The sequence below is a fragment of the Bacteroides reticulotermitis JCM 10512 genome (assembly GCF_000517545.1).
Classification (GTDB): domain Bacteria; phylum Bacteroidota; class Bacteroidia; order Bacteroidales; family Bacteroidaceae; genus Bacteroides; species Bacteroides reticulotermitis.
The window spans coordinates 57,672-115,342 of sequence record NZ_BAIV01000015.1 but is presented as its reverse complement, the minus strand read 5'-3'; the positions used below and the strand labels follow the sequence as shown (position 1 = coordinate 115,342).

At 38.4% G+C, this 57,671-nt stretch carries 41 protein-coding genes, 2 tRNA genes and 7 pseudogenes (1 of these 50 only partly in view); 30 read left to right on the top strand and 20 right to left on the bottom strand.

Annotation, left to right across the window (positions count from 1 at the left end; translation table 11 throughout):
* Nucleotides 1-727: 727 nt before the first annotated feature.
* On the top strand, nucleotides 728-1,165 hold the full coding sequence (locus tag JCM10512_RS10785; RefSeq protein WP_044162929.1) for a PepSY-like domain-containing protein: 438 nt from the start codon (nucleotides 728-730) through the stop codon (nucleotides 1,163-1,165).
* Between the two features lie 237 nt (nucleotides 1,166-1,402).
* Here JCM10512_RS10785 and JCM10512_RS10780 read toward each other — a convergent pair.
* Nucleotides 1,403-5,862 (bottom strand): annotated as a pseudogene (locus JCM10512_RS10780) (translocation/assembly module TamB domain-containing protein).
* Nucleotides 5,863-6,063: 201 nt separating this feature from the next.
* Here JCM10512_RS10780 and tsaD point away from each other — a divergent pair.
* From tsaD to JCM10512_RS10690, 19 genes and pseudogenes are all read left to right on the top strand, one after another.
* On the top strand, nucleotides 6,064-7,083 hold the full coding sequence (gene tsaD / locus JCM10512_RS10775; protein ID WP_044162926.1) for a tRNA (adenosine(37)-N6)-threonylcarbamoyltransferase complex transferase subunit TsaD: 1,020 nt from the start codon (nucleotides 6,064-6,066) through the stop codon (nucleotides 7,081-7,083).
* Nucleotides 7,084-7,133: 50 nt separating this feature from the next.
* Nucleotides 7,134-8,366, top strand: a complete 1,233-nt coding sequence (locus JCM10512_RS10770; protein WP_044162924.1) for a CinA family nicotinamide mononucleotide deamidase-related protein — start codon at nucleotides 7,134-7,136, stop codon at nucleotides 8,364-8,366.
* A 121-nt stretch (nucleotides 8,367-8,487) separates the two neighbouring features.
* Nucleotides 8,488-8,748, top strand: coding sequence for a 50S ribosomal protein L28 (gene rpmB, locus JCM10512_RS10765; RefSeq protein ID WP_044162922.1), 261 nt, complete (start codon nucleotides 8,488-8,490; stop codon nucleotides 8,746-8,748).
* Nucleotides 8,749-8,768: 20 nt separating this feature from the next.
* On the top strand, nucleotides 8,769-8,957 hold the full coding sequence (gene rpmG / locus JCM10512_RS10760) for a 50S ribosomal protein L33 (RefSeq protein ID WP_044162920.1): 189 nt from the start codon (nucleotides 8,769-8,771) through the stop codon (nucleotides 8,955-8,957).
* Between the two features lie 14 nt (nucleotides 8,958-8,971).
* Nucleotides 8,972-9,130 carry a DUF4295 domain-containing protein gene (locus JCM10512_RS22000; RefSeq protein ID WP_081741286.1) on the top strand — a complete coding sequence of 53 codons (159 nt, stop codon included), beginning with the start codon at nucleotides 8,972-8,974 and terminating at the stop codon, nucleotides 9,128-9,130.
* Nucleotides 9,131-9,269: 139 nt separating this feature from the next.
* On the top strand, nucleotides 9,270-10,229 hold the full coding sequence (gene ftsY, locus JCM10512_RS10755; RefSeq protein WP_044162918.1) for a signal recognition particle-docking protein FtsY: 960 nt from the start codon (nucleotides 9,270-9,272) through the stop codon (nucleotides 10,227-10,229).
* Nucleotides 10,226-11,536 (top strand): 30S ribosomal protein S12 methylthiotransferase RimO, encoded by a 1,311-nt coding sequence (gene rimO, locus JCM10512_RS10750; protein WP_044162916.1) that lies wholly within the window; start codon nucleotides 10,226-10,228, stop codon nucleotides 11,534-11,536. The genes ftsY and rimO overlap by 4 nt, the downstream gene beginning before the upstream one ends.
* Nucleotides 11,529-11,801: an HU family DNA-binding protein gene (locus JCM10512_RS10745; RefSeq protein WP_044162914.1), complete on the top strand. Its 273-nt coding sequence runs from the start codon at nucleotides 11,529-11,531 to the stop codon at nucleotides 11,799-11,801. The genes rimO and JCM10512_RS10745 overlap by 8 nt, the downstream gene beginning before the upstream one ends.
* 11 nt (nucleotides 11,802-11,812) lie before the next feature.
* Nucleotides 11,813-13,033, top strand: coding sequence for an HU family DNA-binding protein (locus JCM10512_RS10740; RefSeq protein WP_044162912.1), 1,221 nt, complete (start codon nucleotides 11,813-11,815; stop codon nucleotides 13,031-13,033).
* Nucleotides 13,034-13,269: 236 nt separating this feature from the next.
* Entirely contained in the window at nucleotides 13,270-14,265 is a 996-nt protein-coding gene (locus tag JCM10512_RS10735) for an AAA family ATPase (RefSeq protein WP_044162910.1), read from the top strand.
* 24 nt (nucleotides 14,266-14,289) lie between these two features.
* Nucleotides 14,290-15,157, top strand: a pseudogene (locus JCM10512_RS10730) (DUF58 domain-containing protein).
* A 1-nt stretch (nucleotide 15,158) separates the two neighbouring features.
* Nucleotides 15,159-16,235 carry a BatD family protein gene (locus tag JCM10512_RS10725; RefSeq protein WP_044162908.1) on the top strand — a complete coding sequence of 359 codons (1,077 nt, stop codon included), beginning with the start codon at nucleotides 15,159-15,161 and terminating at the stop codon, nucleotides 16,233-16,235.
* Between the two features lie 31 nt (nucleotides 16,236-16,266).
* Nucleotides 16,267-17,250, top strand: a complete 984-nt coding sequence (locus JCM10512_RS10720; RefSeq protein ID WP_044162905.1) for a vWA domain-containing protein — start codon at nucleotides 16,267-16,269, stop codon at nucleotides 17,248-17,250.
* 53 nt (nucleotides 17,251-17,303) lie between these two features.
* The gene (locus JCM10512_RS10715; protein WP_044162903.1) at nucleotides 17,304-18,332 is read left to right on the top strand and encodes a VWA domain-containing protein; all 1,029 of its coding nucleotides are present in this window, start codon (nucleotides 17,304-17,306) and stop codon (nucleotides 18,330-18,332) included.
* A 2-nt stretch (nucleotides 18,333-18,334) separates the two neighbouring features.
* Nucleotides 18,335-19,045, top strand: a pseudogene (locus JCM10512_RS10710) (tetratricopeptide repeat protein).
* Nucleotides 19,046-19,078: 33 nt separating this feature from the next.
* Nucleotides 19,079-20,905 (top strand): BatD family protein, encoded by a 1,827-nt coding sequence (locus tag JCM10512_RS10705; protein ID WP_044162962.1) that lies wholly within the window; start codon nucleotides 19,079-19,081, stop codon nucleotides 20,903-20,905.
* 20 nt (nucleotides 20,906-20,925) lie between these two features.
* The gene (locus JCM10512_RS10700) at nucleotides 20,926-21,753 is read left to right on the top strand and encodes a tetratricopeptide repeat protein (protein ID WP_044162900.1); all 828 of its coding nucleotides are present in this window, start codon (nucleotides 20,926-20,928) and stop codon (nucleotides 21,751-21,753) included.
* A 123-nt stretch (nucleotides 21,754-21,876) separates the two neighbouring features.
* Nucleotides 21,877-22,167, top strand: a complete 291-nt coding sequence (locus tag JCM10512_RS10695; RefSeq protein WP_044162898.1) for a hypothetical protein — start codon at nucleotides 21,877-21,879, stop codon at nucleotides 22,165-22,167.
* An 84-nt stretch (nucleotides 22,168-22,251) separates the two neighbouring features.
* Nucleotides 22,252-23,373 carry a universal stress protein gene (locus tag JCM10512_RS10690; RefSeq protein ID WP_044162960.1) on the top strand — a complete coding sequence of 374 codons (1,122 nt, stop codon included), beginning with the start codon at nucleotides 22,252-22,254 and terminating at the stop codon, nucleotides 23,371-23,373.
* A gap of 433 nt (nucleotides 23,374-23,806) precedes the next feature.
* On the opposite strand, the pseudogene JCM10512_RS10685 reads toward JCM10512_RS10690, so the two are convergent.
* Nucleotides 23,807-25,020: pseudogene (locus JCM10512_RS10685) on the bottom strand (tetratricopeptide repeat protein).
* A 33-nt stretch (nucleotides 25,021-25,053) separates the two neighbouring features.
* A complete protein-coding gene (gene gyrA, locus JCM10512_RS10680) occupies nucleotides 25,054-27,630 on the bottom strand; it encodes a DNA gyrase subunit A (protein WP_044162897.1) in 2,577 nt (858 codons plus the stop codon).
* 430 nt (nucleotides 27,631-28,060) lie between these two features.
* On the opposite strand from gyrA, the gene JCM10512_RS10675 reads away from it, so the two are divergent.
* The 5 genes and pseudogenes from JCM10512_RS10675 to JCM10512_RS10655 all read left to right on the top strand — a co-directional run bounded on the left by JCM10512_RS10675 (nucleotide 28,061) and on the right by JCM10512_RS10655 (nucleotide 35,390).
* Nucleotides 28,061-30,595 (top strand): ATP-dependent Clp protease ATP-binding subunit, encoded by a 2,535-nt coding sequence (locus tag JCM10512_RS10675; protein WP_044162895.1) that lies wholly within the window; start codon nucleotides 28,061-28,063, stop codon nucleotides 30,593-30,595.
* A 110-nt stretch (nucleotides 30,596-30,705) separates the two neighbouring features.
* Nucleotides 30,706-32,672: pseudogene (gene htpG, locus JCM10512_RS10670) on the top strand (molecular chaperone HtpG).
* A gap of 174 nt (nucleotides 32,673-32,846) precedes the next feature.
* A complete protein-coding gene (locus JCM10512_RS10665) occupies nucleotides 32,847-35,144 on the top strand; it encodes a patatin-like phospholipase family protein (protein ID WP_044162892.1) in 2,298 nt (765 codons plus the stop codon).
* A 78-nt stretch (nucleotides 35,145-35,222) separates the two neighbouring features.
* Nucleotides 35,223-35,296, top strand: a tRNA-Arg gene (locus JCM10512_RS10660).
* A 20-nt stretch (nucleotides 35,297-35,316) separates the two neighbouring features.
* Nucleotides 35,317-35,390: transfer RNA gene (locus JCM10512_RS10655), tRNA-Arg, on the top strand.
* Between the two features lie 90 nt (nucleotides 35,391-35,480).
* Here JCM10512_RS10655 and JCM10512_RS10650 read toward each other — a convergent pair.
* The 6 genes from JCM10512_RS10650 to ligA all read right to left on the bottom strand — a co-directional run bounded on the left by JCM10512_RS10650 (nucleotide 35,481) and on the right by ligA (nucleotide 43,239).
* Nucleotides 35,481-36,491, bottom strand: coding sequence for an ISAon1 family transposase (locus tag JCM10512_RS10650; RefSeq protein ID WP_439644371.1), 1,011 nt, complete (start codon nucleotides 36,489-36,491; stop codon nucleotides 35,481-35,483).
* An 11-nt stretch (nucleotides 36,492-36,502) separates the two neighbouring features.
* Entirely contained in the window at nucleotides 36,503-37,774 is a 1,272-nt protein-coding gene (locus JCM10512_RS10645; RefSeq protein ID WP_262482601.1) for an IS110 family RNA-guided transposase, read from the bottom strand.
* Between the two features lie 308 nt (nucleotides 37,775-38,082).
* Nucleotides 38,083-38,490 carry an ISAon1 family transposase N-terminal region protein gene (locus JCM10512_RS10640; RefSeq protein WP_044162956.1) on the bottom strand — a complete coding sequence of 136 codons (408 nt, stop codon included), beginning with the start codon at nucleotides 38,488-38,490 and terminating at the stop codon, nucleotides 38,083-38,085.
* Nucleotides 38,491-39,593: 1,103 nt separating this feature from the next.
* Nucleotides 39,594-40,139, bottom strand: coding sequence for a hypothetical protein (locus JCM10512_RS21380; protein WP_052517183.1), 546 nt, complete (start codon nucleotides 40,137-40,139; stop codon nucleotides 39,594-39,596).
* 146 nt (nucleotides 40,140-40,285) lie between these two features.
* The gene (gene dapA / locus JCM10512_RS10630) at nucleotides 40,286-41,179 is read right to left on the bottom strand and encodes a 4-hydroxy-tetrahydrodipicolinate synthase (RefSeq protein ID WP_044162887.1); all 894 of its coding nucleotides are present in this window, start codon (nucleotides 41,177-41,179) and stop codon (nucleotides 40,286-40,288) included.
* 62 nt (nucleotides 41,180-41,241) lie between these two features.
* Nucleotides 41,242-43,239 carry an NAD-dependent DNA ligase LigA gene (ligA, locus tag JCM10512_RS10625; RefSeq protein WP_044162885.1) on the bottom strand — a complete coding sequence of 666 codons (1,998 nt, stop codon included), beginning with the start codon at nucleotides 43,237-43,239 and terminating at the stop codon, nucleotides 41,242-41,244.
* 74 nt (nucleotides 43,240-43,313) lie between these two features.
* Between ligA and trmD the strand changes: the two genes are divergently transcribed.
* Nucleotides 43,314-43,988: a tRNA (guanosine(37)-N1)-methyltransferase TrmD gene (gene trmD, locus JCM10512_RS10620; protein WP_044162883.1), complete on the top strand. Its 675-nt coding sequence runs from the start codon at nucleotides 43,314-43,316 to the stop codon at nucleotides 43,986-43,988.
* Between the two features lie 218 nt (nucleotides 43,989-44,206).
* Here trmD and JCM10512_RS10615 read toward each other — a convergent pair whose 3' ends face one another.
* The 5 genes from JCM10512_RS10615 to JCM10512_RS10595 all read right to left on the bottom strand — a co-directional run bounded on the left by JCM10512_RS10615 (nucleotide 44,207) and on the right by JCM10512_RS10595 (nucleotide 49,476).
* The gene (locus tag JCM10512_RS10615; RefSeq protein WP_044162881.1) at nucleotides 44,207-45,118 is read right to left on the bottom strand and encodes a dihydroorotate dehydrogenase; all 912 of its coding nucleotides are present in this window, start codon (nucleotides 45,116-45,118) and stop codon (nucleotides 44,207-44,209) included.
* Complete coding sequence (locus JCM10512_RS10610) at nucleotides 45,106-45,882, bottom strand: dihydroorotate dehydrogenase electron transfer subunit (RefSeq protein WP_044162880.1); 777 nt, start codon at nucleotides 45,880-45,882, stop codon at nucleotides 45,106-45,108. The genes JCM10512_RS10615 and JCM10512_RS10610 overlap by 13 nt, the downstream gene beginning before the upstream one ends.
* Before the next feature lie 74 nt (nucleotides 45,883-45,956).
* The gene (locus JCM10512_RS10605; RefSeq protein ID WP_044162878.1) at nucleotides 45,957-46,433 is read right to left on the bottom strand and encodes a helix-turn-helix domain-containing protein; all 477 of its coding nucleotides are present in this window, start codon (nucleotides 46,431-46,433) and stop codon (nucleotides 45,957-45,959) included.
* Between the two features lie 1,225 nt (nucleotides 46,434-47,658).
* Nucleotides 47,659-48,678 carry a DNA polymerase III subunit delta gene (gene holA, locus JCM10512_RS10600; protein WP_044162876.1) on the bottom strand — a complete coding sequence of 340 codons (1,020 nt, stop codon included), beginning with the start codon at nucleotides 48,676-48,678 and terminating at the stop codon, nucleotides 47,659-47,661.
* A gap of 21 nt (nucleotides 48,679-48,699) precedes the next feature.
* Nucleotides 48,700-49,476: an AMP nucleosidase gene (locus tag JCM10512_RS10595; RefSeq protein ID WP_044162874.1), complete on the bottom strand. Its 777-nt coding sequence runs from the start codon at nucleotides 49,474-49,476 to the stop codon at nucleotides 48,700-48,702.
* A 63-nt stretch (nucleotides 49,477-49,539) separates the two neighbouring features.
* On the opposite strand from JCM10512_RS10595, the gene JCM10512_RS10590 reads away from it, so the two are divergent.
* Entirely contained in the window at nucleotides 49,540-49,989 is a 450-nt protein-coding gene (locus tag JCM10512_RS10590; protein WP_044162872.1) for a type I restriction enzyme HsdR N-terminal domain-containing protein, read from the top strand.
* Nucleotides 49,990-50,050: 61 nt separating this feature from the next.
* On the opposite strand, the gene JCM10512_RS10585 is transcribed toward JCM10512_RS10590, so the two are convergent.
* The 3 genes and pseudogenes from JCM10512_RS10585 to JCM10512_RS10575 all read right to left on the bottom strand — a co-directional run bounded on the left by JCM10512_RS10585 (nucleotide 50,051) and on the right by JCM10512_RS10575 (nucleotide 52,358).
* Complete coding sequence (locus JCM10512_RS10585; protein ID WP_044162870.1) at nucleotides 50,051-50,878, bottom strand: zinc ribbon domain-containing protein; 828 nt, start codon at nucleotides 50,876-50,878, stop codon at nucleotides 50,051-50,053.
* Between the two features lie 5 nt (nucleotides 50,879-50,883).
* Nucleotides 50,884-51,976: pseudogene (locus tag JCM10512_RS10580) on the bottom strand (Nif3-like dinuclear metal center hexameric protein).
* A gap of 106 nt (nucleotides 51,977-52,082) precedes the next feature.
* Nucleotides 52,083-52,358: a hypothetical protein gene (locus JCM10512_RS10575; protein WP_044162867.1), complete on the bottom strand. Its 276-nt coding sequence runs from the start codon at nucleotides 52,356-52,358 to the stop codon at nucleotides 52,083-52,085.
* A gap of 199 nt (nucleotides 52,359-52,557) precedes the next feature.
* Between JCM10512_RS10575 and JCM10512_RS10570 the strand changes: the two genes are divergently transcribed.
* Genes JCM10512_RS10570 through JCM10512_RS10560 form a run of 3 tightly spaced genes read left to right on the top strand, consistent with a single transcriptional unit; the run spans nucleotide 52,558 to nucleotide 55,135 of the window.
* Nucleotides 52,558-53,091, top strand: a complete 534-nt coding sequence (locus tag JCM10512_RS10570; protein WP_044162865.1) for a ferredoxin domain-containing protein — start codon at nucleotides 52,558-52,560, stop codon at nucleotides 53,089-53,091.
* 34 nt (nucleotides 53,092-53,125) lie between these two features.
* Nucleotides 53,126-54,241: an agmatine deiminase family protein gene (locus JCM10512_RS10565; RefSeq protein WP_044162863.1), complete on the top strand. Its 1,116-nt coding sequence runs from the start codon at nucleotides 53,126-53,128 to the stop codon at nucleotides 54,239-54,241.
* A gap of 9 nt (nucleotides 54,242-54,250) precedes the next feature.
* Nucleotides 54,251-55,135, top strand: coding sequence for a carbon-nitrogen hydrolase (locus JCM10512_RS10560; protein WP_044162861.1), 885 nt, complete (start codon nucleotides 54,251-54,253; stop codon nucleotides 55,133-55,135).
* A gap of 105 nt (nucleotides 55,136-55,240) precedes the next feature.
* Here JCM10512_RS10560 and JCM10512_RS10555 read toward each other — a convergent pair whose 3' ends face one another.
* From JCM10512_RS10555 to aspS, 3 genes and pseudogenes are all read right to left on the bottom strand, one after another.
* Entirely contained in the window at nucleotides 55,241-55,630 is a 390-nt protein-coding gene (locus JCM10512_RS10555) for a GtrA family protein (protein WP_044162859.1), read from the bottom strand.
* Entirely contained in the window at nucleotides 55,627-57,567 is a 1,941-nt protein-coding gene (locus JCM10512_RS10550) for an LTA synthase family protein (RefSeq protein ID WP_044162857.1), read from the bottom strand. Before JCM10512_RS10550 ends, JCM10512_RS10555 begins: the two co-directional genes overlap by 4 nt.
* Before the next feature lie 3 nt (nucleotides 57,568-57,570).
* Nucleotides 57,571-57,671 (bottom strand): annotated as a pseudogene (aspS, locus tag JCM10512_RS10545) (aspartate--tRNA ligase) (it continues 1,662 nt past the right edge of the window).

Here is a 57,671-nt window from a genome sequence, read left to right as displayed (position 1 = left end):
GCGTCTACTTTTCTCATACTGATCTACTCAATACATAATACCGATTTCCAAAGGCTGTGTACTTGGCTAAATTCCCTTGGCAGATAGTAGTAAACAACTAGTTAAAGACATTTTTGCCCATTACATTTCCTGTTCCACAGTTGTGGAACAGCTGACTCACATATTGTGAAGCACGTGTCCCACATTATGTGGAACAGGCGTCGCACAATATGTGCAACAGGAAATAAAAGGGCATAAACATAGAGAAAGACTGCTTATATTTACGAATAGTTGCGCACAATACGGCTTAGGAAAAGACTTGTTTGGTGAATTGACAACTCTGTTTTTGGAGGAAGTAAGCAATAGCTATCGCTCATCAGAATAAAATGATCCAGAAAAAGAAGGCGCATTGCAATTAATTGATATACTGAATGATACACGAAAAAGTGATTTAGTCATAAGAGTGTTGTAACATTGTGCACAGTACTTCTATCAAGCCCTGAAAATGAAAATATAGACACAGAATAGCTATACGAGTATTGTACGGATTGCAAAAAGAGTCGAAATTTGAGTAGTACTCAGAAAGAATGAGGATACATCGGCTCCACACCTTTACAAGAGATCCCTAAAATCTCAGTCTTTTTTTTCTAAAAATAGAATCGGATTCCCAAATCTTTTCAGATTCATCCTCCATCTTTGCTGTATGAAATAAATAATAGTATAAACTGAATTTTAAAAAATAACGATTATGAAAAAGTTGATGTTAGTATTGGTATCCCTATTTACCCTGCAGACAGTAGCAATGGCTGATAATGATAAACCAATTCAAGTAGGCCAGATGCCACAACAAGCTCAGATTTTCATCAAAAAGCACTTTGCCAATAATAAAGTCGCCCTAGCCAAGATGGAAAATGATTTCTTTAATAAAAGCTATGAAGTGATTTTTACGGATGGCAATAAGGTGGAGTTTGACAAAAAGGGAAATTGGACAGAGATTGATTGCAAACATGGGGTCGTTCCCACAGCTGCAATTCCCGAAAACATTCAAAAGTATGTGACTACACATTATCCGGATGTGAAAATCCTGAAGCTGGAACGTGATAAGAAAGAGTACGAAGTAAAACTCTCAAATCGTCTCGAATTAAAGTTTGACTCCAAATTTAACTTAATTCACATCGACCATTAATCGGCATAGCACACGCTTTTCCCTTTTTGCCTGATCGATCGAGATAGTCACTCATCGACTCGGAAAAAGGGTTCTGCCCAGTCACATTCTAAACAGTATCAACCCGTGTAGAGTTAGATACTGTTTCGTATCAGTCTCTCAGACAATAATTGAAAAGCTTCAGAATTCAAGTATAAAACCTGACTTCTGAAGCTTTTCTAATTTATACGGCATAAAGAGAGGGAGGCTGAGAAGTACCTATCGTTCTCTTTTTATTTTAGATTGCGCTTCCTCCGAATTTACTTCTTTTACAGTGGAAATAGTATCTTGCGGCTCTTTTTCGGTTGCTGTCTTTTCGAGTTTTCGCTTATTACGCATCTTCCAGTTATTCCAGAATAAGAGCTCATTCCATTTATCGAAGTCTTTCTTATACATAATCCCTATACCCTGAGTCGTTAAGTTGGTCTTCGTATAATAGCGGTCGTTAGTCTCGTTATACGCCTTCAAGCGAATATCTCCGGTACGAGTGATAAGCCACTCCGCTTCAAAGTCGCCTACAAAGTTTGTGTTTGCCATCGGATTATCCCGATAGCCAAAGTTGCCATTAATAAGCAATCGGTTATTTAGCAGCTGCCCGGACAAGATCCCTTCCACTTCCACGTCAGTCCACCCCTTGTCACCTGTGCTTAAATTAGTGCCTATATTCCAGTTATTATTGTCGAACACCTGTGACAGAGCATTATTCAGCTGTCCAGATAGGGTAGAAGACAGAACCGAAGACATAACATTGGAGTTTTGATTATTATTCCGGTCCTCGGTATAGAACTTACCAATTCCCAACAAATAAAGTATTTGCATATTCATTTGCTCATCCGTGCTAATATAGTTTCGCACCAATGACTGAATCTCATCCCGCTCGTTGGGTAGTTCTATTCCCAACTTGATGGTAGGCCGAAGCAGAATTCCACTTAGATTCATCATACAATTTACACGCACATTAGGCTGCTGCACAATTGTCATGGCGTCAGGAATCAAGTCGTTCAAAGACGCAGAGTTAACCGTATAAGAAGCCTGAATATCCAAGTTAGCATCCAAGGGAGCACCGTTGAATGTGATGTTACTACCGTCTTTGATTACAAAGTCCTTACGAATGACTTCTTGCAAGCTAAACTTATACACTCCCTGGCTAATCCGATAATTACCGAACATCTTCACATCCCCTTTGTTATAAAATTCCGTGCGGATATTGCCCGATCCTTTGCCACTAATATAATCTCCGGCAATGGGGTCCATAATAATGCGCATAGTTGCGTCGGGAGTAGCATCTACCAGAATGTTTAACCGAATATCAGTTTGATGCTCTTCCTCCACAACTTGCTTCTTTTGCTGCATTTCTTCGTAGTAGGACACAAATTGAATTGAATCATGCAGCATACGTCGGGGAGTCTTATCCACAAATTTGATAAACTGATTGCTCGCAGCCGATGCGACACTACCATTGATATAAGTGAAAGTCGTATTACGATTTGTAGTCATAGCGACGTTTACATCCAAACCCTGAACTGCATTTCCGGTCAACATGGCATTTCCGGTACCATATACGGTCCCATAGAAAGGCACAGATGTGATTTCTTTCGTATTCATCACCAACATATTATTAGCTTGCACTTCAAATCGATAGTTCATATTCTTAAAATGCTCATAACGCAAGTAGCCATCCAGTGTACCTGTATGCCCTTCCATGTCAGCGATACGTATTTTCTTAAAGTCTAATCCATTTGGCGAAAGATGTATGGTGTCATTAACAGCAAACCGTGTGTTGAGAATATCAAAGTGCATAGAAGCATCTGTCATAACAGCGCCATCAAGGTTTAAGCCTTTAAATTTCCCATAGAAATGCACCTTACCTGTTCCACGCCCACGAATGTCAGTTGCTATTGACTTCATATAGTGTTCCAGGAATTTTAGATTCAAGTCAGTTGCATCAATATTCAAATCAAGCCCGCTCTCCGGCTTCAAAGGCTGGATAATACCTGTAACATGACTAAGCGTTGCGGCTCGATCTTTGATATAGGCGTCAAGAGTGATACTTCGGTTTTCATTATCCCAGCCTCCAATGACATCCAGATCGCCCAAACGCCCTTGATTCAGGGTGAAGTTCTTCACAAGCAAATGAGCATTCATCACCGGTTTCTTTAATACTCCACTGGCACATACGGTTCCGGTAGCATCTCCTTCAAAATTTACATCGTCAGAAATGTTCGCTATATCAAATACATAACCGATATTTATATCTTTCAGGTCCACTTTTATCGAGTCCTGCGGGTGCTCGGATAGCCGTCCGTCAATACGTACATACCGATCGCGGTGACTAAAATAGAAATTATTCACACTTACCTTACCTGAATCGACAACTACTTGCGAAGGATGTATCTGCCACAATGTATCATTCAATATCACATTCGTTGGTTTTACATCAACCACGGCTTTAAGTGGCGACTTCTCTCCTTCGGTATGCAAGAACTGCGCCACAGCACTCAACTGCCCACTATAGGTCGATACAGCATTGTTTCCCCAGTTTAAAGTAGCGGTTACATTATCATTCTTAGCCTGCGCTTCCAATGCCAAATTAACAGCTCCATTTTTCTTCAGGTTTGTTAGACGAACTTTGGCATGAATATGATCCTTGGTGTTTTCACACAAAAACATACCCGATTCAATAAAGTTACTCTTATATTGCAATCGTGGGAAGTATCCTTCTACATACAAACGTTGCAAAACATCATTGAAAGATCCTTTAATCGTTGAATGAGAATAAACGGTCAGTGGAATATCGAATATGGTGGATAAGATATCTGTGTTATAGATATGTATATCAAACTGAAAATTATTATCTGTTTTTATCTCTTTTTTGGGAACGGGCAACAAAGAAGGTATGTACTTCCGCATAATGTTGGTAACACTTACCGGCAGCGTGTGGTACTTAAAATTGCCTTCTACATCGGCCGTTAAAAACTCAGAAACAAGTTTCAGCTTATTCTTTTTATCCTCCTGAATAGCTTGAATATTCATATTCTTCATGAAGTATTCTTTATCCGGAGCTGTATATAATAGACTGTCAACATTGATTTCTCCAATCATCTGATCGATGGAGCCCCCGGTAAAGTTGGCTCTTAACTTGAGCGAGAATTCAGCATCTTTAAAGTTAGAAGTCAAATTCAACTCATGTGGCCGAACTTTATCTACTACAGCAGAAAAGTTGAAAGTCGGAGTTTTCGCCACCATATTAATATCACCATTCAGATAAATTGAGCCGCTAGGGTCATTCAACGCTATCTGTCCGTTAAATCCGCCGGCTTTATACGCTCCGTCCAGCGTGATGTTTTCATACTTATGCTTACTGTATTCCAACGAAGCGATTAATCCTTTAGTTCTACTATCGGGCGTTGATTATTATAATGCTTTCCGTTCACATCTAAATTTAGCGTAATCTCGCCTAGCAGATCGTTCCCCAGAAGCTTACCCAACTGAAAACTCTCTGTCTCGACGCCTCCGGAGTATGCGAAAAGGCCCTTTTGCTTATTCGATGTTAACTTTAAGTCCGTGTTAACCGTACCTAAACTGGTCCGTAGCTGTCCATAAGTTACCAAATCCGCAAAATACCCGGATATTTCTCCCTTAAATGCAATGTCTCCCAAACGTAAAAGCATCGGAGGAACTCCATTATAATTACTACTAATATTGCGCACTAGAAAGCCTACACTGCGACTATTGGCTGAAAATTCCGATAGATTGCCATAAATATAAGCATCCTCAGGGTGTGATAAGTCTTGAAAAGTAGCATCACCACGAAGTCGGAACTGTTGATCCTCGGCGGTTATTTCCAAGCGCGGACAAGACAACTGATTGAGCGTACCTTCTACCTTTATGTCGAGCGTTATGGGTTCCTTAAAATGCGATAGGGCTGGCACAAAGGGAGCTATGTCTTTCAACGTAATCTGAGAGGGAAGCGTGTGAAAAGAAAAATGAACCTGATCAGCAAAATTGTTGAATGCGCCCAGACTATCATATTTCAAATGAATCGTATCCATCTTTAGTGAAGTCTCAGGCAATTCAATCGCAAAATTCTCAATCTTCATCTGCCTGTCATTGGCCAACAGTTTCAAACTCAATTTCTTTAAAGAGAAGCCCGACATCTTCTCATCAGCACTCAGCCTTTTGATTGCGATATTTACCGAGTCCTTTTGCAAAGCTTTCAGCGACAGATTAGCTATTATATTCTGCATCAGAATATGCTTTGCATTAAACTTGCCCGGTGTCTCTTTCTCCGATAGCACGTGATAAGAGAGTCGGCCGCGTCGTATCAACACCGAATTAATACGCAGATCAAGATCACTTTCATCTTTCTTTATTGTGTCTTTAGAGGCAAACGCGTCTAAAACAAACTTAAAATTAGGAGGGGAGTCCGGAGTTTGCTTATTCAAACTGATATTGAAGCCGAAGAGTTGCACATTGCTAATTGAAACTTTACCTTTGAATAGGGGGATAAAATCAAATTTAGCCGAAAGGCGGGTTACCTTCAGCATCTCCTTACCACTTTGGTCGTCAAGCAACACATCATCAATGATAATTCGATTTAAGAAACCAATATTAATTCGTCCAATAGTTAATTTAGAATTCAAGACCTGCGACAGTTCGTCTGCCACAAACACACTCAAAGCCTGCTGAATACTTGGTATATTCAGCAAAATAATAGCCCCGATATACACTCCAAGTATAATCCCAACTATCCAACGTACAGTTCTTTTCAGCGTTCTGATATGCAATAACTTTTATTTCGAGAACAAAAATATAAAATAGTTCGTTATGAATCGTAGTTTTATCATTACTTTTGTACCGTTTAAATAGTTTAATGACTTATGAGTGTAATTATTTTAGGAATTGAGTCATCTTGTGATGATACATCTGCTGCTGTTATCAAGGATGGTTACCTGCTATCCAATGTCGTATCTAGTCAAGCGGTCCATGAAGCTTATGGCGGAGTAGTACCCGAATTAGCATCCAGAGCACATCAACAGAATATAGTTCCCGTAGTGCATGAAGCTCTTAAAAAGGCAGGAGTGACTAAAGAAGAATTAAGTGCGGTAGCTTTTACGCGGGGGCCTGGCTTGATGGGATCTTTGTTGGTGGGTGTTTCCTTTGCAAAGGGCTTCGCCCGTTCGCTTGACATTCCAATGATTGACGTTAATCACCTAACAGGTCACGTTTTAGCTCATTTTATTAAAGCTGAAGGAGAAGAGAATAAGCAACCCGAATATCCTTTTCTATGCCTATTGGTATCAGGAGGAAATTCGCAAATTATACTGGTAAAATCCTATAATGACATGGAGATTCTGGGGCAAACAATTGATGATGCCGCCGGAGAAGCCATAGATAAATGCTCTAAAGTAATGGGACTCGGCTATCCGGGCGGACCAATTATTGATAAATTAGCCCGTCAGGGAAACCCGAAGGCTTACACATTTAGTAAACCGCACATCGCAGGCCTGGATTATAGTTTCAGCGGACTAAAAACTTCTTTTTTATATTCTCTGCGCGACTGGCTGAAAGAAGACCCCGACTTTATCGAACATCATAAAGTCGATTTAGCTGCGTCACTCGAAGCTACAGTTGTGGATATCCTTATGGATAAGCTCCGTAAAGCAGCCAAAGAATATAAGATTAAAGAAATAGCTGTTGCCGGAGGAGTCTCTGCCAATAACGGATTACGCAATTCGTTTAGAGAACATGCGGAAAAATACGGATGGAATGTTTTTATTCCGAAATTTAGCTATACTACTGATAATGCAGCAATGATAGCGATTACCGGTTATCTCAAGTATTTAGATAAAGATTTCTGCTCGATCGATCTACCGGCCTATTCTCGTGTTACTTTATAGCGTTTTTCGATCCTTAGTTGAATTATTAATGGATTAAATTAATTATAGATATGTTTGCTGAGATTATCACCATAGGTGACGAATTACTAATCGGACAAGTCATTGATACCAACTCAGCATGGATGGGGCAAGAGTTGAATAAGATAGGAATTGAAGTACTTCGGATCGTTTCAATTCGTGATCGGGAAGAAGAAATTCTGGAAGCAATCGACAATGCGATCAATAGAGTAAGCATTGTTTTGCTGACGGGAGGATTAGGGCCTACCAAAGATGACATAACCAAAACGACTCTCTGCAAATACTTTCATACAGAATTAGTCTTTAGTGAAAACGTGTTTGAGAATATCAAGCAGTTGCTAGCCGGCAAAATTCCAATGAACGCTTTGAATAAGAGCCAAGCAATGGTCCCCAGAGACTGCCTTGTTATTAACAATCCGGTAGGGAGTGCTCCTGTCAGCTGGTTTGAAAGAGGGGATAAAGTGCTTGTATCAATGCCAGGCGTACCTTTGGAAATGCAAACTGTAATGAAAGAATCAGTACTTCCTAGGTTACATCAACGATTTCATTCCGATGTCATTATACATCAGACATTCATGGTACAGCATTATCCGGAATCTGTACTTGCTGAAAAGCTCGAATCGTGGGAAAGTTCCTTGCCGGAGTGCCTTAAATTGGCCTATTTACCCAAATCGGGTATTATCCGCCTACGCCTAACTGGACGTGGAAAAGATAAGAATAGCCTAGAGAGCACCTTGAATTGCGAAAAAGAAAAATTAGAAAACCTACTGGGCGCAGATATTCTAACCGAAGAGGATATTCCATTGGAAATCATGGTAGGTGAACTATTGAAAAGAAAGAAATTAACCGTATCCACCGCAGAAAGTTGCACCGGAGGAAACATTGCCACCCGATTAACTTCTATAGCGGGAAGCTCGGAGTATTTTAAGGGTAGTGTAGTTGCATACGATAATACTATTAAAGTAAGCCTTCTCAATGTCTCTCCTGCAACGCTAGAATTGCATGGTGCTGTAAGTGAAGATACTGTAATAGAAATGGTGAAAGGTGCGATGAATGCGTTGAAAACTGATTGCGCAGTAGCTACATCTGGAATAGCCGGCCCGGGAGGAGGGACTCCTGATAAACCCGTTGGGACTGTTTGGATTGCAGCTGGTTATAAAAACGAAATTCTAACTTATAAGCAAGAAACCAATCATGGACGAATGCTTAATATTGAAAAAGCTGTAAATAATGCCTTTCTATTGCTCAGGGAGCTAATAAAATAAGGAAAAATTGTGGTTTTAAGCGAATTATTTATAGAAATTCTTGTTTTATTTGGATAAAAGTGCTTACTTTGCGTCCTGTTTGAAAGAAGTATAGATATAAAACTATAAAAACAAGATAGAAATGTCGAAGATTTGTCAAATTACCGGAAAGAGAGCCATGATTGGCAACAATGTATCACACTCAAAAAGAAGAACCAAAAGAACCTTTGATGTGAACTTGTTTAACAAAAAGTTCTACTATGTAGAGCAAGATTGTTGGATCAGCCTTAGCATTAGCGCTAACGGCCTGCGCGTTATCAACAAAAAAGGACTGGACGCTGCTCTGATTGAAGCAGTATCTAAAGGTTATTGTGATTGGAAAAACATTAAAGTAATCGGCTAAACTAGAGGAGAGAACTTACAATGGGAAAAAAAGCTAAAGGCAATAGAGTGCAAGTGATTCTGGAATGTACAGAACACAAAGATAGTGGAATGCCGGGAACATCTCGTTATATCACAACTAAGAACAGAAAGAATACAACTGAAAGAATTGAGTTGAAGAAATACAACCCAATCTTGAAGAAAGTAACAGTACATAAAGAAATTAAATAAAAGAAGTATAATCCATGGCAAAGAAAACAGTAGCAAGTTTGCACGAAGGTTCTAAAGAAGGTCGTGCTTATACCAAGGTTATCAAAATGGTTAAATCTCCAAAAACAGGAGCTTACACTTTTGACGAACACATGGTTCCGAATGAAAAAGTACAAGACTTTTTCAAAAAATAATTGAAGTAGCACATTTGCTATAAAATATAGAATCCCCTCATTGAGCAATAATGAGGGGATTTTTTTTGCTCTTTTTCTTACTTTTCCAATCCTTTATTATATCTTTGTAGCATAATGTGTCATACAAAGAATTGTAAATATGGGATTTTTTAGTTTTTTTTCCAAGGAAAAGAAGGAAACATTAGATAAAGGATTATCTAAGACCAAAGAAAGCGTATTTAGCAAAATCGCTCGTGCAATAGCTGGTAAATCCAGAGTTGACGATGAAGTGCTAGATAATCTGGAAGAAGTACTGATTACTTCAGATGTAGGTGTAGAGACTACTCTCAACATCATTAAACGTATAGAAAAACGAGCATCTTCCGAGAAATATGTGAATACCCAAGAATTGAACCTGATTCTACGTGAAGAGATAGCTGCTTTACTGACGGAGAACAATTCTGATGATGTGGCAGACTTTGACATGCCTATTGAAAAGAAACCATATGTTATCATGGTTGTAGGGGTAAACGGAGTAGGGAAGACCACCACGATTGGGAAGTTAGCTTATCAATTCAAAAAAACAGGAAAGTCCGTATATCTGGGAGCTGCAGATACCTTCCGTGCTGCTGCTGTAGAGCAACTGATGATTTGGGGTGAGAGAGTAGGCGTACCGGTTGTAAAACAAAAGATGGGCGCTGATCCAGCATCTGTTGCGTTTGACACATTAAGCTCCGCTGTTGCAAACCATGCGGATGTAGTAATCATCGATACTGCCGGCCGCTTGCACAATAAAGTCGGCTTGATGAATGAATTAACCAAAATTAAAAATGTGATGAAAAAAGTAGTACCCGACGCTCCCAACGAAGTGTTGCTGGTACTCGATGGCTCAACCGGGCAAAACGCTTTTGAGCAAGCTAAACAATTTACGCTTGCAACCGAAGTTTCGGCAATGGCAATAACTAAACTAGATGGTACAGCAAAAGGTGGAGTCGTTATTGGAATATCAGATCAATTTAAAATACCGGTAAAATATATTGGTTTAGGAGAAGGAATGGAAGACTTACAAGTTTTCCGCAAAAATGAATTTGTTGATTCCTTGTTTGGAGAAAATGCATGAAAAGAAAAACAATTGATATAATCACCCTAGGGTGTTCTAAAAACTTGGTTGATTCCGAACAATTGATACGTCAGCTGAAAGAATCAGGATACGACGTTACCCACGACTCGGAAACTCCCAAAGGAGACATTGCAGTAATTAACACATGTGGCTTTATTGGTGACGCAAAAGAAGAATCCATTAATATGATTCTTGAGTTTGCGCAAGCCAAGGAAGAGGGAAGTTTGGAAAAGCTCTTTGTAATGGGATGCCTCTCCGAACGCTACCTTAAAGAGTTGGCAGTTGAGATACCGCAAGTAGATAAGTTTTATGGCAAATTTAACTGGAAAGAACTATTAAAAGATTTAGGAAAATCATATGATCAGCGGTTACAACTTGAAAGGACATTAACAACTCCGCAACATTATGCATACCTTAAAATTTCAGAAGGGTGCGACCGCAAATGCTCTTATTGTGCTATCCCCATAATTACGGGACGCCATATATCCAAACCCATTGAAGAAATCATTGATGAAGTAAAATACTTGGTATCACAAGGCGTCAAAGAGTTCCAAGTAATTGCTCAAGAATTAACATACTATGGAGTGGATCTCTATAAAAAGCAGATGCTTCCAGAGTTAATTGAACGTATTTCTGATGTACCTGGCGTAGAATGGATACGCCTTCATTACGCATATCCGGCTCATTTCCCAACGGATTTATTCCGGGTTATGCGCGAAAGAGATAATGTCTGCAACTACATGGACATCGCTTTACAGCACATTAGTGACAATATGTTGGAACAGATGCAGCGTCATGTGAGCAAAGAAGATACTTATCGACTCATTGAGCAGTTCCGCAAGGAAGTACCGGGCATACATTTGCGTACAACGCTAATGGTGGGACACCCAGGCGAAACTGAAGAAGACTTTGAAGAATTGAAAGACTTTGTGCGCAAGACTCGTTTTGATCGAATGGGAGCGTTCACCTACTCCGAAGAAGAAGGTACGTATGCTGCTAAGCATTACGAAGATTCAATTCCACAAGAAATCAAACAAGCCCGTTTGGATGAGCTTATGGATATTCAGCAAGGTATTTCTGCCGAATTAAGTGCAGCTAAAATTGCCAAGCAGTTTAAAGTAATCATCGATCGCATAGAAGGAGATTACTATATTGGAAGAACCGAGTTTGATTCTCCGGAAGTAGATCCGGAAGTACTAATTAAACATACAGATTCTCCATTAGTAATCGGTAATTTCTATCAGATTGAAGTAACAGATGCAGACGAGTTTGACATATATGGAAAGGTTATAAAAAGCTATGAATAATAAGGAGTTTACATCTGAACTGTCGAATCGATTGGGATATACCATTAAGGATACTTCCGAATTAATTAATTCTTTGCTGTCTTCTATGACACAAGAATTAGAAGAAGGGAATATCATTACTATACAAGGGTTTGGCTCCTTCGAAGTAAAAAAGAAGATAGAGCGCATCTCAATTAATCCAACAAGCAAACAGCGAATGCTGATTCCTCCTAAGCTTGTGCCAACTTACCGGCCGAGTAATACACTAAAGGATAAGTTCAAATAAATATTTCTATTATGAATGAAAGATTAACAATTCAAAACCTCATCGATTTATTAGCATCCAAATACGGCATGAGCAAGAAGGATGCTGAAGCGTTCGTCAAGGAGTTTTTCCTATTGATAGAGCAGGCTCTCGAAAATGAAAGCTATGTGAAGATAAAAGGATTGGGAACTTTCAAACTGATAGACGTTGATAGTCGGGAAAGCGTAAATGTAAATACAGGTGAACGTTTTCAAATACAAGGGCACACCAAAGTCTCTTTCACTCCGGACGGTAGCTTAAAAGACGCAATTAATAAGCCTTTTGCACATTTTGAAACCGTTCTTTTAAATGAGAAGACTTTGCTGGATGATACGCAAACCGAAGAGCCAGAAGGAGAAGACATTCTTGAAGAGGAGATACCTGAAGTAGATAGTGTAAATGAAGAAGAGACCTCTCCAGAAGTTGAATCGAACATAAATTCAGCGTATAACGAACCGGCTCTAATTTCTACTCCCATGGAAATAGAACCTGTACTTGAAGAGACTGTACATCCAGCTGAGGAAGCAGCAGCAATTGTCTATGATAATCAACCAATAAGCACACCTCAGGAGGATATCCAAGTTACAGCAGAAGAAATCATTGCCAAAGAACTTGAAAAGGTTAATTCTAAAAAAGAATCTTCGGAAATTTACTCATCTTCAAATAGTAAGAAGAAAGGGGAGGCTCCTAAAGAGAAGTCATCATCCATATATCTTATAATCATAATACTAACAACATTATTAATATGTGGAGGGGCTGTGCTTTTTATTTATTACCCGGATCTATTTTCTTCCTCAGTTGATAAAAACAAGATAGATATGCCTATTGCAAATCCAGTACAAGAGACGCCATTACTAATTGATACATTAGAAAATAATCAAGACACAGTTGGCGAAACGCTGCCTGAAGTTCCTGAAAAAGTAACTTCTCCGTCTGTATCTAAAGAAGAACAGCAAGTTAGCGCTACTCCCAAAGCTGAAACTAAAACAAAAGCTGACCCCGTTTATCAGGATTCGGCAACATACACTATATCTGGGACCAAAACCACACATACCATTAAAGCAGGGGAGACATTGACTAAAGTATCATTACATTTCTATGGTACAAAAGCGCTGTGGCCCTATATTGTAAAACACAACCCAGGGGTAATTAAAAACCCAGATAACGTTCCATATGGAACTACGATTAAGATCCCGGAGCTAAGCAAACAATAATCGAATCATATTCACATTTCACCCAGTTTATACAACCTTGTATGACTGGGTGAAATGTTATGTAAATACAAAAGCGTATGAAAGTAGCTTAATCTAAAGATTCCACATAGTTTTTTAATAAAATTTAGTTGTAATGGTTAATTAAATAGCGTACTTTTGGGAGCAAAATAGAAAGCTTATCAATATCAAGGCTTCAATTTATTACTGGTAATTAAATAATAAAATATTAAGTATTTATGGCTGAATCAATTGATATCCGCGAGTTAAATGAGCGGATTGAAAGACAAAGTGCTTTCGTTACCAACCTTACAACAGGTATGGACCAAGTTATCGTTGGTCAGAAACATCTGATTGAATCACTACTCATTGGATTGCTTTCTGATGGACATGTTTTATTGGAAGGTGTACCTGGATTGGCAAAAACATTAGCAATTAAAACACTCGCCTCACTTATTGATGCAAAGTACAGTCGCATTCAGTTTACACCTGACTTATTGCCTGCCGACGTTATCGGTACAATGGTATATAGCCAGAAAGATGAAACTTTTAAAGTGCAAAAAGGACCTGTATTTGCTAATTTCGTTTTGGCTGATGAAATCAATCGTGCTCCGGCTAAAGTTCAAAGTGCGCTATTGGAAGCAATGCAAGAACGCCAGGTTACGATTGGAAAAGAAACTTTTATTTTACCGGAACCTTTCTTAGTGCTAGCTACCCAAAATCCGATTGAGCAAGAAGGAACTTATCCACTTCCTGAAGCACAAGTTGACCGTTTTATGCTTAAGGTAGTAATAAACTATCCTAAACTGGAAGAAGAGAAACTAATCATCCGCCAAAATATTAATGGAGATAAATTTAATGTCAAGCCTATTTTAAAAGCGGATGAAATTATGGAAGCACGTAAAGTCGTGCGTCAGGTGTATTTAGATGAAAAGATAGAACGCTATATCGTAGATATTGTATTTGCTACCCGTTTCCCTGAAAAATATGACTTGAAAGAACTCAAGGAAATGATTCAATTCGGAGGTTCACCGCGTGCCTCTATCAATTTGGCGTTAGCCGCCCGTACATATGCATTCATTAAACGTCGTGGTTATGTAATTCCTGAAGATGTACGTACTGTTGCTCACGATGTGCTTCGCCACCGTATTGGCTTAACCTACGAAGCAGAAGCAAACAATATGACTTCAGACGAAATTATCAGCAAAATTCTAAATAAAGTTGAAGTGCCCTAATTTTCTGGCATAGATATTATTATAATGGAAACAAGTGAAATATTAAGAAAAGTTCGCCAGATTGAAATAAAGACACGAGGATTGTCCAATAATATTTTTGCAGGGCAATATCATACGGCTTTTAAAGGAAGAGGTATGTCCTTTTCCGAGGTACGTGAATATCAATTTGGTGATGATATTCGTGACATTGATTGGAATGTTACTGCACGCTTCAATAAACCATATATAAAGGTCTTTGAAGAAGAACGGGAACTAACAGTCATGTTGTTGGTAGATGTTTCCGGTAGTTTAGAGTTTGGTACTGTTAAGCAGCTTAAAAAAGACATGGTTACGGAGATTGCCGCTACATTGGCATTTTCTGCAATTCAGAATAATGATAAAATTGGAGTTATCTTCTTCTCAAATCAGATAGAAAAGTTTATTCCTCCTAAAAAAGGACGCAAACATATTCTCTACATTATTCGGGAGCTAATTGATTTTAAGCCTGAAAGTAAGCGTACTAACATTCGACTGGCTTTGGAATATCTAACAAATGTAATGAAAAGGCGTTGTACAGCTTTCATTTTATCAGACTTCATCGATCAGGAAAGTTTTAAAAATGCGCTGACGATAGCTAATCGTAAACATGATGTAGTTGCATTACAAGTGTATGATAGGAGAGTTAGCGAATTGCCTCCGGTAGTTGATGAGAATTAAAGATGCTGAAACCGAACACGAACAATGGATCGATACCTCCTCAAAAGCAGTGCGAAAAGCGCATCATGACTGGTGGATACAAAAACAAACAGAATTGGGCGATACATTTACAAAAAGTAATGTAGATTCGGTTTCTGTAAGAACCGACCAAGATTATGTAAAAGCATTGTTGAATTTATTTGCAAAACGGAATTAAAATGAATAAAAATATTATTCTACTAATATTAGTATGGTTATTGTCTGCCGTAAACGTTGCTGCGCAATCGGTTACAGTAGAGGCAAGAATCGATTCGTTACAAATTCTGATCGGGCAGCAGGCAAAGATTCAATTACAAGTTGCAATGGACGCTAAACAACGAGCTATCTTCCCAACTTATGTTGATACATTAGTTAGCGGCGTTGAACTTATAGAAACATCCAAACCTGATTCTCAATTTCTAAACGATCACCAGCGGATATTGATCACTCAGGAATATACTGTAACCTCTTTCGATTCTGCTTTATACTATTTGCCACCTATGTCTATTACCGTCGATGGTAAAATATATAAGTCAAAAGCGCTTGCACTCAAAGTGTATTCTATTCCGGTAGATACTTTACACCCTGATCAGTTCTTTGGGCAAAAGGCTATAATGAAAGCCCCGTTTGCTTGGGAAGATTGGTATGGACTGATTGCATGTTCATTCCTAGCATTGCCTTTTCTAGGTATATTGATTTATTTGATTATGCGAATACGAGATAATAAACCTATCATACGTAAAGTTAAAATCGAACCGAAATTACCGCCACATCAGGCTGCAATGAAGGAGATAGAGAGAATGAAAGGTGAGAAAGTCTGGCAAAAAGAAAATCCGAAGGAGTATTATACTCAACTAACGGATGTTATTCGTAATTATATTAAAGACCGCTTTGGTTTTAATGCGTTAGAAATGACATCTACAGAAATCATTAGTGAACTGCTAGATATCAAGAATAAAGAAGATATATCTGAACTGAATTATCTATTCCAGACTGCTGACTTAGTGAAATTTGCTAAACATGATCCGCAAATGAACGAAAATGATGCAAATCTTATCAATGCTATTGACTTCATCAATGAAACCAAGCAGGTGGAAGAGGTGAATCAAAAACCGCAACCTACGGAAATTACGATTATTGAAAAACGTTCGTTACGCACAAAAGTATTGCTGATTTGTGGAATTGTCTTTCTTTCTACTGCTCTGCTAGCTACATTTATCTATATAGGAATGCAACTTTATGAGCTCTTTGCGTAATTGAATAGTCATTTATTAAATTGTAAATAAAATGGTATTTGCTAATATTGAATATTTATTTCTATTAATACTACTTATACCCTATATAGTATGGTATATATTAAAGCGTAAGAGAGCTGATGCTACCCTTCAAATCTCTGATGCAAGAGTATATGCACATACTCCAAAAAGTTATAAGAATTACATGCTACATGTACCATTTATACTACGCATCATTGCTTTAGTATTGGTTATTGTAGTACTTGCACGTCCACAAACCACAAATAAGTGGCAGAACAGCGAGATCGAAGGAATTGATATAATGCTAGCTATTGACGTATCTACTAGTATGCTGGCCGAAGACTTAAAGCCTAACCGATTAGAAGCGGCTAAAGATGTAGCAGCCGAATTTATAAACGGACGGCCGAATGATAATATTGGCATAACGCTTTTTGCCGGTGAAACCTTTACGCAATGCCCGTTAACAGTAGATCATGCTGTATTATTGGATATGATTCACAATATTAAATGTGGACTTATTGAAGATGGTACCGCAGTTGGTATGGGAGTTGCCAATGCAGTTACCCGACTAAAAGATAGCAAGGCTAAGTCTAAAGTTATTATCCTACTAACCGATGGGACCAATAATAAAGGAGACATCTCTCCATTGACCGCTGCTGAAATAGCTAAAAGTTTTGGCATCCGGGTATATACAATTGGTGTAGGGACAAATGGTATGGCTCCTTATCCTTACCCTGTAGGAAATACTGTGCAATATATCAATTTGCCTGTGGAAATTGACGAAAAAACATTGACTCAAATTGCAGGAACTACAGACGGAAACTATTTTCGAGCAACTAGTAATTCTAAGCTAAAAGAGGTTTATGAGGAAATAGATAAACTGGAAAAAACAAAACTCAATGTCAAAGAATACAGTAAACGGGATGAAGAGTACCAATGGTTTGCTCTTGCTGCTTTTCTCTGTATTTTATTGGAAGTGTTATTACGTAACTCCATACTTAAAAAGATACCTTAAACAGGCTTAATCTTTTATTGGTTGAAAAGTGTAATATATAAAAAAGAAATAAGATGTTTCGATTTGAAGAACCTACATATTTATACTTATTGTTGCTATTACCTATAATAGCAGCTTTCTATCTTTTATCTAATTATAGGAGAAGGAAAGCAATCCGTAGTTTTGGAGATCCGACACTACTTGCACAATTGATGCCCGATGTCTCTAAATATCGACCGGATATAAAATTTTGGATTATTTTTGCGGCCATAGCGTTGTTTACGGTTTTATTAGCTCGCCCGCAATTCGGTTCTAAGCTTGAAACAGTTAAGCGTAAGGGAGTAGAAGTCATCATAGCATTGGATATCTCAAATTCAATGCTCGCACAAGATGTCCAACCAAGTCGCTTAGAAAAATCTAAAAGACTTGTTTCACGATTAGTAGATGAGCTTGATAATGATAAAGTAGGCTTGATTGTATTTGCCGGTGATGCTTTCACTCAGCTGCCTATTACCAGTGATTATATCTCTGCCAAAATGTTTCTTGAGTCTATATCTCCTTCGCTTATTTCAAAACAAGGAACCGCTATTGGCCAAGCTATAGGTTTGGCAACTCGCAGTTTTACTCCGCAAGAAGGGGTGGGGCGCTCTATTATCGTAATCACTGATGGTGAAAATCATGAAGGAGGGGCAGTAGAAGCCGCAAAAGATGCTGCCGGGAAAGCTATTCAGGTAAGTGTTTTAGGAGTAGGTATGCCTGATGGTGCCCCAATTCCTATTGAAGGTAGCAATGATTATCGACGTGATCGCGAAGGTAACGTAATTGTAACCCGACTTGATGAAGGAATGTGCCAGGAAATAGCTAAAGAGGGAAAAGGTATTTATGTGCGTGTAGACAATACAAACTCAGCTCAAAAAGCAATTAGCCAAGAAATAAGCAAAATGTCTAAAGCTGATGTTGAATCGAAGGTCTATACAGAGTACAATGAACAATTTCAAGCAATAGCTTGGATCATTTTAGTATTATTATTGATCGAAATGTTGATTTTAGAACGGAAGAATCCGCTATTTAGAAACATTCATCTCTTTTCAAATAAAAAATAACCATGTATATATCAAGCTGTAAATATATTCTGTCGGCTATCTTATTAATCTTTACAATTAATGTAGCCGCCCAAAAAGCAGAGAGAGACTATATTCGTAAAGGCAATCGGCTCTTTAACGATAGCACCTTTGTAGAAGCAGAAGTAAACTATCGCAAGGCTTTGGAAGTTAATCCAAAGTCAACTGTATCGATGTATAATCTTGGAAACACGCTTTCGCAACAACAAAAGTTTAAAGAAGCTATGGAACAATATGTTGCTGCAAGTAATATTGAGAAGGATAAGCCAAACAAGCTCATATTTACCACAATATGGGAGTGCTTTTTCAGGCGGCTAAAGATTATGCTAAAGCGGTAGAAGCTTATAAGATGTCTCTACGAAATAATCCTGCTGATCATGAAACTCGATATAATCTGGCTCTTGCACAAAAGCTATTAAAAGATCAACAGCAACAACAAAGACCAAAACCAAGATAAAGATCAAAAGCAGGATAAAAAAGACGATCCAAATAAGGACAAACAAAACGAACAACAGAAAGACAACAAGAAAGAAGAACAACAACCACCCAAACCTGAAAAGAAAGACAATCAGATGTCTAAAGAAAATGCTGAGCAATTACTTAATTCTGTAATGCAAGATGAAAAAGATACGCAGGACAAAGTGAAAAAGCAACAGAGAGTAATACAAGGCGGACGTTTGGAAAAAGACTGGTAAATATTAGAATAGTAGATGATAAAAATTCAAGCAATGAGAAAACTGATTGTTTTATTGATAGGATTGATAGCAATAAGCACCTACGCATTTGCCGATAAGGTGACATTTACTGCATCTGCACCCGATGCAGTTGTAACAGGCGATCAATTCAGATTATCTTATACAATAACAACACAGAAAGTGAAAGACTTTCGAGCCCCATCTATCAAGGGCTTTGATGTGTTGATGGGCCCTAGTCGTTCACAACAAAGTAGTACACAAATAATCAATGGAAACGTATCTTCAGCTAGTAGCATAACGTTTACTTATATCTTAATGGCAAATGCTACCGGCGAGTTTACTATTCCTGGAGCCTCAATTATAGCCGATGGTAACCAAATGGTATCTAACTCCGTAAGGGTGAAGGTTTTGCCACAAGATCAATCAAGTGGACAAAGTAGCTCTGATGGTTCGTCGTCTAACCGAGCTTCATCAGGCAATAATACGTCTTCCCAGGATTTGTTTGTCACAGCAACAGCTAGCAAGACATCCGTCTATGAACAAGAAGCCTTTGTCTTGACGTACAAGATTTATACGAGAGAGCATGACATGCAATTAAACAATGCTAAATTGCCCGATTTTAAAGGTTTTCATTCTCAAGAAATAGAGATGTCGAATAATGCCAAATGGACTCCAGAGCATTATAAAGGACGTAATTATTACAGTACTATCTACCGGCAGTTTGTACTTTTCCCTCAACAGTCGGGCAAATTATTTATAGACCCGGCACAGTTTGAACTTACTGTAAGAAAGGCTGTTCAAAACGCAGATCCATTCGATGCGTTTTTCAATGGAGGAAGCAACGTTGTTGAAGCTAAAAAGAATATTTCGACTCCTAAAATTGCCATAAATGTTAATGCACTTCCTGCTGGTAAACCAGCTGATTTTTCGGGTGGTGTCGGAGAATTCAACATTACTTCTTCCATTAATAATAAAGACTTAAAGACAAACGATGCCTTAACTATAAAACTGGCGATATCTGGTACCGGAAACTTAAAGCTGATTTCTAATCCGACAATTAAATTTCCAGAAGACTTTGAAGTTTATGATCCCAAAGTTGATAATCAAGTCAGACTTACCCGAGAGGGATTATCTGGGAATAAAGTTATTGAATATTTAGCGATTCCCCGGCATGCCGGTACTTTCAAAATACCAGGAATTTCATTTAGTTATTTTGATATTCGCTCCAAATCCTACAAAACCTTAAAAACTGAAGAGTATGTAGTAAACATAGAAAAGGGAGCTGGCAATGCTGATCAAGTTATTGCTAACTTTACCAATAAAGAAGATCTGAAAGTCCTGGGTGAAGATATCAGATTCATTAAACAGGGAGATGTCCAAGTAGCACCTAAGGGAAGTTTCTTCTATAGTTCAATTGGCTATTGGTTACTCTATATTATACCGGCTATTGCTTTTGTTATTTTCTTCATTGTATACCGCAAGCAGGCCGCAGCTAATGCTAATGTTGCGAAAGTACGTACTAAAAAGGCTAACAAAGTAGCGATTAAGCGCATGAAACTAGCTGGAAAATTACTTTCTGAGAATAAAAAAGAATCTTTCTATGATGAAGTTTTAAAAGCTCTGTGGGGGTATATTAGTGACAAACTGAACATACCGGTTTCTCGTTTGACCAAAGATAATATTGAAGAAAAGCTTATTAAGCATGGCGTAGATGAAGAGTTGATCCGTGACTTCCTAAACGCTTTGAACGAATGTGAATTTGCTCGTTTTGCTCCTGGGGATGAGAACCAAGCTATGGACAAAGTCTATTCATCTTCCATTGAAGTAATAAGTAAAATGGAAAATTCGATAAAACATTAAAAAGAGAGAAATATAGTGTTATGAAAAAAATATTATGCCTCATATTCAGTTTAATAATATCAGCTACTAGCTTCGGGCAAGATTCTCTGGCTATCAGCACAACAGCAGATTCTACTCACACTAATTCGCATGCTGCATTTTCTAATACCAAATTAGAAAATGCGACAAAAATAGATGGTGATTCTGCGTATATGAAAAACGATTATATATCTGCCATTGAAGTATATGAAACCATACTTAAAAAAGGAGAAGCAGCAGATCTTTACTATAATTTAGGAAATTGCTACTATAAGACAGATAACATAGCCAAAGCAATACTTAATTATGAACGTGCATTGCTTTTGCAGCCTGGTAATAGTGATATTCGAGCTAACCTTGAAGTTGCATATTCCAAAACTATTGATAAAGTTGAACCTGTTCCAGATATTTTCTTTATATCTTGGATAAAGTCTCTTATAAATAGCATGAGTGTAGATGGGTGGGCTGCTTGTGGCATTGTCTCTTTCATCTTATTGATTGTTGCTTTATACCTCTTCATCTTTTCAAAGCAAATAGTACTTAAAAAAACAGGCTTTATTTTAGGAGTTATTTTATTAATCATAACGATATCCTCCAATCTATTTGCATCTCAGCAAAAGAAGCGTCTCATTGAGCGAGATTTAGCAATAGTCATGGCTCCAAGCATAACCGTACGTAGTACCCCGAGTGATAGTGGAACAAGCCTATTTGTTTTACACGAAGGAAGAAAAGTTACGATCAAAGACAATTCGATGAAAGAATGGAAGGAAATTCGATTAGAAGATGGTAAAGTAGGATGGGTATCTGCAGAAGCCATTGAAGCCATATAAACTGTTAATACATTTTATAGATAAAAGGAAAAAAGATAAGCAAATAATTTGTTTTATCTTTTTTTTGCTTAAGTTTATAGCGTGATAAAATTCACATAGTATTAACCATTAAATTTATGAGACATGAGAACAATAACATTTAATGAGCTTCGTAAGATTAAAGATTCATTGCCCAGCGGTAGCATGCATAGAATAGCAGATGAACTTGGATTACACGTAGATACAGTGCGAAACTTTTTCGGAGGCCATAATTTCAAGGAGGGAAAAAGTGTTGGAATACATCTCGAGCCTGGTCCTGATGGAGGTCTAGTGATGATAGATGATACAACCGTTCTCGACCGGGCTCTAAAAATTTTGAATGATATAAATATGAGTATACAAAAGGAACAGGCTACCGAACCTGCGCAAATTTAAGATATAATGACCAGATCCCAATTGCTACAATACAATTGGGATTTATTATTTATTTCTCTAATATTATTAAAAGTTCTTGGCTATATGGAAGATAAATTAGTTACTTTGGCTATTCTGACTTATACAAAAGCTCAGATATTGAAGAATGTTCTTGAAAATGAAGGAATAGAAGCACACATTCATAATGTAAATCAAATTCAGCCTGTAATTTCTTCAGGCGTTCGTGTGCGCATTAAAGAGAGCGATTTACCTTGCGCCCTTAAAATAACAGAAAGTTCCGCTTGGTTATCTGAAGGAATAGTAGGGGAGAAGACCCCTGAAGTGAAGAGTACCACTAAGAAAATATTAATTCCGGTAGACTTTTCAAACTATTCAATGAAGGCGTGTGAGTTTGGGTTCAATTTAGCTAAAGAAGACGACTCTGAAGTGCTACTGTTACACGTATACTTTACGCCTTTGTATACATCTTCGTTGCCATATGGTGATGTATTCAATTATCAGATAAATGATGAAGAATCGACCAAAACAATTATCAAGAAAGTCCATGCTGACTTAAATACATTATCGAACAGTATAAACGAAAAAATAAAATCGAAGGAATTACCAAACGTCAAATACTCGTGTATATTACGCGAAGGAATTCCCGAAGAAGAAATCCTACGATATGCCAAGGAACAGCGCCCCAAAGTTATAATAATGGGTACACGTGGGAAAAATCAGAAAGATATTGACTTGATAGGTAGTGTTACTGCTGAAGTTATCGACCGCAGTCGTACCACTGTATTGGCAATTCCGGAGAATACACCATTTAAGCAATTTGGCGAAGTTCGAAAAATTGCTTTTCTAACAAACTTTGATCAAAGAGACTTAATAGCTTTTGAAGTTTTTTTCGAAGCTTGGAAAGCTTTCCATTTTTCAGTGTCATTAATCCATCTTACCGAACTAAAGGATAAGTGGAACGAAATAAAGCTAGCTGGTATTAAGGAATACTTTAGTAGACAATATCCCGGATTAGAAATTCATCATGATGTAGTAATGAGTGATAACTTGCTTAAGGGACTTGACAAATACATAAATGATAACCAAATTGATGTTATTACTTTAACTTCATACAAGAGAAATATCTTTGCTCGTTTATTCAATCCTGGAATTGCTCGCAAAATGATATTTCATTCAGATACTCCTTTATTGGTGATAAAAGACTAGTTAGAGTTTTTGAGACTAGAAAAGAGTAGATTTGCATCTATTCGAATGACAGAAGAATAGGGATTACTTTTTGTTTTTGGAATAAGATATTAAACATAATATCAATTATAGTTGCATTCTACATTTATTAGCCTGCCTTAGTATTTGGGACTCAATCCATATTACCAACAACTATAGCACATAATTTTATTATTATTTTCTTTCTCATATCAAAACTGATACAAGCGTCTCTTGTCATTTTTCTGATGACATACTCATATCTTATTATTTTTATCCAAAGGTCCTGTGTAATGGGGTAAATTTAATAAATTATATTCAATCCTGCTAATTCTCCTAATCAAATCCCTCACCATGACATCTTTAGGTACATAAAAAATAAGCGAGTATGCCAATCGACACACTCGCTTATTCTATTTAATATACGATAATGAAACTATTTCATCATTTTATCGATCTCTTCAAATTCAGGTCCCATATTCAAGTTATAATAAACTCTATAAAGTCCTTGCAACCACAAATCCTTTTGATCGGGCTTCAAGCTCTTACCTTTTCATAATACGGTTTAGCCTCTTCATAGAATTTCTTCACTGTAGCTTGAGCTACTGCATATTTGGGATCATTAATATCAGTAGTTGCTTTATCAGCAAATTCCTGAGCCTTCATTAAATATACTAAGCCAACATTAGAATATGCTTCTGCATACTGAGAATCAGCTTCAATGGCTTTCTTATAATATACAATAGCATTATCATACTCTTTCATATTATGATAAAGATATGCTTTAACATATAAATACAATTTATTGTTAGGATCACTCTTGAGCATATTATCAGCAAAGGCCATCGCTTTTGAAGGCTGCTCAATACTATTATAATAATCAACCAAATTAGCAAAGAAATAATCATTAGTTGGGAATTTAACAATACCTTCCTCTAATGATTTAACCCACTGCGCAGTATCTCCTTTAGCCTTGTAAGCATCAGCCATCAATTGCATAGCGAATTTACCACCATCCGGATCAGTAAGAGCAAAAGGAGCAAACTTTATGATCGCATCTTTATCTCCTACCCGGTCTGCAGCTAAAGTTGCATAATATGCTACTTGCGCCATTAGAGTATCACTCTTAGCTAAATTACTCTCAGCCAACATTGGATAAGAAGCTGACTCCAAGTAAGTAGCGAAGAAACTTAAAGCTTCCTTATTCTTATTCATGTTAAAAAATTGAATACCCCCATTTATTAGATTGGGACGTTCAGCCAACATGCTGGATGCATTTACTTTTCTATACTTATTCTTAATCTTCCCCTTTTCATTGGGTACTTCAGCCAATTCATCACATTTGTTGTAGTACTCATACATTTTGAGAATGCTGTTGTATACCTTCAATGTATCATACGGTTTTTTCAAGAAAGCGTTTTTCATTTGTTCTTCATTAAAACGCTTCTGAATAAATCCGGCAACATCCCATGTGTCAGCAAGATCTTTGGTCTCAGAGTCTTTTGTAGCAGCATTGATCAACTGCTCTGCTTTAGAAAAATCCGGTTTTACATCACTAGCAAGACGCTTGGCTTCTTTTACGCTCTTAACTTGAGCAAATGCAAAGCCAGTTGCCATTAATAAAACCACTGAAAATAATACTCTTTTCATGATTGTTGTTTGATTAATTATTAAAATTCATGTCTATTCTTCTGTTTCATTATTCACATCCTCGTTCACATCCTGATTCTCAGAATCCACATTATCTACAACATCATTCACATCATTTATAATGCTTCCTTCCTCTTCCTCGGTCGGAACTTCATCTTCTAGGCTTTCTGTCATGACCTTACATACCGAACCGATTTGGTCATTGCGTTTTTCAAGATTGATAAGACGAACTCCTTGAGTAGCACGTCCCATTATACGAACCTCAGCTACCTTTAAACGAATGGTGATACCTGTTTTATTGATAATCATTAAATCATTCTCATCTGTTACTGATTTGATAGTTACCAATTTACCGGTTTTTTCGGTGATATTCATGGTTTTGACTCCCTTACCGCCACGATTTGTTTTGCGATAGTCCTCAATTTCAGATCGCTTACCATAACCTTGTTCAGATACAACCATAACAGATTCTGTTTTCATATCTTTAATACAGATCATTCCAACAACTTCGTCTTGTTCATCATCATCCAAAACGATACCGCGTACACCTGTAGCAGTACGTCCCATAACACGCACAGCTGCTTCATGGAAACGAATTGCACGTCCGTTGCGATTGGCTATAATTATTTCATTATTTCCATTCGTCATTCGTACTTCAATCACACTATCATCTTCGCGTATTGTAATTGCATTTACTCCGTTTTGACGAGGACGAGAATACTGCTCTAATAATGTTTTCTTAATTACCCCCTTCTTGGTACAGAAGAAGACATAATGACTATTGATATACTCAGAGTCAGCCAGACTCTTCACACGCAAATAAGCTGTAACATTATCATCTGAATCAATATTCAATAGATTTTGAATAGCGCGTCCCTTCGAGTTTTTACTACCTTCAGGAATTTCATATACTTTGAGCCAATAACACTTACCTTTCTGTGTAAAGAACATCATTGTATTATGCATGGTAGCTGGATAGATGTGCTCGATAAAATCCGCATCGCGCGTATCTGTACCTTTGGACCCTACACCACCACGATTCTGAGCACGGAATTCAGTTAAAGGAGTACGCTTGATATATCCCAAGTGAGATATAGTAATGATCATTTGATCATCAGCATAGAAGTCTTCCGGATTAAACTCTTCAGAAGAGTATACAATCTCCGAACGACGTTCATCGCCATATTTAGCTTTAACCTCAATCAGTTCATCTTTTATCACTTTACGACAAACGTCATCATCGGCCAGAATGCTTTCCAAATAAGCTATTTGCTTCATTATCTCTTCATATTCAGCATGAAGCTGATCTTGCAACAGGCCGGTTAACTGACGTAACCGCATTTCAACGATCGCGCGCGACTGAATCTCAGTCAAGTTGAATCGTTCTATCAGACCAGCTATAGCATCATTAGGCGTTTTTGCAGCCCGAATAATGCGTATTACTTCATCAATATTATCAGAAGCAATAATTAACCCTTCTAATATATGAGCACGTTCTTTTGCTTTGCGAAGATCAAACTGCGTACGACGAATAACAACTTCCCGTCTATGCTCAACAAAGTACTTAATCATATCCCTCAAATTCAATATTTGGGGACGTCCATGAACCAGCGCTACATTATTAACTCCAAAAGAAGTCTGAAGTGCTGTCATTTTATAGAGTTTATTGAGTACTACGCTTGCATTAGCATCACGTTTTACATCAATAACAATGCGCATACCCTCGCGGTCGGATTCGTCATTCGCATTTGAAATACCCTCAATTCTTTTATCATTCACAAGGTCGGCAATATACTTAATCAGCTCAGCCTTATTTACATTGTAAGGGATTTCAGTAATTACAATTTTGTCATGTGTCGGTCCGGATTCTATTTCAGCTCTAGCACGCATAACAACACGACCACGTCCTGTTAAATAAGCTTCGCGAACACCGCTTATTCCATAAATAAATCCTCCCGTAGGAAAATCGGGGGCTTTAACATGCTCCATCAATTCTTCAACTGTAATCTCCGAATTATCAATGTACGCATCACACGCATCAATAACTTCCGTAAGGTTATGGGGGGGCATATTAGTGGCCATACCTACCGCAATACCTGAAGCTCCATTTACCAGGAGGTTCGGAATACGGCTAGGCATCACCTTCGGTTCTACCAATGTATTGTCAAAGTTCGCATCGAAGTCAACAGTCTCTTTATACAAATCCTCCATCATTGCTTCGCCTAGTTTATTCAGGCGAGCTTCAGTATATCGCATAGCAGCGGGACTGTCTCCATCAACAGAACCAAAGTTTCCCTGACCATCAACTAATGGATAGCGCATAGCCCACTCTTGTGCCATACGCACCATTGCAAAATAAACGGAAGAATCACCATGTGGATGATACTTACCTAATACTTCACCTACAATTCTAGCTGATTTCTTATAGGGTTTGTCGGAAGTATTTCCCAACTCCACCATTCCATATAATATTCGACGGTGAACAGGTTTAAATCCATCTCTAACATCCGGAAGGGCACGAGATACAATGACCGACATGGAGTAGTCAATGTAAGATGACTTCATTTCCTCCTCGATATTAATCTTTATAATTCTGTCTTGTTCAAGCATTTAAAATGATTATTAATTATACATTCTCTGGTCCGTTAAAAACCACGCTAAAGTACTACTTTTCCATGATATACGAAAGTTTTTTCGAAGAAACTTTATCCCCGTTTCAAAGATCAGCCAGACTTTCCTGAGAATTGTATTGTATAGAAAAACATTGTTGCACAAATCATAAAAAAAACTACTTCATAAAACAAAATTATACTATTATACCTTATTATATTAAATTGCAGATGTAGTAGATGTCATCAACCATACAAGAGTAATCCATTATAGCCCTCTGTATTTGATGATTTTCAGCAATTAAGTCGTATTTGATAGGTATGGCACAACATTTGTAGTTATAAGAAATAACGTAAACATGCAGTATTAACCTCTAATTAATATGTATATTTGCAGGTAATAATTTATTAGAAGAATAAGGAGTATTAATATGAATAACCAATTCTCACAAGGAGTTTCCGATATTATAATCTATAGCAAAGAAGAAGCCAATAGATTAAAGAACAATTACATAGGTCCGGAGCATCTACTCTTGGGAATGCTTCGTAATGGTGAAGGTAAGGCTATTGAAATATTATCGAAGCTAAAAGCCAATTTAGCTAATATAAAGAAACAAATAGAAAATCAATTAAAAGCTGAAGCAAATGATTTATTGTATCCGGATGCGGAAATACCATTATCAAATGAAGCAGCTAAAATTCTAAAGATGTGTATTCTGGAAGCACGCCAAATGAAAAGCAATGTAGCAGACACAGAGCACGTGTTATTGGCTATTTTGAGGGATAAAAACAATTTGGCTGCCGCAATTCTGGAAACGAATGATGTTGATTACTCAAAAGTAATGGATCAGCTTTCTTTGCAACCTGACATAAACTCCGGAATGAGATTCCCGGAGGATGAAGATGAAGAGGACAGCGAAGGAATGTCCCCACATTCCGGTAATCGCGGAGGTGAAGAGCAACAACAGGCACAAGCCGTATTGAAGAAACCGTCCAATAACACGCCGGTATTAGATAATTTTGGAATCGATATGACCAGAGCTGCCGAGGACGGAAAATTAGATCCTGTTGTCGGTCGAGAAAAGGAAATTGAACGTTTGGCACAAATTCTGAGCCGCCGTAAAAAGAATAATCCAATTCTGATAGGTGAACCCGGAGTCGGTAAATCTGCAATAGTGGAAGGGCTGGCTCTGAGAATCATTCAGAAAAAAGTTTCACGTATTTTGTTTGATAAACGAGTCGTAGCACTCGATATGACAGCTGTTATAGCCGGTACGAAATATCGGGGACAGTTTGAAGAACGTATCCGTTCGATATTGAATGAGCTAAGTAGAAATCCGAATGTAATTCTATTTATTGATGAGATACATACAATTGTAGGCGCAGGTTCCGCAGCCGGTTCAATGGATGCCGCTAATATGTTGAAACCCGCTTTAGCACGTGGTGAAATACAATGCATTGGTGCTACAACTCTGGACGAGTACCGTAAAAATATAGAAAAAGATGGTGCGTTGGAGCGTCGTTTCCAAAAAGTTATAGTAGAACCTACAACTCCAGAAGAAACACTTCAGATACTTCGAAATATTAAAGATAAGTATGAAGACCATCACAACGTCACTTATACCGAAGAGGCACTAGAAGCCTGTGTCAAATTGACAGATCGGTATATTACCGACCGTAACTTCCCCGACAAAGCGATTGATGCTTTAGACGAGGCCGGCTCGCGTGTACATCTTACTAATATAAATGTACCCAAAGAAGTAGAAGAACAAGAAAAACTGATTGAGGAAACAAAAGGGAAAAAGAATGAAGCTGTAAAACTTCAGAACTTTGAACTTGCTGCAAGTTTCCGCGATACAGAGAAGTCTCTTCAGTCTCAATTGGAAATAATGAAGAAAGAGTGGGAAAATGATCTAAAAGAAAACAGACAAGTAGTTGAGGCTGAAGAAATAGCGAATATTGTATCTATGACATCTGGTGTCCCTGTACAACGAATGGCACAGGCTGAAGGGATTAAGTTGGCCGGTATGAAGGACGATCTGCAAGCAAAAGTTATTGCCCAAAACGCTGCTATTGAAAAGTTGGTTAAAGCGATATTGCGCAGTCGTGTCGGTCTAAAAGATCCAAATAAACCGATAGGAACATTTATGTTCTTGGGCCCGACCGGCGTTGGTAAAACCTATTTAGCCAAAGAATTGGCCAGATACATGTTTGGCTCTTCAGATGCACTGATACGAATTGATATGAGTGAATATATGGAGAAATTTACAACCTCGCGCCTTGTCGGAGCGCCTCCGGGATACGTAGGTTATGAAGAAGGTGGACAATTGACCGAGAAGGTACGCCGTAAACCCTACTCTATCGTTCTATTGGATGAAATAGAGAAAGCGCACCCTGATGTATTTAATCTTTTACTTCAGGTCATGGATGAAGGAAGACTGACTGACAGTTATGGCAGAATTATTGATTTTAAAAATACAGTTATTATCATGACTTCCAACATCGGAACCCGACAGTTAAAAGACTTTGGACGTGGAGTCGGCTTTGCTACACAAAATCAGTTAGATGACAAAGAGTTCTCGCGAAGCGTTATTCAGAAAGCATTAAAGAAGTCATTCGCTCCTGAGTTTTTGAATCGTGTTGATGAGATTATTACTTTTGACCAATTGTCACTGGAAGCGATTACAAAGATTATAGATATTGAATTAAAGGGTCTATACAATCGCATCGAATCAATTGGCTATAAGTTAGTAGTAGATGATAAAGCAAAAGAATACATTGCGAGCCAAGGGTATGATGTGCAATACGGTGCGCGGCCTTTGAAACGAGCTATTCAAACCCATCTGGAAGATGGTATTTCGGAACTTATCATAAATTCTACTTTGAAGGAAGGCGACACCATACAAGTAACTTTCAATGCGGATAAAAATGAGTTAGAAATGAAATCGGAACCTCAGAATAACTAAGATATGTAATCTTATACAATGCGACAGAATGTCAGGTCTACGGATCTGGCATTTTTTTTGTTTTCTATAAAGCAACTAATTAAAATAAATCAACCAAAAATACATGTATTATGCAAAAAGGTAATATTGGAGTTACAACAGAGAACATTTTTCCAATCATTAAAAAGTTTTTATACAGCGATCATGAGATTTTCTTGCGTGAATTGGTCTCCAATGCTGTGGATGCTACTCAGAAATTAAACACCCTTGCCTCTATTGGTGAATTTAAAGGCGAATTGGGAGATTTAACCATTCACGTTGAGTTGGGCAAAGATACGATTACGATTTCTGACCGTGGTATTGGTCTGACAGCTGAAGAGATGGATAAGTATACGGGTTGGGTTTCTATTCTGCCTTCATGGTAGCTAAGAAAGTAGAGATTATTACCAAATCTCATAAAGAAGGTGCACAAGCAGTGAAATGGTCCTGCGACGGCAGTCCTGAATTTACGATTGAAAATGTAGAAAAAGCTGATAGAGGATCGGATATCATCTTATATATTGATGATGACTGCAAAGAATTCCTCGAAGAATCTCGTATATCCGGTTTGTTAACGAAATATTGTAGTTTCTTACCAGTACCCATTGCATTCGGAAAGAAAAAAGAATGGAAAGACGGCAAACAAGTTGAAACTACCGAGGAAAATATCATAAACGATACTACTCCACTTTGGACTCGTAAACCTAGTGAGCTTTCTGATGAAGACTACAAAGGTTTTTATAGAAAATTATACCCGATGTCCGACGATCCTTTGTTTTGGATACATTTGAACGTAGACTATCCATTCCATCTGACAGGTATTCTGTACTTCCCTAAAGTGAAGAGCAATGTCGAACTCAATAAAAATAAGATTCAGCTCTACAGCAATCAGGTTTACGTTACAGACTCTGTAGAAGGTATTGTACCCGATTTTCTCACCTTGCTGCATGGAGTTATAGACTCCCCGGATATTCCTCTAAATGTGTCGCGTTCCTATTTGCAAAGCGATTCCAATGTGAAGAAGATCTCGACTTATATTACAAAGAAGGTTTCCGACCGTCTGCAATCCATATTCAAGAACGATCGCAAGCAGTTTGAAGAAAAGTGGAATGATCTCAAGATATTTATCAATTACGGAATGCTTACCCAAGAGGATTTTTACGATAAAGCGAAAAAATTCGCCCTTTTCACCGATACAGATAAAAAGTATTATACCTACGAAGAGTATCAGACTTTGATTAAAGATAATCAAACTGACCAAAATGGGGATACTATCTATCTGTATACTAACAATAAAGAAGAGCAATACAGCTATATTGAAGGTGCTAAAAATCACGGCTACAATGTACTTCTAATGGATGGACAACTTGATGTGGCTATGGTAAGTATGTTGGAACAAAAATTAGAGAAATCACGTTTTACCCGGGTAGATAGTGACGTTATTGACAATTTGATTGTAAAGGAAGATACGAAGGGAGAAACTCTGGAGGCCGGAAAACAGGAAGCTATATCCTGTGCATTTAAGAGTCAGCTTCCTAAAATGGAGAAGATAGAGTTCAATATCACTACTCAGGCATTAGGAGAAAACGCTACTCCAGTTATGATTACCCAAAGCGAATACATGCGTCGTATGAAAGAGATGGCCAATATTCAATCGGGTATGAGTTTTTATGGAGAAATGCCGGATATGTTCAATCTCATTTTAAATTCGGATCATAAGCTGGTGAAAAAGATTATTGAAGACGAAGAAACAGCATGCAAAGCCGAACTAACTCCATTGCAAAACGAGATAAATTCGGTTGAAAAACGTCGAGATGAACTTAAAGAACAACAGAAAGATAAGAAAGAAGATGAGATTCCAACTTCCGAGAAAGACGAGTTAAATGATTTGGATAAGAAATGGGATGATCTCAAGAATAAAAAAGAAGCTATTTTTACTGCTTATGCCGGAAACAATAAAATTGTCCGTCAATTAATCGATTTAGCGTTACTACAAAACAATATGCTAAAAGGAGAAGCTTTAAACAATTTTGTTAAACGTAGTTTGGAACTAATATAATTCCCCGCCCCTTTTTATTCATAATATAGATTTGCGAAGAGCATTGTGCACACAGAAGTGTCACAATGCTCTTTTTTAAACTGAAACTAGCTAGATTACATCGATTATTCGGAACAATTGCATATATTTGAACTCTTAAAGTATAGAAAAAAAGATTCACAGTTTAAACAAGATATGAGAAATAAGCTTTTGGTATTTCTATTTTTCGGATTATTAACTCCAATAGTCTGTGCTCAAAAGGTGGGCTTGGTATTGAGTGGTGGTGGTGCCAAAGGAATGACGCATATTGGTATAATTCGGGCCCTGGAAGAAAACAATATACCTATTGACTATATTACAGGAACTTCTATGGGAGCTATTGTCGGTTCTCTGTATTCAATGGGGTATTCTCCCGATGAAATGGTGGAATTATTAAAATCGGAAGAGTTTAAGAGATGGTATTCCGGCGAAGTAGAAGAGAAATATGTATACTACTTTAAGAAGAATCTTCCTACACCGGAATTCTTCAACATCCGTTTCTCGTTTAAAGATTCATTGAACAACTTTAAACCACAGTTCCTGCCGGCTAGCGTAGTCAACCCTATTCAAATGAATCTGGTATTTATTGATCTATACGCTCGCGCTACAGCAACCTGTAAGGGTGATTTTGATAAATTATTCGTTCCTTTTCGATGCGTTGCTTCGGATGTTTATAACAAAAAGCAACTCGTCTTCAAAAAAGGAGATCTGGGTGATGCAGTCCGGGCATCAATGAGCTTTCCATTTATGTTTAAACCAATTGAGATTGATAACGTATTAGCCTATGACGGAGGTATATATAATAACTTTCCGACTGATGTTATGCGAGATGACTTTCACCCTGATATCATTATAGGCAGCGTAGTTTCCACCAATCCAACGAAGCCTAAAGAGAATGATCTCATGAGCCAGATCGAAAATATGGTTATGCAAAAAACGGATTACTCTATACCCGATTCCGTTGGTGTGCTTATGACTTTTAAGTATGATAATGTTAGCTTGATGGACTTCCAACGGATAGATGAACTACATGACATTGGATACAATCGGACGATGAATATGATGGACTCCATTAAAAGTCGCATCCATCGGCGGGTAAATATTGATAATATTCGTCTTAGACGCCTAGTGTATCGAAGCAACTATCCGGAACTACGTTTCAAACAAATCTTTGTAGAAGGAGCCAATACGCAACAACAAGCATATATCAAAAAAGAATTTCATGCTTCCGATAGCGAAGAGTTTACTTATGAAGACCTCAAAAAGGCCTACTTCCGCTTACTCTCGGATAATATACTTTCTGAAATAATTCCGCATGCAGTTTACAATCCTGATGATGAAACCTATGACCTGCACCTGAGAGTAAAGCTTGAAAACAGCCTGGCAGTTCGACTCGGAGGAAATATATCCACTTCCAACTCCAATCAAATATATTTGGGACTCAGCTATCAAGATTTGAATTATTATTCAAAAGAGTTTGTGCTGGATGGACAACTTGGAAAGGTATATAATAACGTCCAGTTCATGGCCAAAATGGACTTTTCTACCACGATACCGACTTCGTATCGATTTATTGCTTCTTTAAGCACTTACGATTATTTCAAGAGAGACAAACTTTTTTCCAAAAATGATAGGCCTGCATTCAATCAAAAGGATGAACGCTTTTTAAAACTTCAAGTAGCGCTCCCTTTTCTATCGAGCAAGCGAGCTGAATTTGGTATTGGAATGGCTCAAATTGAAGATAAGTATTTTCAAAAGAGTGTGATTGACTTTGAAAAAGATAAGTTCGATCGAAGTCGCTACAATCTGTTTGGCGGTTCAATCAGTTTTAACGGAAGCACGTTGAACTCAAGACAGTATCCAGTACAAGGGTATCGTGAAGCTCTTATCGCACAGATATTCGTAGGACGGGAGTTTTATTATCCAGGTGAAGAAACGACCAATAAGCGCACTAAAGAGCATCATTCATGGCTACAACTATCATACATGAAAGAGAAATATCATCGGATGACCAATAAGTGGACATTAGGATGGTATTTAAAAGCGGTATATGCTTCGAAGAATTTCTCTGAGAATTATAATGCTACCATGATGCAAGCCTGTGATTTCTCTCCCACATCACATAGCCAGTTAAGTTACAATGAAGCTTTTCGTGCCAATCAGTTTGCAGGAGCAGGAATTCGTCCAATCTATCGTTTTAACCAGATTTTTCATATTCGGGGAGAATTTTATGGTTTTATGCCGATCTATCCGATTGAAAGAAATTCGTTAAACAAGGCATATTATGGAAAAGCATTCTCTCGGTTTGAATATTTAGGAGAATTATCAGTCGTATGCCAATTACCATTCGGTTCCATCGCTGCATATGTAAATCATTATAGCTCACCGAAAAAGGAGTGGAATGTGGGGTTAAGTATCGGCTGGCAACTATTTAATTACCGTTTCATCGAATAAATATCTTCAAAAAAAATCGTAGTTTACTTGTTATTTAAGGAAAAGTACGTATCTTTGCACCCGTTAAAACAAAACAATGGCCGCGTAGCTCAACTGAATAGAGTAGCTGACTACGGATCAGCAGGTTGCAGGTTTGAATCCTGCCGCGGTCACACTCTAAAAACATCAAATTGGTCGCGTAGCTCAACTGAATAGAGTAGCTGACTACGGATCAGCAGGTTGCAGGTTTGAATCCTGCCGCGATCACAAAAAGGTATCTCAAAAGGATACCTTTTTCATTTAAAAAGGCTTTTGGAAGAATCGGGTCAATCCGAAAACCCTGTTGTTCTGTTAAATCTAAACGGCTATTTTACATAATCTGAAAATAAAGAATGGAATATCTCTGACTCCCCTAAATTGTGCTCTGAAAGCTTTAATTTTGGCATTGAATGATTCTGCAAATGCATTTGTCTCTCTGTTAATAAAGTAATTTAGTATTGTTTCATAATAGTTCTGCATGGTATTGGTTACGGTTCTGAAGCATCCGTACCCCAGCTTCTCTATCTTATTATACCATAATGCAAGTTTGCCACGTGCCACATCCTTGTCGTAGTGTTTGTTGTAGACATTTGTCAACTCCATAGCCAGGTCGTAGACAGCTTTCAATTCCGGATAGTACTCAAATATGATTTCCGCACGTATTCTTTGGGTTTGAGTCCATTTAGTGAAATGCTTTACAAGTACGTGTTTGGCTCTTGCTAACAGCTGCTTACGTGTATCGCCATTAGCATGCCGGAAGGGAACATACTCTATGTTTTGCTCTCTGCACCGCTGAATTTCATCGTTCTCAAGGTCGCGTGCCATCCAACGATAAGATATCCGGAGTTCGTCAATTGCCTCATAGAAAAGCTTCTGTACATGGAACCGGTCATTTGTCATAGTGGCATTGGGAAAAGCCGATCGGACAATCCACATCATGGTGGGCCAGAGGTCTAAGGTGAACTCCTTGACCGTCTTACGTTTGGATAGCTGGATCATTTCAAGTACTTTTATAACATCCTCAGATTTGGTACCACGTATCATGGCCACAAGTGTGCCTTTACCCCCATGCCCCGAACGGTTGGTAACCACAGTATATAATTCTCCGCAACTCAAAGAAGTCTCGTCAATACACAGGCTAGGACCAATATTCTGCTTGAACAGCACATACTCTGAGGCATGTCCTAACTGATCCCACTCTCTGTATTGACTGATAAACTCTTTGTACTGTGAAGACAACTGTTTCCCGTTTACACCATAAGCTTCGCCTATCGAGCTTATGCTGGCAACGGTAGTCTCAATCTTCCTCTTCCATAGAACCCTATGCAATAAGTGTATTTTTATGATACATTTCTGAGTCTTGCAAGTGCTCTTTCGAGTTTGGCTATTTTTTTTTCTGTTATCTCCTTTTCAACAAGTCCAACTTTGCTGGAATCATAAGTATGCTTAGTCTTAACCATAGTATAGAAAATCTTAGCAATCTTGTGAGCTGTTGCCACATTTGCCTGTAAAGCTCCGCTTTTGGCACGCATCCGCCTATAATAATACCCCATTTCACTCTTATCCCGTGCCATTGGAGACGCAGCTGTTCTGAATATTTGACCTACAATATTCTTTTTCTTCATTATGCGACTGGAAAGCAGTTTTTCCCCCGATATTTTGTTATTGGGGACAAGGTTACACCAACTACTGAACTTTTCAGCAGTCTCAAACTTCTCTGTAAAGTCATGTCCAAGTTCTCCAATAAGTTGCATAACAGCCGTATCCTTCAGTCCAGGAATGTCAAAGACATTTACACCCCACACAGAAAAAGCATACAGTTCAATATCTATAACAGGTGCATTTTTGGAACGACTATTCTTTTTTCTTTTGTAACGAACCAGATTCTCTTCGTTCGTGTCCATTTGAGCTTGATATAGTTTCAGAAATTTTTCAATCTCTTGATCGCAATCAGTAATTTTCTTCATAAAGAAGTCATATGCCTCTATACTTTGCTTAAGTGTAAATAGCAGGTCAGCATCCCATGTTCCTTCGAGGGATAAAGCAATTTCTTCCTTACTAGCCTTACAATTAGACATCGCTAATGATGCTAAATACTCCAGAACACGATTGCCGGCCAAGATAGCAGAGATTATTCTCCTTCCTGACAACCCTGTGACATCCGATATCACAGTGGACAACTTTATATTCATCAATTCAAGAGATTTTTGTATATACAGGATCTGTTTTTCCGCAGAACGTAGGAGGTTATTACGCTGCCGTGTAAGGTTACGTATCTGTCTGGCGGCATTACCAGGTTGATAACACGGTTTCAATAGACCATAACGATGTAGCAGCATCAACCATTCTGCATCAGCAGAGTCAGTCTTATGCCCAGATAGATTCTTTACATCAAGCGGATTGACTAAAATGACTTCAATACCGGCATCCTGTAGCTTTAGGAAAAGTGATAGATAATAGATTCCTGTAGCCTCCATTGCTACAGTGGTAATATGACACTCTTTCAACCATGAAACAATATTAGTGAGTTCACAGGTAAAACTACCGAATCTGCGGTTATTCTCGCCATCCCGGTCTTCTGGCACGCACACCTGCATTTCTGTGTCAGCGATATCAATACCAGCAGCATCTGGATTTACAATTGCCAGTTTGTTCCCGTCAGGACTTGATCATTTTTGCATTTCTTGCCATTGCCTATAAGTATTAGTAAAGAAAATAGGCAAGCCTGCGGTCTTTCGGAATGTGAGGTACTCTTCCATATGGCATCTATCGGCCAATAATCATTCTACAGACCTGCAGTGTCACACTTTTAATTGAACTTGAAAGCTCATTAGTGATCTGACTTACTTGCTTGCCAACAACAAAGATATGCAAAATGATATGTTGTAGGAAAATGGGGAACGAACGGTTATGGCTATGGCTATGCCATAACCGAATAGGTTCTTCTCATTTCATTCACACACAGTGGGTCAGAGACTTTTAAAAAAGCCACGAACTCTGGAGTGAGTTTCGTCCCTTCGGCTGTAAGATCATCATATGTATAGGAAAAGGTTTCACCCGTGGCTTTGTCATACCAGCGTCGACGTCTGACATGAAGATAGACAGGTTTGCCACGCAGAGGAAAGTCCTGAATCACTTTCTCATCAGTAAAGCCATGCGCTATCACAGTACCACTCTTGTAATCAGAACGTTCCATGTAATTCTTCTCATCAAGCCAAACTTCGATTTTAGCAGGATCGTCATGCCAACCGGAAATGTCGAAATACTCCATTAAAACTTCAGGGAAGATCACGCGTAGTAAGTTATGCAAGCTGCGATTCGAATTCATTGGATTGAGCATTATAATTTGAATGCAAAGATAGATCACTTGAGGTTATCTGCAAAAACACCCACAGGGTTTTCGGATTGACCCATAATACCGACTCCCAAAGACTGAGTACTTAGCAAAAAACTCCCATTAGATAGTAGTAAACAACTAATTAAAGACATTTTTGTCCATTACACTTCCTGTTCCACAGATGTGGAACGGCTGACTCACTATCGTGGAACAGCTGTTGCACATAATGTGGAACAGGCGTCGCACATGATGTGAAACAGGAAATAGAAGGGAATAAACTTGAAAAAAGACTGCTTAAATCCACGAATAGTTGCGTACAATACGGTTCATAAAAGGACTTATTTGATAAATTGTAAACTCTGTTTTTTGGGGGAAGCAAGCAATCGCTATCGCTCATCAGAATAAAGTGATTTCAAAAAAGAAGGCGCATTACAATTGGTTGATATACTGAATGATATGCGAAAAAGTGATTAATTCATGAGAGTGTTGCATCATTCATCAACTCGCTTAAATTGCTTAATTTGTAGATTAACTACCAGTCTCCATCCTCTAGGATTTGACGCTAATCTTAGTTAAAAAAGGAGTAACGCAGATCCCCCCTTTCTTCTTACGTAGATAAACAAAGATTCATGTAGAGTTCGCATTTTTTTTCAGAAAGCCCTGTTTTTATCTATTTATTTTATAAACCCTGACGAAAGAATAGGAAAAGACTGTGAAGTAAATCAGAAGTCTTTCAATGAAGTAGTATCGTGAATCAGAAAGAATAGAGAGATTTTAGCACAATGCACAGTAGTTGGAAATCCGTATTATGTATGGTTTATCCGTCAATTTAGATGCAAGCCTATTTACTCAAAGAGATAATTCCATAGGATATTCGGAAGAATCGATCACTCGTTTTAAATAATCTGAGTGCTTCTTCAGAGCAACCTTAGTACTTGGGCTGAGTAACCGAAGTAATTGATTCAGGTTACTTAAGTGCCAGTTTATTAATGCCTGATCAATAGAGTATTAATACCCAAAGCTGTGGTAGTGAATAGACACATCTTTCTTCATGCGGAGCCTAGATAGTTTTTCAGAGAGCTACCTAAATGTTTTCAGTAAGTAACGGTACATGGCTTGCCTGTTGATGGATAGTCCAAGTCGAAGTGAACATGAATTGTATGTATTGTATTAATCTCTTCAGGAGCAATGCGAATATTCTCAATTACATAGCAACCGAAAGACTCGCAAGTTTTGTCACGTTCCTGGTGAATAGGGCCATGTTGACCGATTCCATACGAATCAATCAAAATCAGCTCGGGAGATTTGTTTAATATTCGTAGAAGCACTTCGTTCTGCACAGATGTATCAGTTTCATCGAAGTAAGCTTTACTACCGTATTCATTCCGATATAAATTTCCTGTGTATAATATCAATGCCTGGTTCTTAAGTGATGGTAATGCAGATGCTTCTTCTAATGTCGGCATACCTTTCCGACAATCAAGGATATGAACCGGCAGGTGAAATTCATTCTGTACCGGAACAGATGTGTAACAATCAATGTGAGTGCCAAAATGTCCTCTAGCTCCAATCTTATCCGCTTGTTGTTCAAGCCACGCATATGCAGGGTGGCTTGTATCTAATTCTATATGCAAGTTCATTCTCAATTGCTTTTTGATTACCTATACAAACATAATAACTCATTATATTTCAACCTTTTTTAAGCTATCCATTTTGGAAGGCATAAATAGAAAAAGGCGCATATAAACTTTTCCTGATTTATATGCGCCCTTTCAGAAATATGATATCAGCATTTAATATTCAACTCATTTAGCACTTTACGTATTGCTTCAAAAGTTGTAATTCGAGTGGGAACCAGCGGTAAACGGAGCTTATTTTCAATCATTCCCATTGCGTTAAGCATTGATTTAACACCAGCCGGATTGCCATCTACAAATAATAAGTTAAATAACTCGGTAAATTTATGATGAATAACCAACGCGTTGGCATAATCCCCTCGCAAAGCCAAACGTGTCATGCGGCTGAATTCGCGCGGGAAAGCATTTCCGATAACAGAAATAACTCCGACAGCTCCCAATGTTATCAATGGGAAAGTTATACCATCGTCACCCGAAATTACATCAAAGTTCGCCGGCTTATTTTTGATAATGTCATCCATTTGGGTTATATCACCTGAAGCTTCTTTTATAGCAATCACATTTTTTAAATCACGGGCTATACGTAAGGTCGTCTCTGCAGTCATATTAACTCCTGTGCGACCGGGAACATTATAAAGTACTATAGGAAGCTCTGTGGACTCTGAAATAGCCTTGTAGTGTTGATAAATTCCTTCCTGAGATGGTTTGTTATAATACGGCACAACAGACAAAATGGCATCGACCCCTGTAAAATCATCTTTCTTTAAGGTTTCTACTATTGCACGAGTATTATTACCACCTACTCCTAATAGGATAGGCACTTTGCCGTTAACCCGATCAATCACCAACTTTTTGATTTTTATCTTTTCCTCCTCTGTTAAGGTAGGCGTTTCCGCCGTAGTTCCCAACACGCACAAAAAGTCGGCATTGTTTTGCAACAGATAATCCACCATTCGTATTAACGCATCATAATCAATGCTTTCATCGTCTTTGAAAGGAGTAATCAGTGCTACCCCCATTCCTTTCAATTTTGTCTGTATCATGAGTTTTTATAATGATCTCTAATTAATCAGAACACAAAAGTACGAATATTTTTCATATCTCATTATATAAGTTTCAGAAAATCGTCTTCGCTCATTATTGTTATTCCAAGTTTATTTGCTTTTTCAAGTTTCGCAGGACCCATATTATCTCCGGCAAGAATGAAACTCGTTTTAGCCGAAATACTTCCCACATTCTTTCCACCATTTCTTTCTATCAATTCTTTGTATTCATCGCGCGAATGGTGGGTGAACACACCGCTAATTACAATCGATTTGCCGGCTAGTTTGTCTGTATAGCCACTTAAATCTTCTTCGGTGCGGTAAAGTTGCAACCCTGCCGTCTTTAATCGGGTTATTAATTCACGATTCGTAGCATTACCAAAGTATGCCAAAATACTTTGAGCAATTTTTTCTCCGATTTCATCAATACCGATCAATTTTTCAAGATCAGCCTGCTCTAGTTCATCTACATCTACAAACGATCTTGCTATTTTCTTAGCGACAGTTTCGCCAACAAAACGAATTCCCAAAGCGAAAATGACTCGTTCGAAAGGAACTTCTTTGCTTTTTTCAATTCCAACAATGATGTTTTCAGCCGATTTGTCACCCATTCTCTCCAAATCCTTAATATCATCGATGGTCAGGTCATATAGATCAGCAGGATTATGGATCAGCTCCAACCTATAAAAAGTATCAACTGTCTCAGGTCCCAAGCCATCAATATTCATTGCTTTCCGGCTAATGAAATGCTCTATTTTCCCCTTTATCTGAGGAGGACAAGCTGTTTCATTCGGACAATAATGGGCCGCTTCTCCCTCAAATCGTACTAGTTTGCTACCACATTCCGGACAGATGCTGATAAATTCCACCTTTTCTCCCAACATAAAACTACGGGCATCTTTATCTACACCCGTTATCTTGGGGATAATTTCTCCTCCTTTTTCAAGATATACCATATCTCCGATATGCAAATCAAGTCCGGAAATTATATCTGCATTATGCAATGACGCTCTTTTTACAACTGTTCCCGAAAGCTGAACCGGCTCCAGATTGGCTACGGGAGTTATCGCACCAGTTCTTCCGACTTGATAAGTCACCTTATTCAAACGTGTCAATGCCCGTTCTGCCTGAAATTTGTATGCAATGGCCCATCTTGGCGATTTAGCAGTAAAACCGAGGTTCTTTTGTTGTTTCAGACTATTAACCTTAAGTACAATACCATCAGTAGCCACCGGTAAGTTCTTTCTTTCTACATCCCAATAATTAATAAATTCGAATATCTCGTCCAAAGTCTTGCATTTACGAGTAAGATCAGATATCTTGAAGCCCCATCCGGCAGCCTCCTGCAAGTTTTCATAGTGCCCATCGCAAGGCAAATTGTCGCCAAGTAAATAGTATAAGTAAGCATCTAGTTTGCGAGAAGCTACGATGGTAGAGTTCTGGAGCTTAAGTGTACCGGAAGCTGCATTTCGAGGATTTGCGAAAAGCGGTTCTTCACGAGCTTCTTTTTCACGATTCAACTCTTCAAAAACACTCCAAGGCATTAGTATTTCCCCGCGTATTTCAAAAGAAGGAGGATATGTATCTCCATGAAGCACTAGGGGGATAGATCGGATCGTCTTCACATTATCCGTCACATCATCTCCCTTTTCGCCATCTCCACGGGTTACTGCACGCACTAAACGCCCATTCTCGTAAGTCAAAGAAATAGAGGTTCCGTCATACTTCATTTCGCAGCAAACCTCAAAATCTTCATTAAGCGCTTTGCGAACACGATCGTAAAAGTCGGAAACTTCTGCTTCGGAATATGTGTTAGCCAAAGAAAGCATAGGATATTTATGCGCTACTTGGACAAAGTTTTTATTAATATCGCTACCAACCCGCATCGTTGGAGAGTTCTCGTCTTCATACTCCGGGTAAGTCGATTCCAGCTCCTGAAGTTCATTCAACATATCATCAAACTCTTTGTCAGATATCTCAGGTGCATTTAATACGTAATAATTATAATTATGCCGATGAAGTTCAGCGCGCAATTCATCTATTTTTTCCTTAATAGCCATATTAAATCGATTGTTTCGGGCAAAAATACACGTTTCTCTTTGATTATTTGTATTTTTGCGAGAAATTATAAATTATGCGTATTGATATAATAACAGTTTTACCCGAAATGATTGAAGGTTTTTTCAACTGCTCAATTATGAAGCGGGCTCAGAATAAAGAACTTGCTGAAATACACATTCACAACTTACGCGACTATACAGAAGACAAATACCGCCGGGTGGATGATTATCCTTTTGGTGGCTTTGCCGGTATGGTTATGAAAATCGAACCGATTGAACGCTGCATTAATGCTTTGAAGGCAGAACGTGAGTATGATGAGGTAATCTTTACCACACCCGATGGGGAACAGTTCAACCAACCGATGGCCAATACACTTTCGCTTACGCAAAACCTTATAATACTTTGCGGACATTTCAAAGGGATTGACTATCGAATTCGCGAACATCTCATTACGAAGGAAATCAGTATAGGGGATTATGTGCTGACCGGTGGCGAATTGGCTGCTGCAGTTATTGCGGATGCTATTGTGCGCATTATACCTGGCGTTATTTCGGATGAGCAATCGGCACTATCCGATTCATTTCAGGACAACCTATTGGCAGCTCCTGTATATACTCGTCCGGCAGACTACAACGGATGGATGGTACCAGATATTCTACTATCTGGGCATGAGGCTAAAATAAAAGAGTGGGAACTTCAACAATCGTTGGAACGAACCAAACGTTTACGACCTGACTTACTAAAATGACAAAACATATGTAAGCAAAAAAGACGATACCATTTTATAGATTATCGTCTTTTTTCATATTATATACTACTTCATCTCTACTCAAACAGAAAGGCTATTTACATTTAATAGAGTATTGAAAAATAACCTACACAAAGAGATAAAGAAGATTGGAGATATTATTCGCAACTAACATTTTGTCTTTCAATATATAGCGAATGGTTATTGTCTGTTTTCGGTTATACCTCAAGCGCACCAATAATATCGCTAACTGACTTAAAACCGTGTCTATCTAAGTAATTGTTTATACCATCTTCAACCTTGATACAAACTGCCGGATCTATGAAATTTGCTGTACCAATCTGGATTGCAGAAGCACCCGCAAGCATAAACTCCACGGCGTCTTTCCAATCCATTATTCCTCCGAGCCCTATGACAGGAATTTTCACAGCATTTGCTACTTGCCAAACCATGCGCAAAGCAATGGGTTTCACGGCCGGTCCCGACAATCCGCCTGTAACAGTAGATAGTATAGGACGTCTGCGTTCAGCATCAACGGCCATACCAAGCAATGTATTGATTAATGACACACTATCAGCCCCGCTATCTTCAGCTGCACGGGCTATTTCTGTTACGTCTGTTACGTTGGGAGAGAGTTTAACGATAAGTGTCTTTTTGTAAGCAGATCGCACAGCTTTAACTACTTCACAAGCTCCTTTTGTTGACACACCAAAAGCCATACCGCCTTGCTTCACATTAGGGCAAGAGATGTTTAATTCGATAGCAGGAATTTTGTCAAGTTCATTAATAATCTCCGCAGTTTTTACATAGTCTTCTACCGCAGATCCGGATACATTCACAATCATATTGGTTTGAATGTCCTTAATACGCGGATATATGTGTTCAACAAAGTAATTTACTCCTTTATTTTGTAGTCCAACGGCGTTTAGCATGCCTGAAGGGGTTTCTGCCATACGAGGATAAGCATTTCCTTCACGTTTGTGAAGAGTAGTGCCTTTCACAAGAATACCGCCTATTCGCGCTATATCAATAAAATCTGTAAACTCTTCACCGTATCCAAATGTTCCTGAAGCGGTCATTACAGGATTTTTCATTCTTAGTTCACCAATATTTACACTTAAATCTGCCATAACAATTTATTTATATCAAAAATCGGACCTTCCGTACATACACATAAATGACCTTCTGTTGTATTCTCTACACAACAGAGGCAAGCACCGACTCCACAAGCCATCATGTTTTCTAAAGAGGCTTCACACTTAATCTGATTAGTTTTGGCATATTTGGCAACCGCCACCATCATAGGTTTCGGTCCACAAGTATATATTTGCTCAAACTCCATACTATTTAATATAGAATGTTGGGTTACGTAGCCTTTTTCACCGTGGCTTCCATCTTCAGTAGTAGTGTATACATCGCCATATTTTCTAAATTCGGCCAATTGCAGCAAATCTTTATCAGAACGCGCTCCAAGTAAGAAGGTTGGTTTACTACCATTTTTCACAAGCTGTTCACCCAGATAAAGCATTGGAGCAGTACCCACACCACCACCAACTAACAATAACTTATCAGAAGGATTAGAAGGGATTGTGAAGCTGTTTCCCAAGGGCATGATCACATTTATAATCTCTCCTTGAATAGCTTCAGCTAAGCGCCTGGTTCCGTCTCCAACTATTTGAATAAGAAACCAAACCTCATTACGTAGTTTGTCCACATAATTAATAGAAATAGGGCGTCGTAAAAAAGTAGTTGATGATCCATCCACACGAAGTTCGGCAAATTGTCCCGGAAGCATTTCAGGCAATACCGATTGAGATGTCAATTTCAACAAAACATAGCTTGCATTTAACCTGATGTTCTCGGTAACTGTCAGATCTAAAAGAAATTTTTTCATATATGGATATATAGATATAAATTCATATTTCCTGCAAAGATACAGGAAATTGCTCAAACTGCCGTTTTTACATCCTATTTTTCACCTTTAAAGATCTCATACGTGTTATCATCAAAGAAAATACGTATCTCAGTTATTTTTCGAGCAGGTCTTTCTATATACCTAATCTCCTGTTTTACAATCTCTTTAGGAGAGTTTATAGGGGTATTTATCCCTATTTCCTTGCGATTTTCCGGAGTATTCGCCACATTAGTCGCAAAAACGGGCTTCTCGTCAAACAAACTCGGCTGAAATTCACTCTTAGCACTTAACGATTCTTCCGTTTTATTTCCTATCGCCGCCAGCATTTCACCTTTTCCATATAAAAGCCATTCCAGATCAACATAAGTATATGCTTGATGTACTTTCATGACAACTTCCAGGCTAGGCTTGTTCCTGCCATTTAAAATATGAGAAAGAGTAGATTGCTGTACATTGATCGTTTCAGCAAAAACCCGAGGAGGAATTTTCTCCTTTTCCATAATCAATCTGATTCTGTCTTTTATTTCCATATATTCTTTGCCATTACAAATGTGTATTTACCATCACATATTCTCTCAAATATACACCTCTTTTTCTACTTCACAAAAGTAATTATAATAAATCACATATGCAAATTACAAGTAGACTTTTACATATTCACACAAGTGGATTAGTTTACATTAGTGATGATTCACTAATGTAAAGGCTACAATATAATAGAAAATACAGCTATACTAAAAATTCAACTATTTCATATAAGTAACTGATAATAAGTATATAAATACACGCAAAACGCTGTATAACAAAAGTAATATCACAATAATATAGTATTAAACCTACCTGTATAGACTACTACTTTAGAATTTTGTATATAAAAAGCTCGATATTAGTATATTAAGTATTGGAATATGTTTAGTTAATCACATTTGTGCTTTATTTACAGATGTATATAAACTTTCATATATACACTATTCACTCATGTAGATACAGTCGAGAAATCTACTCATTGAACATATTACATCTGTAATGTTAGTCTACGTATTCACAGATGTATAAACATTATTTCTTATAAATTGGATTATTTAATCAGATAGCCAAGCATCAACCTATCAAACCTCTTACGAAAGAAATATTCGATTGATATTTATTGGCAATAATTGCGGTAGTAAAATAAAATGGGAAAAAGTGAAATGAAGTTTGTTTATAGGTAAATCCTTAGCATATTTGTGCATAAAGGGACAGTAATCTATTTTTTTTCGATTCCTAGAGACTTTATTTACATATATTCACCTATATATCAACAAATTAAGGCCTAAAAAAGCAATTCCAAAATCAGACAAACTAGAGAATTAAACGATTTTAAAGCAAAAAATGAGCTGATCTAGCAAAATGATATTTTAAAAAGTGAGATCTAACTCTCAACCTCTCAATTTTAAGTCTAAATATCTTGGAAAAAACATCTTTGCTTATTATCGACTATTTGTGTGATTTTATTCCGGAAGATATGATTTTGCAACGAATCTGTTTCAGATGAGATAATGACATTTATCAAAATTGGATTGAAAGAATAAAAGAAGTAGATCTACTATGAATTGAGATCAGAAGTTTAAAGTCACACTAGATAAAATTGTAAATAAAAGGATTCAATAATTTAATTAAAAAGAAGGAGTGATTATTGCTTTAATTCAAAGGGTGCATCTCTTACTGAAAAAAGTAAAAGATACACCCAGTGTATTCTAAAGTAGAAAAGAATAATTAATGAAGAATTTTGAACACCAGTTCCCGAAGAATATCCGCATCACTCATCGAAGAGTTGCCCACTCCTTTTGATTTAGCATCAGCATATCGTATTTCCCCGACAACTTGCATCGTTTTTACACCACTATATTTTCGCATGGCAGCAACATAATCACGGGCTTGCCAGGGCGTTCTTAGACCAAGCATATTTGCAATGCCGGGTTCAGACCTATCGGGTGCATAATAAGCCAGCATCAGATTTGAGTAAAAGGAAAACAACAGAGATAATGTCATCTGTATCGGATTCGTTTTGGGGTTTTCCTCAAAATATTTTATTATCTTATTAGCCTTTAGCACATCTTTTTCAACTAGCGCATTGCGTAGCTCAAAGTTATTATAGTCTTTGCTTATGCCAATATTTTGCTCTATCTGTTCCGGCGTGATACGCTTCTGCCCGCTTGGCAAAGTTATAATCAACTTCTCCAGCTCACCGGTTAAGCGACTTAAATCAGTGCCTACAAAGTCCGCCAACATAGCGGCTGCCTTCGGTTCCACATCAAGTCCTTTGCGTTTCATATACGACGTTATAAAAGCAGGTAGCTGTGTCTCCTTTATCTTTTTCGATTCGAACAGTACACCTATCTTATCTACTTCAGCAGCCAGCTTTTTTCTTCGATCCAATGTACCATGCTTGTGGCAAATCACTAAGATCGTAGAATTCAAAGGCTTCTGAAGATAATAAGTAAGCTCTTCCATATTGCGAACTGCTTGCGCTTCCTTCACAATAACGACCTGGTATTCCGACATCATTGGATACCGCTTGGCCGCATTTATTATTGTAGCCACATCAATATCCGCACCATATACCACGCTCAGATTGAATTCTTTTTCAGTCTCACTGAGCACGTTATCGGTAATATAGTCGGCTATCAAATCAATATAGTACGATTCCTCGCCCATTAAATAATAAATCGGACGATACTGTTTTGCTCTCAGCTCTTTAAGAATATCATCGCATGTAAGCTCTTGTTTAGCCATATTAAACTCCTCAGAAAGGATTTACCAATCAAACTTCAAATGTTTTACAGTCTTCTTCTCATCGATAATCATTCGAAGTGAAGCTACGCCAATCTCGAGATGTTCCTCTACATAATTCTTTGTAACAATATTATCGCTCTTATCCGTTTTTACTCCATCCGGAGTCATCGGTTGATCGGAAACCAGCAATAAAGCACCTGTGGGAATATGATTAGCAAAACCGCAGCTAAATAAGGTTGCAGTCTCCATATCCACAGCCATGGCACGAGTCTTTGTCAGATATTCCTTGAACTCATCATCATGTTCCCAGATACGGCGGTTAGTAGTGTATACAGTCCCGGTCCAATAATCGCGAGCATAATCGCGAATAGCGGAAGAAACAGCACGCTGCAACATAAAAGCCGGTAAAGCTGGAACCTCAGGCGGGAAGTAGTCGTTGGATGTACCCTCGCCCCGAATAGCAGCAATAGGTAGAATCAAATCTCCAAGCTGATTTTTGCGGTCTATTCCTCCACATTTACCTAAGAAAAGGCAGGCCTTCGGATGAATAGCTCCTAGCAAGTCCATAATAATGGCGGCATTGGGACTTCCCATACCGAAATTAATAATAGAAATACCTTCAGCAGTAGCAGAAACCATATTCGCATCTCTGCCATAAATCGGCACATTAAAGTGGTTCGCAAAAATCTCAACGTACTTATTGAAGTTAGTCAATAGAATATACTCCCCAAAATCCTCCAAATTACGTTTAGTGTAACGAGGCAGCCAATTAGCTACGATTTCTTCTTTTGTTTTCATAATTATCTATTAAATTTGTGCTCCCAACAAGAGGAACCATTATTTAACTTACAAAAATAGTAAATGTTATCGTTAAACCTACCAGTATTTGATACTAAAATTGACGTACGAAATGGAAAAAATGTAATTTTCGACGTTCTTCGTAAACGATATGTCGCACTTACCCCTGAAGAATGGGTGAGACAACACTTCGTTCACTTTCTTATTGCGCATAAAGGCTACCCGACGACATTAATGGCCAATGAAGTTATGGTGAAACTGAATAATACTATTAAACGATGCGATACAGTGCTGTATCGGAGAGATTTATCCGCACGAATGATTATCGAATATAAGGCCCCTCACATCGAAATAACTCAAGCCGTATTCGATCAAATAACCCGATATAATATGGTATTAAAAGTAGATTATCTAATTGTCAGCAATGGCATACAACATTATTGCTGCCAAATGGATTACCATAACCAAACCTATACATTCCTACAAGATATTCCTGATTATGGCATATTATAAAATTAATAGGGCTGCCTGATTTGGGCAGCCCTATTAATTTTCTCTCTATTTCTATCAGTTCTTATTCGGCAGTTTTTCTTCTTATCGATCTTTTTGCCGGTGCAGCTACTTCTTCAACTTTTTGCTCGATTTCTATACCTGCCAATTCCGGGTCAATCATGATACGACCACAGTATTCACAAACAATAACTTTTTTACGAGAACGGATATCCAATTGTCTCTGAGGTGGAATCTTATTAAAACATCCGCCGCAAGCATCACGTTGTACGTATACAACTCCTAATCCATTCCGGGAGTTTTTACGGATACGCTTAAATGACTGAAGCAAACGAGGTTCTATTTTAGTTTCCAGATCTTTAGCTTTGTCTCTCAGCTTTTCTTCTTCCAGCTTCGTTTCAGAAATAATTTCATCTAGTTCACTTTTCTTCTGTTCAAGATCCTTCTTTCTCTCATCCAGAGCCTGTTCGTTTTTCACAACTTCAGTTTCTTTCTCTTCTTTATCAGCTGAGAATTCTTTAATTCTTTTCTCACAAAGTTCAATTTCCAAGGATTGGAATTCAATCTCTTTAGTCAAGAAGTCATACTCACGGTTGTTACGAACGTTATCTTGTTGAGATTTATATTTTTCAACAGAAGATTTCGCCGTTTCTATTTCGACGCGTTTGCCGGCAATACCGGTTTTCAACTCATCTACTTCAGCTTTGATCTTATCGATACGAGTGCTCAATCCGGCAATTTCATCTTCAAGATCTTGTACCTCAAGCGGAAGTTCACCTCTCAAAGTTTTAATCTCATCAATTTTAGACAGCATCGTTTGCAGTTGAAACAAGGTCTTCAACTTCTGTTCTACCGTCAATTCAATCGGTTCCTTTTTTGCTTCTTTAACCATTTTACTTATAAATATTTTATAGGATTCGTATTAATTTTACTTAGTTGGATTGCTAAATTCGGAAATAATTCCACGATTATGGAATGAAATATTTCTTTTGTATACTGCTCACTTTCATAATGTCCAATCTCGGCCAACAAAATATCTCCTTCTCGTCCGAAATAGTCGTGATATTTGATTTCACCGGTTATAAAAACATCCGCATCACAACGAACTGCCTGCGGAATCAAGAAGGCCCCTGCCCCTCCACAAAGCGCTACTTTTTGTATTTCGCGGCCCCATAATTTATTATGTCTCACACAGCCTACTTCAAAAGTTCTCTTTATACGTTTCAAGAAAAAGGATTCGGTTTCCGGCTCTTCCAATTCACCTACTACTCCTGATCCAACCTGTGCCCACTCATTCAGCAAAGGATAAAAATCGAATACAGGTTCTTCATAAGGATGTACAGATAACAATGCCTTTATAGCTTCGTTTTTCTTAAATGCCGGAAGAATAGTTTCTATTCTTACCTCCTTTTCAGTATGCAGTTCGCCTATAGAACCACAAAAAGGATGTGTACCTTCTTTAGCACGGAATGTCCCCTCTCCTCTCGAATTGTAGCTGCAGGAATCATAATTCCCAACAACTCCGCAACCTGCCGCAAACAAAATATTGCGGATTAAATCAGCCTGAGCAAGTGGTACGAATGTAACCAACTTAATCAAGCCGTCTTCTTTCGGTTGAAGTATACGTACATTTTTTAATCCGATTTTCTCTGCAATCTTAAAGTTAACCCCATTCTGCATTATCCAGATTGGTATGTGCCGAATAAATAACAATATCGTTCTTTATTGCTTTCAGCATACAACGCTCTACATAATCTTTTCCGGTTATTGACTTATAACCTTTAAAGATTAGCGGATGATGGGATACAACTAAATTAAATCCCAGCGCAATTGCTTCATCAAGCACAGCTTCAGTAACGTCAAGACACAACAAAGCCCCTGTTGCTTCCGCATCTGTCAATCCGATTTGCAAACCGGCATTATCAAATCCGTCTTGCAATGGCAGAGGCGCGAACCTTTCAAGGGCGCTTACAATTTCTTTAATTTTCATTATTTATAGAAAACTTGAATGCAAATATAGGCATTTTATGGTTATAAAAACATCTTTTTATTAATTTTTAGTACAAACTAGTCTTTCGTCTTTGGATTGATGCATGTCACCTTTTCTTCATTAAGAGCTTGTTTTTCAGCGCATATCGCTCATCCACAACTCTGTCAGTTGGAAAAAAGGTAAAAATCAAACGCAGTCCATCCTCACAATATATAAACTTTCTTCCTGATATTCCCTTGAGAATAGCTTGGTACTTTGCATGTAGAAATGTCTCGATTCCGCTAGGACGAACATTCATATTCCCTGATATTTCCACTGTAATGAAGAAATTGGGAATAGAAATGCGATTTATTTCCCGAAATATATAATCTTCCTGCTCCATACAATGATTTTATCTTTATCAATTGCACGTAAAGATAGTTTTTTCATGCCATATAGCCGATTTACAATAGTTAATCTTTTATTAAAACAAATAGAAATAGAGTTCAGCGCATTTTCTTTCTCATAATCTTTCCTATCGGAGAAGTGCTATTTTCTTGAAAAGAACTATCTTTGCCTCACTAATTAATTCAAGATAAACTATGATAGTTAATGAAAGAGATGCCCGTCACGAGCATGTGCTACAAGTAGCGCGCCAGATGATGACCGCTGCACGTACTGCTCCAAAAGGGAAAGGAATCGATATTATCGAAGTAGCTTTAATTACTGACGAAGATATTAAAAAGCTGTCGGACACAATGATAGCTATGGTAGAAGAACATGGCATGAAGTTTTTTCTTCGCGATGCCGATAATATATTAAGTGCTGAATGTGTTGTATTAATAGGTACACACGAAAAAGCTCAGGGATTAAACTGTGGGCATTGCGGGTTTGCTACTTGTAGCGGGCGTTCGGAAGGTGTTCCATGTACTTTGAACAGCATTGATGTGGGAATTGCCATTGGATCGGCTTGTGCAACAGCGTCCGATTTGCGTGTAGATACTCGCGTCATGTTTTCAGCAGGTTTGGCCGCTCAACGGTTGAACTGGTTAAATGATTGCAAAATGGTAATGGCTATTCCTGTTAGTGCCTCTTCAAAGAATCCGTTTTTCGACCGGAGACCGAGGCAGGTGTAACCGAATTGTAAACTATAAAATAAGAAAATAGAAGATGGGAATCATTGTCGGGCTTCCTCGTTCCGGTGGATCGGAGAAAGATTTACAACTAAACTTTGGTAAAATTATAGCTGAACAGGTGGAGTTAAGAGCACCTCATCTGCCTGCTGAGTGGTATCCACAAAGTGGTGTGCAATTAACGTGGCCGCATGCCGGAACAGACTGGGCGCATATGTTGACAGAAGTTCAGGAATGTTTTATAAACATAGCCAGAGAAATAGCTAAGAATGAATTGCTATTGATCGTTACTCCCGAGCCAGAAGCGGTAAGAAAGCAGATTGCCGCTACTGTTAATCTAGCCAATGTGCGTTTTCTGGAATGCGAAACGAATGACACTTGGGCCCGCGACCATGGAGCTATTACAATGCTCGACGGAGGTACTCCTTCGCTGCTCGACTTTACCTTTAACGGATGGGGATTGAAATTTGCATCGGACTTGGATAATCAAATCACTCGTCAGGCTGTCCAAAGCGGTGTTTTGAAGGGACAATATACCAACCGGCTCGGATTTGTTTTGGAAGGAGGTGCTATTGAAAGTGATGGTATGGGCACACTTCTGACAACTTCCGAATGCCTTTTATCTCCTAATCGAAACGGACAACTCAATCGGGTGGAAATCGAAGAATACTTAAAATCGACTTTTCACACGCAAAAGGTCCTCTGGTTAGATCACGGCTATCTGGCAGGTGATGATACCGACAGCCATATTGATACGCTATCCCGTTTCTGTTCGACAGATACGATTGCTTACGTGAAATGTGAGAATAAGGAAGACGAGCATTACGCAGAATTAAGGGCAATGGAAGAACAGTTAAAGACATTTCGGACATTGGCCAATGAACCTTATCGATTGCTAGCCTTGCCAATGGTTGATAAAATAGAAGTGAACGGTGAGCGTCTGCCTGCTACTTATGCTAATTTCCTACTTATAAACGGAGCAGTTCTCTACCCTACTTATAATCAACCGGAGAATGATCAAAAGGCAGAAGCAGTACTTCGGCAAGCATTTCCAGCATATCAGTTAATCGGCATTGACTGCCGTGCGTTAATCAAACAACACGGTTCTTTGCACTGTGTGACTATGCAATATCCGCAAGGAGTAATTAAATAAGTAAACGAAATGAGAAAAATAAAAGTAGGTCTTATCCAACAATCGAATACCGCTGACACGCGGAACAACCTCCTGAAGCTGGCTGAAAACATAAAAGCTTGTGCTGATCAGGGAGCTGAATTGATTGTGCTTCAAGAGTTACACAATTCACTCTATTTCTGTCAAACCGAAAATACGGATATATTCGATCTGGCCGAACCTATCCCCGGCCCTTCCACAGGCTTTTATTCGGAGTTAGCGGCAACCAACAAAGTGGTTCTTGTAACTTCACTTTTTGAGAAACGTGCACCAGGCTTATACCATAATACAGCCGTAGTTTTCGACCGCGACGGAAGTATGGCCGGCAAATATCGTAAAATGCATATTCCGGATGATCCGGCTTATTACGAAAAATTCTACTTTACACCAGGGGATATAGGCTTTAAACCTATTGAAACTTCCTTAGGCAAACTCGGCATTTTAGTCTGTTGGGATCAATGGTATCCGGAAGCAGCCCGGCTGATGGCACTTAAAGGCGCCGAAATATTGATTTACCCTACCGCCATTGGTTGGGAAAGCAGTGATACGGAAGATGAGAAGTCGCGCCAATTAGATGCTTGGATTATATCTCAGCGAGGCCATGCTGTAGCCAACGGACTTCCGGTGGTTTCTGTCAACCGTGTAGGACATGAGCCTGATCCATCGAAACAAACAAATGGAATTTCCTTCTGGGGAAACAGTTTTGTTGCCGGGCCGCAAGGCGAACTTTTGGCTCAAGCAAGTAATACGGAACCGGAGAACATGATTGTTGAAATAGATATGGAGAGATCTGAAAATGTTCGTCGTTGGTGGCCGTTCTTACGTGATCGCCGCATTGACGAATATGGCGGCCTGACCAAACGCTTCTTGGATTAATCGATCCAGAATCATTTTATAGCATAATTGCCTGTAAAGTAGTCATGAACAACATGTAACTTTACAGGCAATTGTTTTATAATCAAGCTAAAGATAGCCAAAAGACTATTGGAATGTGATCTTTTTATTCGCGATGAAGTTTACACCTCCATAGATAAACAGGCCTAAGAATTGAGCCAGATACTCATTCACGCCGAATACTTCGACCAATAAAACCAAGAAGAAAAACTGCGCGATATATGCCACTCCGAAAGCGGTACAAAAGAATGCCATCTGTTTCCAGACACTATTCTTCTTCTTTTCATTGGGAAATATCCAATACTTGCACCAGATGAAATTGTGTATCTGCGCGATGATATAGGCTGTCACATTAGCCACCAGATAATCTCCTTCGAATGAAAGCCACTTTGTCATCAACCAGACAACAAGCGCTATAATCAAAGCGTTCAATGTGCCGATCACCCCAAAGCGGAATATGCGTACTCTTTCTTTCATTTCGTCACGACAAGTCCATCGCCATTCATCCGAGTCATATATTGTTGGATGATAGCTTTCAATTCATCCTCCATCGCCGATTGTTGAGACAACTGACCCAGTAGATTGTGTTCCAACAACTTATCTGTTTTAAAAGCAAACACACCGGTCGCCCTCTTTCCATCGAATTGCAATAAGTAATCACCCTTAAAGAATTGATAAACACCATTGATGTAATTCACCGCATACGTATCTTCAGGCGAAGTAGTCAGCAAATCACAGCCAAAAGATATATAAGGAGCATCATATCCTAAATGACTTAATACAGTAGGCATTATATCGATCTGCTGCGCTATTGCATCTTTTACATACCCCTTTAGATTACTTCCATGCTGATAGAAAACCACCGGAACTGAAAACAAGCCACATTCGGTCTGATATTCCGGACGCTCTGGTGAGTTTGTATGATCGGCTGTAAAAACAAACAATGTATTGTCGAACCAAGGCTCTTTAGAAACCTTATCAAAGAATAACTTCAGCGCATGGTCCGTATAGCCTATACATTGACGAATTGCAACATTTCCTTTTGGAAAGGCACCTTCGTATTCTGTTGGAACAGCAAAAGGGTGATGTGATGACAAACTAAACAGTGCAGTAGCAAATGGTTGTTGGAACGTAGAAAGCTTATCGGCAAAGAACTGGAAAAACTTCTCATCCCAAATTCCCCAATGACCATCAAAATCCTTATTTCCCGGATTAGCTTCATTGTATTCCGTACGCCCAAAATAGTTTGTATAGCCTACAGTACGTGCAAAGGCTTCAAAACCCATCGAACCATTGTCCGCTCCATGAAAGAAAGCAGTATAATATCCTTTCTTCTTCAGTTCACCTCCAACGCTAGAGATTGTATTCAACGAAGCGGGAGTTAAAAAGAATGGCTCAATAAACATAGGAATGCCCGACAATACCGAAGGCATGCCATCGATACTCTTCATTCCATTCGAAAAGGAGTATTTGAAAGTTAAACCCTCCGCCATCAATGAATCGAGAAAAGGAGTAAACCCTTTGTAAGTTCCGTTATCGAGTTCCTCATTTAAAAAGCCGCTATTCTCTTTTCCAAAGCTCTCTAGAATAAAGACGACCACATTCAACGGGCGAAACTGAACCGTATCCGCAGGTAAATGTACCGGAGTATATAAAGCCTCCAACTTCTCTCTATCAAAATATTCGGGTACAGCGAAAGGCGTTTTACCTATCGTTCGATAAATAGAAAAAGGAGTATTCAATACAATACCGGTCTCTATAGGCCGATCGACATACTGATTGGCATTACTAATTGTAATGGGACGTACCATACCGGTAAAACCGCCCCGCATTCCACCAATACATAAATAGATACCGATTCCTAAAGTCAATACATGAGTCAGATAATAAAGAGGAAAATTGTATATTTTAGCGACCGGCGGTTTTCGATAAAGCTTATATAATGCATAGGCAAACAAGACAACCAACACGGTCAAATACCAGTGATTCAGTAATTCAGTGCCAAATATGCCTCCCAAATTATCTTCATTTTTAAACTCACTGACAATGGACGCGGTTGTTCTTCGATGCGTATACTGAAAATAAACAGTGTCTACCAGATTGGCGATGATCGCAATCAGGTTGGTTGCAACAAAGATTCCTTTAGTTATTTTCTGATAAATACCCTTTTCCTTATAGTGGAGCGGAAGCAGCATCAAGAAGATATAAAGCAAGTTTGTATATAGTATAGCAGATGTGTCAAACATAAATCCGCCTCCGAACATCTTCCAGAGCCGTCCGCCGGTAAGTTCGGTAAATGCGTTGTAATTCTCCGCCAAGAATACGATGCGGCAGAGAATAAAGCACCCCATCACTAATAGCAGGTTGCTTATAAGTGATAGGGTGGTATTGTAAAGAGAACGATATTTATTCATCGTTTACAAGTCTTCTTTAACATCAACAATTAAATTCAGTTCATCAAGTTGGGATGGGTCAATTGTAGACGGAGCATCCAACATAACATCACGTCCTGAATTAT

Excerpts from the sequence above, each read along its gene's own strand:
- JCM10512_RS10785 (WP_044162929.1), top strand. The coding sequence starts at position 728 with ATGAAAAAGTTGATGTTAGTATTGGTATCCCTATTTACCCTGCAGACA.
- tsaD (WP_044162926.1), top strand. The coding sequence starts at position 6,064 with ATGAGTGTAATTATTTTAGGAATTGAGTCATCTTGTGATGATACATCT.
- JCM10512_RS10770 (WP_044162924.1), top strand. The coding sequence starts at position 7,134 with ATGTTTGCTGAGATTATCACCATAGGTGACGAATTACTAATCGGACAA.
- rpmB (WP_044162922.1), top strand. The coding sequence starts at position 8,488 with ATGTCGAAGATTTGTCAAATTACCGGAAAGAGAGCCATGATTGGCAAC.
- rpmG (WP_044162920.1), top strand. The coding sequence starts at position 8,769 with ATGGGAAAAAAAGCTAAAGGCAATAGAGTGCAAGTGATTCTGGAATGT.
- JCM10512_RS22000 (WP_081741286.1), top strand. The coding sequence starts at position 8,972 with ATGGCAAAGAAAACAGTAGCAAGTTTGCACGAAGGTTCTAAAGAAGGT.
- ftsY (WP_044162918.1), top strand. The coding sequence starts at position 9,270 with ATGGGATTTTTTAGTTTTTTTTCCAAGGAAAAGAAGGAAACATTAGAT.
- rimO (WP_044162916.1), top strand. The coding sequence starts at position 10,226 with ATGAAAAGAAAAACAATTGATATAATCACCCTAGGGTGTTCTAAAAAC.
- JCM10512_RS10745 (WP_044162914.1), top strand. The coding sequence starts at position 11,529 with ATGAATAATAAGGAGTTTACATCTGAACTGTCGAATCGATTGGGATAT.
- JCM10512_RS10740 (WP_044162912.1), top strand. The coding sequence starts at position 11,813 with ATGAATGAAAGATTAACAATTCAAAACCTCATCGATTTATTAGCATCC.
- JCM10512_RS10735 (WP_044162910.1), top strand. The coding sequence starts at position 13,270 with ATGGCTGAATCAATTGATATCCGCGAGTTAAATGAGCGGATTGAAAGA.
- JCM10512_RS10725 (WP_044162908.1), top strand. The coding sequence starts at position 15,159 with ATGAATAAAAATATTATTCTACTAATATTAGTATGGTTATTGTCTGCC.
- JCM10512_RS10720 (WP_044162905.1), top strand. The coding sequence starts at position 16,267 with ATGGTATTTGCTAATATTGAATATTTATTTCTATTAATACTACTTATA.
- JCM10512_RS10715 (WP_044162903.1), top strand. The coding sequence starts at position 17,304 with ATGTTTCGATTTGAAGAACCTACATATTTATACTTATTGTTGCTATTA.
- JCM10512_RS10705 (WP_044162962.1), top strand. The coding sequence starts at position 19,079 with ATGAGAAAACTGATTGTTTTATTGATAGGATTGATAGCAATAAGCACC.
- JCM10512_RS10700 (WP_044162900.1), top strand. The coding sequence starts at position 20,926 with ATGAAAAAAATATTATGCCTCATATTCAGTTTAATAATATCAGCTACT.
- JCM10512_RS10695 (WP_044162898.1), top strand. The coding sequence starts at position 21,877 with ATGAGAACAATAACATTTAATGAGCTTCGTAAGATTAAAGATTCATTG.
- JCM10512_RS10690 (WP_044162960.1), top strand. The coding sequence starts at position 22,252 with ATGGAAGATAAATTAGTTACTTTGGCTATTCTGACTTATACAAAAGCT.
- gyrA (WP_044162897.1), bottom strand. The coding sequence starts at position 27,630 with ATGCTTGAACAAGACAGAATTATAAAGATTAATATCGAGGAGGAAATG.
- JCM10512_RS10675 (WP_044162895.1), top strand. The coding sequence starts at position 28,061 with ATGAATAACCAATTCTCACAAGGAGTTTCCGATATTATAATCTATAGC.
- JCM10512_RS10665 (WP_044162892.1), top strand. The coding sequence starts at position 32,847 with ATGAGAAATAAGCTTTTGGTATTTCTATTTTTCGGATTATTAACTCCA.
- JCM10512_RS10640 (WP_044162956.1), bottom strand. The coding sequence starts at position 38,490 with ATGAATTCGAATCGCAGCTTGCATAACTTACTACGCGTGATCTTCCCT.
- JCM10512_RS21380 (WP_052517183.1), bottom strand. The coding sequence starts at position 40,139 with ATGAACTTGCATATAGAATTAGATACAAGCCACCCTGCATATGCGTGG.
- dapA (WP_044162887.1), bottom strand. The coding sequence starts at position 41,179 with ATGATACAGACAAAATTGAAAGGAATGGGGGTAGCACTGATTACTCCT.
- ligA (WP_044162885.1), bottom strand. The coding sequence starts at position 43,239 with ATGGCTATTAAGGAAAAAATAGATGAATTGCGCGCTGAACTTCATCGG.
- trmD (WP_044162883.1), top strand. The coding sequence starts at position 43,314 with ATGCGTATTGATATAATAACAGTTTTACCCGAAATGATTGAAGGTTTT.
- JCM10512_RS10615 (WP_044162881.1), bottom strand. The coding sequence starts at position 45,118 with ATGGCAGATTTAAGTGTAAATATTGGTGAACTAAGAATGAAAAATCCT.
- JCM10512_RS10610 (WP_044162880.1), bottom strand. The coding sequence starts at position 45,882 with ATGAAAAAATTTCTTTTAGATCTGACAGTTACCGAGAACATCAGGTTA.
- JCM10512_RS10605 (WP_044162878.1), bottom strand. The coding sequence starts at position 46,433 with ATGGAAATAAAAGACAGAATCAGATTGATTATGGAAAAGGAGAAAATT.
- holA (WP_044162876.1), bottom strand. The coding sequence starts at position 48,678 with ATGGCTAAACAAGAGCTTACATGCGATGATATTCTTAAAGAGCTGAGA.
- JCM10512_RS10595 (WP_044162874.1), bottom strand. The coding sequence starts at position 49,476 with ATGAAAACAAAAGAAGAAATCGTAGCTAATTGGCTGCCTCGTTACACT.
- JCM10512_RS10590 (WP_044162872.1), top strand. The coding sequence starts at position 49,540 with ATGTTATCGTTAAACCTACCAGTATTTGATACTAAAATTGACGTACGA.
- JCM10512_RS10585 (WP_044162870.1), bottom strand. The coding sequence starts at position 50,878 with ATGGTTAAAGAAGCAAAAAAGGAACCGATTGAATTGACGGTAGAACAG.
- JCM10512_RS10575 (WP_044162867.1), bottom strand. The coding sequence starts at position 52,358 with ATGGAGCAGGAAGATTATATATTTCGGGAAATAAATCGCATTTCTATT.
- JCM10512_RS10570 (WP_044162865.1), top strand. The coding sequence starts at position 52,558 with ATGATAGTTAATGAAAGAGATGCCCGTCACGAGCATGTGCTACAAGTA.
- JCM10512_RS10565 (WP_044162863.1), top strand. The coding sequence starts at position 53,126 with ATGGGAATCATTGTCGGGCTTCCTCGTTCCGGTGGATCGGAGAAAGAT.
- JCM10512_RS10560 (WP_044162861.1), top strand. The coding sequence starts at position 54,251 with ATGAGAAAAATAAAAGTAGGTCTTATCCAACAATCGAATACCGCTGAC.
- JCM10512_RS10555 (WP_044162859.1), bottom strand. The coding sequence starts at position 55,630 with ATGAAAGAAAGAGTACGCATATTCCGCTTTGGGGTGATCGGCACATTG.
- JCM10512_RS10550 (WP_044162857.1), bottom strand. The coding sequence starts at position 57,567 with ATGAATAAATATCGTTCTCTTTACAATACCACCCTATCACTTATAAGC.